This is a genomic window from Nocardia sp. NPDC005746, assembly GCF_040630785.1.
Lineage (GTDB): Bacteria > Actinomycetota > Actinomycetes > Mycobacteriales > Mycobacteriaceae > Nocardia.
The window spans coordinates 355-56,917 of sequence record NZ_JBEXYE010000029.1 but is presented as its reverse complement, the minus strand read 5'-3'; the positions used below and the strand labels follow the sequence as shown (position 1 = coordinate 56,917).

The following is a 56,563-nucleotide window of genomic DNA, read 5'->3' as shown; positions in this document are numbered from 1 at the left end:
CCGATTCCCAGGGCGCTGCCGACATTGCCGGGCCCGCGGGCCAGATCGGCGTCGGTCTTGGCGGCGGGGCGGCGACCGCGTGCGACGTCGTGCCCTTCGATGATCTCGCCCGCCCGGATGAGCACCGCGCTGGCGGTGCCGTCGGGCCCGCTGACCACATTGACGCAGGTGTGCATGCCGTAACTGAAGTAGACGTACAGCACCCCGGGCGGCCCGAACATGACCGCGTTGCGCGGAGTCCGGCCCCGCCCCGAGTGCGCCGCCGGATCGTGCCAGGGCCCGGCGGGATCCCCGCCGTAGGCCTCGACCTCCACGATGCGCAGGGCCACCGGACCGGATCGCAGGACCCCGCCGAGCAGTCGCCGCGCCGCACGCAGCGGTTCGACGGCAAGCTCTTCGGGACTCACGGCGGATCATTCTTCCGCACGGTCGTCCCGGGCGCGGTGCCGGGACGACCGAGCGAGCGTCGAGCGAGTTGCCCGGGTCAGTGCCGCGTGGCTACAGCCATTCGGCGACGCCGCGGTGACCCGAGCAGGTGCCGCGGCGGTGCTGGCTGAAGCTGTAGGTGCCGTCCTTACAGCGGGCGGTGGCCCCGTCGGGGACGGTGGCCGACTGTTCCGGGCGGTGCACGCAGGCGCCGTCTGAGTTCTCGTATTCGCTTGCGGTGCAGGCGGTGTGGAGTACCGGCGCGGCGACCGCCGGTCCGGCGAGCGCGGTGCTCGCACCGATGAAGGCCGCGGCGGCCCAGGGCAGAAGATGGCGCGCCGCGCGGCGCGTTGTCCAGCCGTTCACTACGGAATCCCTTACAGAAGAGCAGTTTCGACACGGGAGGCGGATTCCCCCCGACGAGCGCCGAATAGTACGGGTCCGCCGCCGCCCCGAGGCCGGGTTCTCGAGTCGCCGACCGATTGGACGGCCTATTCGGTGGCGCTCGGCGGCGGCTGGATGCCGGCGAGTTTGTCGGGATTGACCTGGAATCGGAGGTTTTCGATGTGACCGTCGCGGATGTCGTAGGTGAGGGCGCCGACGCGGAAATCGCCGAGCAGGACCAGGACGCCGAGTTCGCCATTGAGCTGGGCGGATTCGAGGCGCACGCCGGTGAGGACCGGTTTGGCCAGCACTCCCAGGATCCAGCGGGCCACGTGGTCGGGGCCGTACATCGGACGGCGGGCGGCGGTGACCTTGCCGCCGCCGTCGTTCCAGAGGGTGACGTCGGGGGCGAGTAGTTCCATGAGGGCATTGACATCGCCGCCGTGGGCGGCGGCGAGGAACCTGTCGGTGATGTCGGTGCGGGTGGCGGGATCGGTGTCGAACCGCGGCCGGCGCGCATGGACGTGGGAGCGGGCGCGGTGGGAGATCTGCCGGACGGTGGCCTCGGGGCGGTCCAGGAAGCCCGCGATCTCGGCGTGCGAGTAGCCGAACACCTCGCGCAGCACGAAGACCGCGCGTTCGACGGGACCGAGGGTTTCGAGGACGACGAGCATGGCGGTGGAGACCGTGTCGGCCATCTCGGTCTCCTCGGCGGCGTCGGCGGTGTTCGTGAGCAGGGGTTCGGGCAGCCACGGGCCGACGTAGGTCTCACGGGTGGCCCGGGCGGAGGTGAGGCGGTTGAGGGCCAGGTTGGTGACGGTACGGACCAGGTAGGCCTTGGGGTGGGTGACCGAATCCCGGTCCACCTCATGCCATTTGATCCACGCGTCCTGCAGGACGTCCTCGGCGTCGGTCACGGTGCCGAGCATCTGATACGCGGTGCCGAACAGCAGCCGTCGGTGGGCGACGAAGGGGTCGATCGGATCGTCCTGCATGGGCACATGCCTACCTCATGCCAGGCCGCGGGTCGCACTGCCGCCATTGCTGAGTTGCGCGCTGACAGTCATGTGCTTGCTCAGCTTGTAGCTGGGCACCGGGCTGGCGCTGACCATCTCCTTGTACGCGACGGCGGCGCGGCCCTTCAGGTACCAGCGGCGCGGGGTGTCATCGGCGTTGGTGAACTGGATGACGGCGTCGCGGCGGCCCAGGCTGACCGGCTGGTGCAGGTAGCCGAAACGGAAGGGCTTCACGGTCTTTCCGCGCAGGCGGCGGGCGACGGCGTCGGCGGTGTACGCGCCGGTGGGGATGCCGCTCTGGCAGGTGCCGTGCAGGACACCGAAGGGCATGCGGATCGCGGCGGCGTCGCCGATGGGCGCGATGTCGGGGTGCGAGACCGAGCGCAGGGTGGTGTCGGTCAGGATCAGGCCGCGGTCGTCGACGGCGATTCCGGCCTGCTCGGCCAGCGGCGACACGCGCACACCCGCGGTCCACAGCGTCAGGTCCGAGGCGAGGAGTTCACCGGTGGTCAGGCGGACGGCGTCGGGCAGCACCTTGGCGACCTGGACGCCGGTGTGGCGGACGATGCCGAGACGGTCGAGGGCGCGGTTCAGGTGGGTGCGGGCCTTGTCGCCCATCATGTTCCCGGGTTCGGCGGCGCTGATCAGGGTGACGGTCAGGCCGGGGTGGGCCTCGGCGATCTCGGTGGCGGCCTCGATGCCGGTCAGGCCGCCGCCGACCACGGTGACGGTGCCGGCGGTCGCGGCGATCTCGGTGAGGCGCCGCGAGAAACGGCGGGCGCGGCGCGGGTCGTCGAGGGTCCAGGCGTGGTGGTCGGCGCCGGGGACGGTCGAGGTGTCGGTGCGGCTGCCCAGCGCGTAGATCAGGGTGTCGTAGCGCAGTTCCGCGCCGTCGTCGAGGGTGACGACGCGGGCGGCGGGATCGAGGGCGACGGCGGTGGCGCGGCGGAAGGCCACGCCCGATCCGGCCAGCACGTCGGGGATGCGGTGGTCGGCCAGTTCCTGCCCGGCGGCGATCTGGTGCATGCGCAGGCGCTCGGTGAAGCGGTCCGAGGGGTTCACCAGGGTGATGCGGACCTCGAGCTTGCGGGTGCGGCGGGCGAGGCGGGCGGCGGCCATCATGCCGGTGTAGCCCGCGCCGAGGATGACGATCTCGTGGGTTGTGGTGGTGGCGTTCATGATCGGCTCCGGGGGTCGTTCCTGCTGGGTCGGCTATGGGACAGGACAGCCCTCGGGAACGTGACAATCAGGCGATGTGATGTGGGTCACCACGGAACATTCGGGTCGGATGACCGGTTGGGACAGGGGATGGCCGGGCCCCGGCCTGCGACAACAGCGTCGGAGTGAGGTGTGATGGCCGTACAGGTCGAGATCTGGACCGATATCAACTGCCCGTTCTGCTACTTGGGCAAGCGGCGATTCGAGGAGGCGCTCGACGCCTTTCCGCACAAGGACGCCGTGACCGTGGTGCACCGGTCCTTCGAGCTGGACCCGACGCTGCCCAAGGATCACAGCGACGCGGTCGTCCCGCACATCGCCGAGAAGTACGGCATCAGCGAGGCGCAGGCCGCCGCCAACGAGCGCGGTCTCGGGGCGCAGGCCGAGGCGGCCGGGCTGACCTATGTCACCTCGGGCCGCGATTTCGGCAACAGCTTCGACATGCACCGGCTGCTGCATTTCGCGCTGGAGCAGGGCCGCCAGGAGCAGATGCTGGACGCCTTGTACGCGGCCAACTTCGCCGAGGAGCGGGCGCTGTTCGGTGACACCGAGCGGCTGGTCGAGGTGGCGGCCTCGGCCGGATTCGACGAGTCGGCGGTGCGGGCGGTGCTCGCCGATCCCGGGGCCTACGCGGACGCGGTGCGCGCCGACGAGGCCGAGGCGGCACGGCTCGGGGCCCGCGGGGTGCCGTTCTTCGTGCTGGATCGCAAGTACGGGGTGTCGGGCGCGCAGCCGCCGGAGGTGTTCGCGCAGGCGCTGGACCAGGCCTGGAGCGATCACGCGCCCGAGCTGGCCATGGTCGCGGACGGCGACGCCTGCGGGCCCGACGGTTGCGCTGTGCCGCAGCGGGATTGAGCCGGTCGCCGCGGCGGTGAGCGTCAGCGCCCGCTGCCGCGGTGCATCCGGAAGCCGACCGCGTCCACGGTCGGAATGTAGGCGCTGCGCTCGCCGGAGCGGAGGCGCAGCACGTCGTCGGCGATGACGAAGCCGTAGGCGACGACCATCAGCAGCACCAGCTGGCCCCACGCCACCCAGACGATGCCCAGCGGCGTGGTGGCCAGCACCGCGACCGCCCCGACCAGCCGCAGCCAGGCCCGCGGAATGCGCAGCGCCAGCCGGAACAGGGCCTGGCCGACGAAGAAGACCGCGACGCCACCCGAAAGGGCCAGGGCCGCCGCGGTACTCGCGGGCTCGTTGCCGTGCGCGATGGTCATCGAGATGCCCGCCGCGGTCAGGATGATGCCGAGGATCAGCACGAACAGCGAATAGCCGTAGGCGTAGACGGCCGGGCGGATGCGAGCGGGGCCGGGCAGCGCGCGCAGGGCGTGTTCGCCGCGTTCGTCGTCGAAGCCGAAGTAGGCCCACCACAGCACATAGCCGAGGGTGAGGCCGAGGCCGGCGGTCGCGACGAGGCCGACGGTGAGGTCCATGCCGGTCAGGTTCGCGCCGATGGCGATGACGGATTCGCCGAGCGCGATGATCACGACCAGGCCGTGGCGTTCGCAGAAGTGGCTGGGGCGCACCGCGAATCCCTCGGCGCGGATCAGATACGGCGACACCACCTGGATCACGACGGCGGCCGACCAGAGCACGGTCCGCAGGCCGCCGTGGGTGATGCCACCCGCCAGCACCAGCAGCGCGGACAGGCCGTTCAGCGGCGCCAGCCGCCACATCGCCGAGCTGGCTCCCGCACCGCCCGAGGTCGCGAACATGAAGCTGTGCACGGTGTTCACCAGCAGGTATCCGAGTCCGAACGCCAGGCCGGAGCCGCCGAACGCGCTCGGGACGGCGATGGCGATGACGAAGAATCCGAACATGCCCAGCAGCAGGAAGGTGCGCCGGGAGGAGCTGTTCGGCGCGACCTCGTTGGTGAGGAACACGTACCCGCTGTACATCCACCAGATCAGGGCGAACATCAGTGCCACGTGCCCGAGTTCGGCCCAGCCCGGGTGATGGGTGAAGGCGTGCGTGAGCTGGGTGATGGTGAAGACGAACACGAGGTCGAAGAACAGTTCCAGGGTCGAGGCCCGGACCTGTCCCCCTTCGGCCTCGAGCTCGCGCGCCGAACCGGACATTTCGCTGGTCACGTGCAGATCGTAGAGCCGCCCCGCCTCCCCCGCCGCTTTTGCCGCGCCACACCCGACCGCCGCGAGCCCGATTGCGACAGACCGCCCTCGTCGCGGTGGCGCCGGCCCAGTCCCTGCTCATCGAGCGGCGCGGCTTCGGACTCGGGGGCCGACGTGGTCGGCGGGTCCGGCACCGTGGCTACACGGGTGACGAATCCATGACGTGCGCGGTGACATGGTCGCGACCAGGTGGTTTTGCCGGGGCGGCCACCTAGGGTGGAGCCGGGGTGGCAGGTCGATCGGGAGTTGTGAGGCGATGCGGATTCTGGTGGCGGACGACGATCCCGTGGTGCGCGAGGTGGTGCGGCGGTATCTGGAGCGGGATGGGCTCGAGGTGGTGGAGACCGCGGACGGGACGGCGACCGCGGCGGCGTTGGCACGCGGCGACGTCGATCTGGCGGTGCTGGATGTGATGATGCCGGGGCCGGACGGGATCGAGTTGACGCGGGCGGTGCGGGCGGGGGCACGTCCGGAGCTGCCGATCATTCTGTTGACGGCGCTCGGAGAGGAGGACGACCGGGTGATCGGATTGCAGGCGGGGGCCGATGATTACGTGACCAAGCCGTTCAGTCCCCGGGAGCTGGCATTGCGGGTGGCGTCGGTGCTGCGCCGGACGCGTCCGCAGCCGGTGGCCGAGGAGGTGTTGCGCGGCGACGCGGTGGAGCTGGACCGGGCGGCGCGGACGGTGACGGCGGGCGGTTCGCCGGTCGAGCTGACCGCACGCGAATTCGATCTGCTGGCTTTCCTGCTCGCGCATCAGCGGCGGGTGTTCAGCCGTCAGGAGCTGCTGGCCGAGGTGTGGGGCTGGAATTTCGGGGATCTGTCGACGGTCACCGTGCACGTCAAGCGGTTGCGGGCCAAGCTGGGTTCCGCGCATCGCATCGAGACGGTGTGGGGCCGCGGATACGCTTGGGGCCGAGCCGATCTCGGCGCGGAGGCCAGCGATGCCGACTGACACGCCCGGCCTGATCGGGTACGCGCTGGCGGGCACGCTGCCGGTGGTGGTGATCGGCGCGCTGCTGCTGCGCTACACCCGCGGTCGCGCCATGACCACGAGTATGGCCGTGCTGGTGCTGATTCCGACGCTGGCCACCCTGTGCGGCATCGTCGCGGTGAGCGGTCTGATGTTCGGCGCCGAATTCGAGCGCACGGCCGTGGTGCTGGCGGTGGTCACCGCGGTGACGGTGCCCGCGGCGATCCTGCTGGGCCGCGCGCAGGCCCGCGCCACGGTGTGGGAGCGCGAGATGCTGGAGCAGGAGCGCGCCGCCGAACGGTCGCGGCGCGAGCTGGTGGCCTGGGTCAGCCACGATCTGCGGACGCCGCTGGCGGGGATCCGCGCCATGGGTGAGGCGCTCGAGGACGGGGTGGTGACGCGGCCGGAGGAGGTGCGCCGGTACGCGGATCAGATCGTGCGCGAGACGAATCGGCTCTCGGCCATGGTGGACGACCTGTTCGAGATGTCGAAGATCAACGCCGGGGCGCTGCAACTGCACCTGGAACCCGTGGATCTGCGCGAGGTGATCGACGAGGTGCTGGCGACCAATCGGCCGACCGCAGCCCGTGCCGGAATCACGTTGTCCGCCACCCAGCCTGCTGACAAGGTACTGGTGGCGGGCAGTGAGCGGGCGCTGGGCCGGGTGCTGACCAATCTGGTGGCCAATGCCATCGCGCACACTCCGCCGGGCGGGCGCATCGACATGTCGGCGGGCGCGGCCGACGGGCAGGCGTGGGCGCGGGTCGACGACACCGGGCCGGGCATTTCCGAGACCGATCTGCCGCGCATCTTCGAGGTCGCCTATCGCGGCAGTTCCGCCCGCTCCCCCGGCGCGGCCGAGTTGGGCAGCAGCAGCGGGATGGGGCTGGCCATCGCGGCCGGGCTGGTAGCCGCGCACCACGGGGACATCACGGCGCGGAACCGTCCGGAGGGGGCGCGATTCGAGATCCGGCTGCCGCTGCTGGAGTCCGCCGGGCGGCGGTGAGCAGGCAGGCGGCGGCCACCGCCCAGACCACGGTCAGCGAGATCAGCAGGCCGACGGTGTAATTCCGGTCCAGCACGGTGTCGTTGCCGGGGACCGCGCCCTCGCGGCCGAGGACCGGGATGGCGAGCAGGATCAGGGCGAGGCTGACGAACGCGCCGACGGTGAAGACGGGCCACCAGCGGGCGGGGAGCACGCAGTGGCCGAGGGTGCCCGCGAGAGCGGCGACCGGGCCGAAGATCAGGTTCTCGGCCAGGATCGCGCCGACGAACCACAGCGCGATCGATCGCAGGTCGGTGGCGCTCATCGTCAGCAGCAGGTCCACCCCGTGGGCGGCACAGCCGACTCCGAACGCGCCCAGCAGGATTCGAATGGCCGTCATGCGATTTCCTCGATGGTCTTCAGCCATTTGGTCTGCAGTACGCCCGGCCGGTTCGGGGCGATGAGACGGCAGGGGTAGCCGTGGTCCAGGGCCAGATCCTCGCCGTTGAGACGCAGCGCGATCAGGGTGGCGGCATCCACGACGTGGGTGTGCGGCAGCACGGAGGAGCCGTAGATGCCGGTGGTCTCCAGCGACACGAAACGCACATCGCCGCCGCCGTATTCACCGGCCCGGGCCAGCAGGTCACGCAGGCGTACGCCGGACCAGCGACCCTGGGCGCTCCAGCCCTCGACGCAGGCGATGGGTAGCGCGCTGCCGTATTGCGGCAGGGCTTCGAGCTCGGCGCGGGAGAAGACGCGTTCCCGGCCACCGACCGTGACGGTCAGGACATACCGCGGCGAGCGGGCCGTCTCGGTGACAGCCGCCGCCGCTGCCGTTCTGTTGATCGGAATTCCCTGCGGTCCTTCGCCGCTGCGCGGAGCCAGCAGCGACGCCCAGCGCAGGAACGGAATCGACTGACCGACCACCGCCATGCCCGCCGCCACCGCGCCCAGCCCGGCCGCCGCCAACACTGTCCGGCGCGAAATACCTTGGCGCACTTCCTCATCGAGGGTCTCGTCGACAGGTTTCGACAGCGCCTGGCGCACGACAGGAAGCTTGACCGCCAGATGTACGGCGACGGCCCCGAAGGCGACGTAGGCCATGGCGTGATGCGTGGTGGTGAAGAAGAACTTCCACGGGTAGTACTGCGCGGTATTGAACAGGCCCGTCACGATCTGGAACAGCACCGCGCCGATCAGCACCGCCACCGACAACCGCTCGAGCGCCTCCGGCAGTCCGCGCCGCAGCGACGGTTTGATGAAGAAGCGCGGATACACCGACCACAGCTTCACCAGCAGCAGCGGGATCATCATGACCCCGACCGTGACGTGGGCGCCCTGGGTGAGCCGATACAGCCACACCGGGTGGGCGGACCACCAGAACCAGTCGGGCGGATGCTGGATCAGGTGGCTGATCAGCCCCGTCCCGAACAGGATGGTGATTCCGGCTCCGAGTGCCAGGCCGGTTCGCGCGGCCACGGCCGTCGAGCGGCCCGGACTCCACCGGCGGGAGAGCCTTTCCGGCAGTAGTAGTTCGGGCCGCTCGATCGGGTCGGGACCGGCGTCCGCGGTTTCGGTGGGCTGGCTCGGCGACACCGCGGGCTCCTTTCGAGAACTGAATATCAGAGTGGGACAGGCATTTTCGTGGTCACCAGCTCGGTGACGGCGCGAGCGAAGCGGCCCCGGGACACCGCCGCCACCGAGACGGCGTCGGCATAGGTGTCGACGTCGGTGAGCGTGGGCAGCGCGTGCACCCGTAATCCGCTGTGCCGCAGGGCCGTCGCGGTGAGTTCGCCGGTCCGGTCGGTCGACATGGGGATGTCGGCGAGCAGGTGCGCGGCGCGCGGCCCGGACAGGCCCAGCGCCCACCAGCCGCCGTCGGTGGCCGGTCCGAGGACGGTGTCGCCGGTGGCGACCAGGCGGGCGGCCGAGCGGGCGAGCAGGACCGGGTCGGCCTGCGGGGTGTCCATGCCGATCTGCAGCACCGGGACGCCGAACTCGGCGGCATCGACGTGGGCGTGGGCGAGGCGCTCGGCGAAGCTGTCGCCGCGCTGCGGGATCACCGTCACCTCGCGCAGGGCGGCGTTCAGTTCGACCGAGCGCTCGGCCCGGTCCAGGTCACCGGTCCAGGCGACGACGGGGTGGCGGATGCCGCTCTCGCGCACCGCGTCCAGGGTGTCGAGCAGGGCGCAGGCCGCCAGGTAGGCGGCGTCGACCGGCGAGAACTGCGGGGTGAGGCGGGTTTTGGCGAAGCCCGGGATGGGTGATTTGGCCATGACGAGCAGGGCGGCGGGAACGGTGTCGTCGAGCGGGGCGTGGTCTATCTCGGTGGTCATCGCACACTCCAGAAGTCACGGGCGGCCCGCAGGGTGCCGCGCCAGGAACCGGAGACCTTGGACTCGCCGTGAGTCCGCGGCCGATAGGTGATGTCGCGCTCCAGCACCAGCCAGCCCGCACGGGCCGCGCCGGTGAGCAACGCCAGCGGATATCCGGACCGGGCGTGCAGGTGGCCGAGCGCCTGCAATCGGTCGCGGCGGGTGACGCGCATGGCGGCGATGTCGTGCACCGGTAGGCCGTACCGGCGGCGCAGCCGGAAAGCGAAGGCCCAGTTGCCGATTCGCGCGTGCACCGGCAGCGCGCCGGGCACGGCGCGGCGGCGGCCCACCACCATGTCGACGTCGGGGCCGAATTCGGCCACCAGCCGGGGTAGTTCGCCGGGGTCGAGGGAGCCGTCGCCGTCGAGGACGGCAACCAGTTCGGTGCGGGCGGCATCGACGCCGGCGTGGACGGCGCTGCCGTATCCGGGCATCGATTCGGTCACCACGGTCGCGCCCGCCGCGCGGGCCACCGCCGCGGTGTCATCGGTGGAGCCGTTGTCCACCACGATCACCCGGTACCCGATGGGAATTGCCGACAGTACGCCGGGCAGGGCTTCCGCCTCGTCCCGGCAGGGGATCACCACCGTGACCCCGGGCTCGGAGTCCAACTCGGTCATGGCCTCGACGGTAAGCCCAATCGGGGCGTTCGACCCACGGGACACGCATGACGAAAGTATGACGGGAGCAGCAAGAATGGCGATCCGGACAGTTCCGGCGGGTTTCGGGGCCTATGGTTTCCGGCATGGCGAACGCTTCCGCGACGAGGGTCGCGCGCTACGTCTCCACTCGCGTCGACGGCTACGGCGCACTCGCGGCCTTCGTTCTCGTCCTGGCCGCCTTCCTGATTCCGCGAATCGAGGGCAAACCCTGGCGGGACACGTTGTACGCCGGGGCCGCACCGCTCTTCGGCGGCTGGCTCCCGCATCTGGGCTGGGGCACTGTCCCGGCGGTAGCCATCGCGGCGGCGGTGGTGCGGTTCGGCCCGGACCTGGCGCGGCGGCTGTCGTTCGGGCGGCTGCTGCTGGTCACCTGGGCGACGGCGGCGGCGTGGGCGTTCGCGCTGGCCATGGTCGACGGCTGGCAGCGGGGCTTCGCGGGGCGGCTCACCACCCGCGACGAATACCTGCACGAGGTCGGCGGGGTGCGCGACATCGGGGCCATGGTGCGCGGATTCTCCGGCCGCATCCTGGATTTCCAGCCCGACTCGTGGACCACGCACGTGTCCGGGCATCCGCCGGGGGCGCTGCTGGTGTTCGTGCTGCTGGACCGGATCGGGCTGGGCGGCGGGGCGTGGGCGGGCCTGGTGTGCCTGGTGGTGGGGACGAGCGCGGCGGCCGCGGTGCCGTTCACCTTGCGGGCCTTGGGCGCCGAGTATCGGGCGCGCGCGGCGACGCCGTTTCTGGCCCTGATGCCCGCGGCGATCTGGATCGCGGTCTCCGCCGACGGCTTGTTCGCGGGCGTGGCGGCATGGGCGGTGGCGCTGCTGGCGCTCGCCACCCGGCTCGAGCGGGGCTGGATCGCGGCCGCGCTGGGGTCGGGCGCGCTGTTCGGGTTCACCGTCTTCCTGAGTTACGGCCTTGTGCTGATGGCGATTCCGGCCGCGGCGGTACTGCTGGCGCGGTCGCCGCGGCCCACGCTGCCGGCGCTCGCGGGAGCGCTGGCTGTGGTGGCGGCCTTCGCGGCCGCCGGGTTCTGGTGGTTCACCGGCTATCACCTGGTGGTGCAGCGGTACTACCAGGGCATCGCGCACGAGCGGCCGTACGGGTACTGGGTGTGGGGCAATCTGGCCGCGACGGTGTGCGCGGTGGGTCTGGCCACCGCCGCGGCCGGCTCCCGGGTCCTGGTCGAGCTGGAGATCCAGCCGGTACGCCCGCTACGGGAATGGTTGTCGCGCTGGCGTACTCAGGTCGATCCCGCCGCGCTGATGGCGGGAGCCGGGCTCACCGCGATCCTGATCGCCGACATCAGCGGGTTGAGCAAGGCCGAGACCGAACGGATCTGGCTGCCGTTCGACGTGTGGGCGCTGGCGGCGACCGCACTGCTCCCCCGCCACAGTGCCCGGTTCTGGCTCGTGGTGCAGGCGGCGGGGGCGCTGATCGTCAATCATCTGATCCTGACGAACTGGTGACCGCAACACGCGGATTCACCGCCAGGTGGGCGCTCCCTCCCCGCAGGCGGCGCGCAACGGCGCGGACGAGAATTCGGCCAGGCCCGCGGTCGGGGTGACGGCGGCGGTGAAACCCAGTGCGCGCCGGGCCCGTCCGGGTCCGGCCACGATGTGGCGGACGTCGCCGGAGCGGTATTCGCCGGTCACCACCGGCTGTTTGCCCCCGCACGCGGCGGCCAGGGTGGCCGCCACGTCGCCGATCGTGATGGGAATGCCCGAGGCGATATTGAGCGGGGCGAACGCCGCCAGCGGCTGTTCGAGGGCGGCCACATTGGCGGCGGCGATATCGCGGACGTGCACGAAATCGCGGGCCTGGGTGCCGTCCTCGAAGACGCGCGGGGCCTCGCCCGCCTCGAGCGCCGACCGGAAGATGGCGGCGACACCGGAATACGGCGTGTCCCTGGGCATGTCGGGGCCGTAGACATTGTGGTAGCGCAGCGCGGTGACGGTGCCGCCGGTGGCCGCGGCCCAGGCGGTCGCGTAATGCTCCTGCGCGACCTTGGAGGCCGCGTAGAGGCTGCGCGGCCGCAGCGGGGCGTCCTCGTCGATCGGCGCCCAGGACAGTGGGCGGCCGTCGGGGCCGCGGTGGTCGAAGCGCCCGGCGTCGAGGTCGGCGCGGGTGCGCGGGGCCGGGTCGACCGGGTCGCCCGCGGAGTCGACGTAGCGACCCTCGCCGTAGACCACCATGGACGAGGCCAGCACCAGATGGCGGCAGCGGGCCCGGTCCATGGCGGCGAGCAGGACCGCGGTGCCGAGGTCGTTGTGGCTGGCGAAGGCGGGCGCGTCCTGCGCGCTCACCCCCGCGCCGACCACGGCCGCCTGGTGGCAGACCGCGTCGACGCCGGTCAGCAGCTCGGCCAGGGCATCGGGGTCACGGACGTCGGCCGGGACGATGCCGGGCGGCGGGACGGCGTCGCGGCCGTGGGCGGCGGCGAGCATGAGGTCGACCGCGACGACCTCATGTCCGGCGGCGAGCGCCGCGCGGTGGATGTGCGAGCCGATGAACCCGGCTGCGCCGGTCAGGAGTACACGCATGCGGCGATTCTGGCCGCAGTGCCGCCGGAATGCGCCCGGACCGGCCGAGGTCGCCGGGTTCGTCACGATTTGGTCAGATCGCGGCGGGCCGGCCCGCGGGGGTCTTGCCTCGCGTCGCCGACCGGCGCACAATTCATCACGTAGTGAATTCAACACTCGATGAATTGAGGGTGACCGTGACGGCACCAGCGACAACCACCGACGCCATCGCCATCGAGCACCTGGAAGTGCGCCGCGGCGGGCATCAGGTGCTGCAGAACATCTCCCTGACCGTCCCGAAGGGCAGCATCACCGGGCTCCTGGGCCCGTCGGGGTGCGGCAAGACGACGCTCATGCGCAGCATCGTCGGCACGCAGATCATCGAATCCGGCACCGTGCGGGTGCTCGGCGACGACGCCGGATCGCGCGCGCTGCGTCGGCGGGTCGGGTACGTGACCCAGGCGCCCAGCATCTACGACGACCTCACCGTCGCCGACAATGTGGCGTACTTCGGCGCGCTGTACGGCGCCTCGCGGGCCGAGGTCGCGACCGCCCTGGCCGCGGTCGGCTTGAGCAGTCACTCCGGCCATCGGGGCAGCGAGCTGTCGGGCGGGCAGCGCACCCGGGTGTCCCTGGCGTGCGCGCTGGTGGCCGATCCGGAGCTGCTGGTGCTCGACGAGCCGACCGTCGGCCTGGATCCGGTGCTGCGCGCGGATCTGTGGGAGCAGTTCGACGCGCTCGCCAAGCAGGGCCGGACCCTGCTGGTGTCCAGTCACGTCATGGACGAGGCCGAGCACTGCGACCGGCTGCTGCTCATGCGTGAGGGCCGGCTGCTGGCCCAGCTCACCCCCGCCGAATTGCGTTCCGACACCGGCGAATCCAGTCTGGAGAACGCCTTCCTCAAGCTGATCCGGATGGGAGAAGAGCTGTGACCGCGACCCTTTCGCGCCCCGCGGGCCCGCGCCCGCTGGGCTGCTACACCGCCACCACGGTGCGCATTCTGCGACAGTTGCGCGCCGATCACCGCACGGTCGCCATGATCGTGCTGGTGCCCGCGCTGCTCATGACGCTGCTGTACTTCGTGTACAAGAACTATCCGATGATGCCCGGCGCGCCCCGGCTGTTCGACCGGATCGGCATCACCATGCTCGGCATCCTGCCGTTCGTGGTCATGTTCCTGATCACCGCCATCGCCATGCAGCGCGAACGGGTCTCGGGCACCCTCGAACGGCTGATGACCACTCCGCTGTCCAAGCTGGATCTGCTGGCCGGGTACGGCACCGCGTTCTCCATCGCGGCGGCCGTACAGGCGGGGGCAGCGTGCCTGGTGGCGTTCTGGCTGCTGGGCCTGAACGCGGCGGGCAGTCCCGCCCTGGTGGTGCTGATCGCGGTCATCGACGCGGTGCTCGGCGTCGCGCTGGGCCTGCTGGCGAGCGCGTTCGCCCGCACCGAGTTCCAGGCCGTGCAGTTCATGCCGGTGATCGTGCTGCCGCAGTTCTTCCTGTGCGGGCTGCTGGTGCCGCGCGGTCAACTGCCGAGCTGGCTGGAGGCGATCAGCAATGTGCTGCCGCTCAGCTACGCCGTCGACGCGCTCGAGCAGGTGTCGACGCATACCGGGGCGACGGGCCAGATGTGGCGCGACATTCTGATCGTGGCCGTGTTCGCCGCGGTGGCACTGGTTCTGGCGGCCGCGACCCTACGTCGGCGGACCGCGTGACGGGTAGCTCCGGCACGCGCAGCGGCCGCCGTCCCGGCAACTCCGGCACCCGGGAGGCGATTCTCGACGCCGCCCGGGTGCGGTTCGCCGAGGTCGGCTTCGACAAGGCCTCCATCCGGTCGATCGCGACCGCCGCCGCCGTGGATCCGGCGCTGGTGCACCACTACTTCGGCACCAAGCACCAATTGTTCGCGGCGGCACTGCAATTGCCGATCGACCCGCAGGAGATCCTGGCCGGATTCGCCCTGGTCCCCGTGGAACAGCTGGGCGAGCACATGATCCGCACGGTGGTCGGCATCTGGGACTCCCCCATCGGCATGCCCGCCGTCGCCGCCTTCCGCAGCATGCTCGCCAGCGACGATCCCACGCTGGCGCGCACCTTCCTGCTGGAGGTGGTGCTGAAAGAGATTCGCCCGCGCGTGGATTCGCCGCCCGGCACCGGCGCGCAACGCGCGGTCCTGGCGGCCTCGCAGCTGGCGGGGCTGCTGGTGACCCGCAAGATCCTGCGGCTGGAACCGATCGCCTCGATGCCGATCGAGCAGCTGGCCGGCGCCATCGGTCCCACGCTGCAGCGCTACTTCACCGGGGACCTCGACGGGCTCACCGCGGGCTGAGCGAACTCGGCCCGCGGCCGGGATCAGTCCTGGCCCAGGAACAAGGTGTGCTCGTCGTCGGAGACATCGCGGGCCTCGTCCACGAGCAGGACCGGGATGCCGTTGTCGACCGGGTAGGCGCGGCGCAGGCGCGGGTTGTAGAGCACGGTGTCACCGGTGGCGGTGTGGACCAGCTGCAGGGGGCCCTTGTCCTGCGGGCAGGCCAGCAGGGTCAGCAGGGTGGGGTCCAGGATTTCCTCCGACATGTCCGACAACCTACCGGTCGGGCGTCGCGGCGACGGAATCGGCGGGGCGGCGGAAGCTGATGTGGCGGTGGCCGAAGAAGCTGGCCACCGCGACCAGGCCCATGACCACGACCGCGGCCGGTTCGGCCGGGGCGTGCAGCAGCGAGACGGCCGCCTGCAGCAGCACCATGTTCAACACCATGCCGACCGCGTTCACGCCGACGAAGGCCACGAAGTCGCGCAGCATGTGGCCGCGCACCCGGAACACCAGGGTGCGGTGCAGGGCGAAGGCGATCACCATGCCGACCGCGTAGGCCAGCGCCACCGACAGGGCCGCGGCCACATCCTTGGACACCGCGTCGCCGAGCACGGTCAGCCAGACGATGGTGAGCACCATGCCCATCAGCGTGTTGAACCCGCCGACCAGCGCGAAGGCCACCTCCTGGCGGCGAACCAGGCGCAGCAGCGGACCGGCCGGCGCGTTCTCGCCGTGCCCGGGCGCGCTCGCATCGGCGCCGGGCGAGTGGCCGCCGGTTACCGCCGTGTCGTCGGTCGGCCGGCGCCGCGCGTCGGTCACTTCGGCGAACCCACCAGTTCGCGATCCTGTTCGTCGTCGAGCTGTTCGGCGGCGGGCGCCTCCACGCCACGGCGGCGGGAACGGACGTAGAGCCACTGCAGCAGGCCCAGGCCGACGAGTCCGGCTCCGGCGCTGGCGATTCCGATCTTCCAGCCCGGCGGCCGCCAGCTCAGTTCCAGTTCGGCGTTCTCGGTGCCGGCCGGAATGTCCACGGCGACGAAGACTTTCGACACGGTGTGGAACGGGATGGTCTTGCCGTCGAGGGTGACCCGGTAGCCGGGCCAGCCCAGGCGGGCGAAGGTGACGCGACCGCCGGTCTCCGAGGACACGCGCACCCGGCTGGTGGTGTCGGTGTCCTCGATCGAGGTGGCGGTGACATCGTGGGCGTCGCCGACGCGGCCGTTGACCGTGGAGATCGGGCCGTTGTCGCGTTCGAGCACCCAGATGTACTTCTCGTGGCCGGGGACGTCCACGAAATGCCAGCCCTCGGGGGCGGGCTGGTCACCGGCGTCGGGGAGCATGGCCTTCTGCAGCACCACCCGGTCGATGAGCATGAGGTCGGCCAGGATTCGGCCGGTGGTCGGCTCGGGGCTGAACAGGCGATGGTATGCGTCCGGGCAGACGCTGGAATCCCACCGCATGCAGAGCATCTCGCCGAAGTAGAAGTGCCCGTTCGGGGTGTACCCGTTGACGTAGTCCTTTTCGAGGTCCTTGGCGTAGTTGCCCCACACCAGCGATCCGTAGGCCCCGTCGAGGCTCTTGTCGGCGGGCTGCAGCAGGCCGCGTTCGGCGAGCTGAATGGTGGTGCCGCCGGAGAACTTCGGGAACGCGGCCATGGCCTCGGTGCGATTCGCGGGCAGGTTCCACGACATCGGGGTGGGCTGCACCCACCACACCTGGAACCACGCGATCGGCACCATGGCCGCGATCACCAGCGCGGTGGCCCCGGACGCGCCGCGGGCGCGGCCCAGCCACACCACGCCGAATCCGAGCGCGATCACCACGGCGGCCGAGCCCAGATGCCACAGCACCCGGTGCGGGTCGGCGGAGAAGGTGCGCACCCACAGCGCCAGCACCAGCACCAGCGCCGCGATGATCCGGTTGTTGCGGTCCTTCAGCGTGGCGAAGCGGCCCAGCAGCACGCACACCAGCACCAGCAGCCCGAGCGCCAGCATGGGCAGCACGCGGGCGGGCCAGCGCAGCGGGCCGACGGTGCCGGGCCCGGCCGTCCACATCAGCGCCATCAAGGCGAACAGGGCGATGGCGACGAACTGCTTCCAGTGCTTCTGCGCCGCCTTCCAGTCCACGAAGGCCAGCGCCGGGATCAGGAACCAGGCGATGTAGGTCATGGGCAGCGGCTGCACATAACCCCACCACGAATTGAACGCCGGCATGGTGGTGGGCAGGCTCGCGTTCAGCGACTCCGACCACGGCACGGTCAGGAACTGGTCATTATTGATCTGCGAATTGCCGCGCCAGCTCACCTGCGCCGACAGCATCGACGGCAGGAAGGTCAGCAGGCCCGCCGCGCCCGCGCAGCCCGCGGCGGCGGCCAGGCGCAGCAGCGGCCCGAACGCGGCGCGCCACTGCGGCCAGGTGCGCGGTCCCCGGCACACCAGGAAACCGACGGCCACCGCGAGGAGCATGAGCACGGCCTCGACCGCGGGGAACACGTACTGCACCGAGATGGCCAGGTACAGGTAGACGAAGACCGGGATCGGACCGCCCTCGCCGCGCAGGTGGCGCTCCGAGGAGGCCCAGGCGTGGATCATCCACGCGGTGCCCGCCATGGCGGTGAACCAGCTGGCCTCGTCGAAGAACAGGAAGAAGCCGGTGAACGGCATGGCCACGCCGGCGACCGCGGCCCACTGCGGGCGCGCGCCGTACGCCAGGCAGACGCGGTACACGCCGAGCCCGGTGATGATCGCGTAGATCGCCTTCACGATGGTGGCGTACAGGGCCAGGTTCGGCACCGAGGGCGCGATCAGGTCGATCAGCAGCTGCGGCGGGTTGAACAGTCCCGCTTCCTCATTGGTGTAGTTGCCGGTCATCCACTGCTGGGGCTGCAGCAGCGGGAAGTGGCCGTCGCGGAAGGCGCGGCCGAAGAACACCCACAGTCCGGTGTACTGGGATTCGGTGTCGTCGGTGAAGAAGTGGCGGGGGTTGGCCAGCACCACGGCCAGGTAACCGAGGATCACGCCGAGGACGGTCACCCCGCCCCAGCGATACACCTCACGCCGGGTCGCGCGGCGCGCCGCGTCGCCGTCGTCCGGCCCGGATTCGGCGGCCCCGACCGCCTGGGAAACTGAGCTGTCCACCACGAGTTCCAGACCCTACAGGGCGGTGCTGTCGATGGCACTTACGCCGGTGCCCCGACAGCGCCTCGAGCGGGCGGGCGTCCATGCCGCTTACGCCGATCCGTCGCGTCCGGCGGGGATGGGGAATGATGGGCGGATGTCGACACTTCGCGCCGAATGCCGCGCCGAGCAGCGTGTTAGAGTTCACGACGGCTCGGGCTCCGGTTTCCGGTGTGGAGTTCCGGCGCACTCCGTCATCGAAAGTACATTCAGCTGATGCCGATTCCGTCCGCCCGCACCTACGCGAGCGACCCCAGCGTGACCTCCGGCGAGCGCCCGGCGCGGGTGCACGCGGTCTCCGTCGTGGTGCCCGTGTACCGCGGTGAGGACACCATCGCCTCGCTGGTCAGTGAACTGGACAAGCTCGGCGAGCCGGTGACCACGCCGCGCGGCGCGAGCTTCCGGGTCGAGGAGATCGTGCTGGTGCACGATCACGGCCCCGACCGCTCCGATGTGGTGCTGCGCGAGCTCGCCGATACCTACCCGCAGGTGCGGGTGGTGTGGCTGAGCCGTAACTACGGTCAGGACGCCGCCACCATCGCGGGCATGGCCGCCGCCCAGGGCGACTGGACGGTCACCATGGACGAGGACGGTCAGCACGATCCGGCGTTCATCGCCGACTTCCTCGACGCCGCCCTCACCGAGCGCGCCGATCTGGTCTACTCCAAGCCGGTCAACACCCGCCCGCACGGCTTCCTGCGCAACATCACCTCGCGCGGGGCGAAGCTGGTGCTGGCGACCCTGTTCGCCTTCCCCGACTCGACCCGCTTCGAGAGCTACCGGCTGATCCGCGGCGACATCGCGCGCCAGCTGGCCCGGGTGGCCTCCAACGGCGTGTACCTGGACGTGGCGCTCACCTGGGTGGTGGGCGAGGTGGCGCAGGTGCCGGTGCAGCTGCGCGCCGAGGGCCGCGACGAGTCCGGATACAACTACCGCCGCCTGTTCTCGCTGTTCTGGAAGATGGTGCTGTGCAGCGGCACTCGCGGCCTGCGCCTGGTCAGCATGCTGGGCGTGACGCTCGCGCTGGGCGGGCTCGGCATGGCGGGCTGGGTGGTCTACCACGCGCTCACCAACAGCGGCCGGGACCCGGAAGGCTGGGCGTCGCTGATGACGGTGCTGCTGCTGTGCTCGGGCGCGGTGCTGTTCTCGCTGGGCCTGATCGCCGAATACCTCGGGGTGGCACTGCATGTGCTGGTCGGTAAGCCCCTGTATCTGACGGTGGATTCGCCGACGCCGCGCCCGGAGCAGGGCGTGGGCGCCGGAATCCGCCACACCGCAACTCGTTTCGACGGTATCGAGGGGGATCCCCGCGCGTGAGCAGTGACCGCATCATCTTCAGCCGCCCGTTCCGCGCCGCGCGCGAGCTGCCGAATGTGGAAGCCGTGCTGACGTCGGATCACAGCCACGGCGACGGTCCGTTCACCGCCGCGGCGACCGCGAAGCTGCGCGACATCACCGGCGCGCCGCACGCGCTGCTGACCACCTCGTGCACGCACGCGCTCGAAATGGCCGGGCTGCTGCTGGAACTCGGGCCCGAGGACGAGGTGATCGTCCCGAGCTTCGCGTTCACCTCGACCGCCACCTCGATGGCGTTGCGCGGCGCCACCGTGGTGTTCGCCGACATCGATCTCGCGACCGGCAGCCTGGACCCGGAGTCGGTGGCGGCGGCGGTCACCCCGCGCACCAAGGCCGTGGTGGTCATCCACTACGGCGGTGTGGCCGCGGATATGGAAGGGCTGCAACGGCTGGCGGACGCGCACGGTTTCGCCATCATCGAGGACAACGCGCACGGTCTGGGCGGCTCCTACCGCGGCCGTCCGCTGGGCAGCATCGGCACGGTGGGCGCGCTGTCGTTCCACGACACCAAGAACGTGCACTGCGGTGAGGGCGGCGCGGTGCTGCTCACCGACGAGATCCTCATGGCGCGTGCGGAGATCATTCGTGAGAAGGGCACCGACCGGGCTCGGTTCCTGCGCGGCGCGGTGGACAAGTACTCGTGGCAGGACATCGGATCCTCGTATCTGCCCAGCGAATTGAACGCGGCGGTGCTGGACGCGCAGCTGGCGGAGTTCGACGCTATCCAGCGCAACCGGCACCGGGTGTGGGACCACTACGCGGCGACGCTGCCGGAGTGGGCCGCCCGCAACGACATTCGGTTGATGTCGGTGCCGTCGGACCGGGAGCACACGGCGCACCTGTACTACCTGCGGGTCCCGACCGAGGAGCGCCGGGACGCGCTCATCGCGCATCTGTCGGGTCTGGGCATCGTGGCCCCGTTCCACTACGTGCCCCTGGACTCCTCCCCCGCCGGTTTGAAGCTGGGCCGCACACCGAACCCGTGTGTGCGCAGCGCCGAGTTCTCCGCCACCCTGGTCCGGCTGCCGCTGTGGCCGGGCTTGACCGAGGCTCAGCTGACCCGGGTCGTCGAGGGCGTCACGAGCTTCGCCGTCTAGCCCTCGGGGCGAGCGGAACACATATCTGGTACCGCAAGTCACGGTCCTAACCTGGGCATATGACCAACTGTGAGCTGAAAATTTACTGAGAGAATTTTTCTCGAAATCACTCACCGGGGGTGTGGAGCAGATACCTTTCACATCCAGTCGGCGCGTCTGGCCGACCGGATTGAGAGGTAGACACACATGGGCAAGATGCGAGCTGGTTACGGTGTGGGCGCTTTCGGCGCCATGGCCGCCGTCGCGGTGCTGGCGGCACCCAACGCCAACGCGCTCATCAACAATGTGATCGTCGCGAGCCAGAACCCGGTGGTCGGGTGCTCGTACCTGGTCACCGCGAACACCACGATCGGCGGCAGCCTGTTCACCGTCACCTTCCTCGACAACGGCGTCGAGTTCGGCAAGTCCAGCGTCGTCCTGGCCGCGAACCAGGCCACCATCAACTGGACCCCGAAGACCGCGGGCAAGCACACGATCACCGCCAAGCAGGAGCTGATCAGCAGCCAGTCGACCGACGTCAACGTCTCCGAGCAGAGCATCGTGTCGAAGCTGCTCGGCACCGGCAGCGCCTCCTGCACCTCGCAGAGCAGCCTGAGCGCGCAGTAACCCGCCCCATCGGCTGAACGCCCCCGGAGGCTCCGCCCTCCGGGGGCGTTCACCGTTTCGGGGTCACCCCCGCAGGCGGGTGCGCACCTCGGCGGCCAGGCCGGCGGCGGAGTCGCGCGGGGCCTCGATCATGGGGTGATCGGAGTGGTGGTGGCACGACGGTAGGCGAGAACAGTGGGTCGGCGGGCGACCGGATCGCCGAACACTGCGACACCGCCCTAGTCGAGCGGGCGCTGACTCCGCTCACCCGTGAGGATCGTCGAATCTCGTTACGGTGCGCGGACTTTCAGGACGACGTCCAGCACGGTGACCACGAAGGGCCGGACACACGGAAAAGCGCCCCGGTACAGGAGCCGGGGCGCTTTCCGGACATCGGTCAGGCGAACAGGCGCGCCGCCAGTTCCGGAGTGAGCACCTCGTAGGCGTCGGCGGTGCGGTTGTACCACCAGGTCCGGTCGTCGGGCTCGGCCCGGCCCGCGGCCTGCACCGCGCGGGTGGAGGGGCGGAAGGTGGAGCTGCGGGGGATGTCGTCGACGACGTAGACGATGTCGGGGCGCTGTTCGGGAGCCAGGGCCCGGACCGCCTCGGTGACGTCCTTGGGGGCCAGGGTGAAGCCCTTGCGGACGCTCACCGCTGCCACGGCCAGCACCCGGTCGCGTGCCGGGATGGCGAAGGCCACCTCCATGTCGACCGCGGTGATGTCGTTGAGGACGTCCACGATCGGCTGGGTGTAGACCGGACCGCGCGGGGTGGGGATCACCGTGTCGCGGCGGTCCATCAGCCAGTAGTCGCCGTCGCTGTCGCGGCGGAAGAGGTTCTCGGTCGGCATCCAGGCGTCGCCAGGGGTGAACACCCCGCGCAGGCCGCCCGCGGACAGGTCGACGGCGTCGGTCACCGTGCCGATCAGCAGGCCCACCTCGTTGTCGGCGCAGCGCCGGGCGAAACCGCTGTCCTCGGTCAGGATCTCGTCGGTCAGCGGGTCGTAGGCGATGAGCTCCACCTTCGCGGTGCCCGGCACCGGCCGGCCCTTGGAACCGATCTTCGCCCCGGCCACGTTGGCCAGCACCACGTCGCCCTCGATGGAGGCGTAGAACTCGACCACCTTGGCGGGGGTGAAGCGCTCCTCGGTGCGCCGCCACAGGCCCGCGGGCATGCCCGAGCCGATGAACAGGCGGATCGGGTGCGGGTGCCCGGCGACGAAGGTGTCGGTGTCGAGGATGTCGCGCAGCATGGTCCAGGTGTAGGTGACCACGGTGACCCCGTAGTGGTGCACCTCCTCCGCGAACCGGGCGGGCTCGAGCGAACGGGCCAGCGCGATGCGGCTGCCGCCGGCGACCGCGCCGCCCAGACTCACCAGCAATCCGGACGAATGGTGCAGCGGCGCAAGGCAGTACACGGTGTCGTGCCGGCCCAGGTCGGCGGCCGAGGCGGTGCCGAAGGCCGACAGCGCCCAGCGGTGGTTGGTCACGTACTTGACGTCGAACTTGTCGCCGGTGCCGGTGACCAGGATGAAGGCCAGCTCCCGGGCCAGGCCCGGATTCGGGCGGTACCAGGCGGGCAGCTCCACCGTGTCGGGGTCGATCTGTTCCATGTCGACCACGTCGGCGCCGAGCGGGACATCCAGGTCGCGGGTGTCGCCGCCGCCCAGCACCAGCACCCGGTGCCCGGTGGCCGCGGCGCTGGCCAGGTTCTCCGGGTCGGCGATGAGCAGCTTGGTTCCGGTCAGCTCGGCGATCTTGGACAGTTCACTGCCCGGCGCGAGCAGCACCGCCACCGCGCCCAGGCGCGAGAGGGCGGCAATGGCGGCCAGGGCGCTGGGCCGGGTCTCCATGACCACGCCGACCCGGGTCGCGGGGCGCACGCCGACCGAGATCAGTCCGCGCACCACATTGTCGATGCGCTGGTTGACCGCCTCCTGGGTGTGCACGCGGTCGTCGAACAGGAACAGGTCCCGGCCGGGCGCGCGGCGGGCCTGCTCGGCGAGCAGGCGGCCCAGCGAGATCCGGGTGTGCGGCTGGATCATGCCCAGCCGGGTCAGCCGGGGCAGCGCGCGGGCGGCCTCGCTGGTGAGCTCGATGGTGCCGCGCAGGGTCTGCCCGGCCACGCCCTCGATGGTCTTGCCGACGCTGGTCCCGGCCTCGGCCAGGGTGCCCAGGGCGTGCACCACCCGGGTCAGCCCGGTGCGCGGGCCGCCGCGGACCACCTCGGTGCTCATCCGCTCGACCTGCTCGGGCAGGTCGCCGCGCCCGCTGACGTGGTTGACCCAGTCGCGGACCACGGGCCAGGTCTGCTTGGTGGCGGTGGATCCCGACACCAGTCCGAAATGCCCTGCCACGATGCTGGTCTCGTACACCTCGGCGTTCGGGGCGGCGCGCACGATGCCGCGCACGGCGGCGGGCTGGCCGATGTCGTCGACCTCGCCGACGAAGGCCAGGATCGGGCACTTGATCTCGGCCAGCGAGATGAGCTGGTCGCGGATCACGAAGCCGCCCAGCATCATTCGATTGTGCTTGACGAACTGCTGCAGCAGGTCGGTGAGCGCCGGGCCCGGGTAGCCGAGCCAGCCGTCGACTTCGAGGAAGCGGCGTTGACGCTCCTTGGGCAGCAGCGCCTCGCGGTTGTGCAGCTGGCGCAGGAAGTCCAGCCGGGAACGCACCGTCTTGACCGGGTCCAGGGCCTGGAAGCCCAGGCGCACCATGGAATCGGTGATGGGCAGCCGGTTCAGCACGTGGTCGGTGAGGAAGTCCGCGGCGTCGGCGGCCAGGCCGTGCGGCAGGCCGAACGGCATTCCGGCCACGGCGTCGACCGGGCTGCCGAAGGTCACGATGGACTCGATGCCCTTGCCGTAGCGGTAGGCCGCGGTCTGATACGCGAACATGCCGCCCTGCGAGTAGCCCATGAGATGGACGGCGCGCCCGGTGATCTCCGTGACGGTGTCGATCGCGCTCGAGACCGCCAGCACGTGGTCGGCGAGGTCGCGATCCCAGCCGCCCTCCTCGGTGGCGGGCGAGCCGAAATCGACCACCCAGCAATCGATTCCGCCCTGGTGCAGAATGCCGACCGCCCCATCGGCGGCATTCACGTCCCAGATCTCGGCGGTCACCATGATGGGCGGCACCAGCACCACCACGGGGCGCTCGGCCCCGGCGTCATCGGGGAAGTAGTGCCGCAGGCGGTACATCCGCTTCCGCTCCACCACTTCGTACGGTGACGATTCGATCTCGTGAACCAGCCCCCCGAACCGGATCACCTCCAGCCCGTTCTGCGCGGTCGCGACCAGTCGCTCGATCGGACCCACGACGGACCTCGTATTGAATTTCACGGCTTCTCTCCCAGACATTTCCTGGCCTTGACCAGCGTCACCCGCCCCGACGCGTCCCGATGAGCTTGCCATACCCCCAGCCTACTGCGCTGGCGCTGTGACCAGCACCATGCGAGCTATTCGTGGCTAACCAAACCGGGCGTTCGGGGTTTACGGGATACAGCAACATTCCAGGCATCATGTTTTGCCTTTTCGGTCCGCCGCACCGGACGGAGCTCTACCATCGATATCGCTGGAACGCAGTGTCGCGCTTGTCAATTCACTCACTTGTCTAATTTCCGCAGGCCCCGTCCGGGCCTGCTGCTCTGCCGTGGACTCCACCGCCCTCTGACCGCGGTGGCCCTTCTAGGTGAGGACCGCAGCATGACCATCGAATTGCCCATCGAGCTCACTAATGGCCAACGCAAGTCCCTCAGCACCGCCGCGGCCAGCCAGCTGGCCCACACCACCAAATCCGAACCGCAGATGCAGGGCATCAGCTCCCGCTGGCTGACCCGCTCCCTGCCGTGGACCCAGGTGAAGGGTGGCGTCTACCGGGTCAACCGCCGCCTCACCCACACCGTCGGCAACGGCGAGGTGGAGTACATCATCAACGGCCCGCACGCCCGGGTCATCCCGCTCGAGCTGCAGGAGCTGCCACAGCTGCGCGGATTCGACGACGAGGAGGTGCTGGCCGCCGTGGCCGGGCGCTTCGAGCAGCGGGATCTGCCCGCCGGCACCGTGGTCGCCGAATTCGGCAACCCCATGGACCAGGTGCTGCTCATCGTGCACGGCAAGCTGTCCAAGATCGGCGCCGGCGAATACGGCGAGACCACCAAGCTCGGCATGCTCGGCGGCGGCGACTTCTTCGGCGACGAGACCCTCACCAGCGGCGACGGCATCTGGCCGGTCACCATCAAGACGGTCACCCCGACCACCATGCTGGTGCTGGCCCGCTCCACCGTGGAGCAGCTCACCGAGAACATTCCGGCACTGGCGGAACATCTTTCCGCCGTGGCCACCGCGCCCGCGCTGCCGCAGAACAAGTACGGCGAGGCCGAGATCCTCATCTCCTCCGGCCATTCCGGCGAGCCGATGCTCGAGGGCACCTACGTCGACTACGACGACCAGCCCCGCCAGTACGAGCTGAGCCTGGGCCAGTCGGTGCTGCGCGTGCACACCCGCGTCGCCGACCTGTTCAACGATCCGATGGATCAGATCGAACAGCAGTTGCGCCTGACCATCGAGGCCCTCTACGAGCGCCGCGAATACGACCTGGTCAACAATCCGGACTTCGGTCTGCTCAACAACTGTGACCTCAAGCAGCGCATCTACACCGAATCCGGTGCGCCCACCCCGGACGACATGGACGACCTGCTGTCCATGCGCCGCAGCACCAAGCTGTTCCTGGCCCACCCCAAGGCGATTGCCGCGTTCGGCCGCGAATGTTCCAAGCGCGGACTGTATCCGGACCCGGTGGAGGTCGACGGCCATCGCGTGCCGGCCTGGCGCGGGGTGCCGATCTTCCCGTGCGGCAAGATCCCGGTCTCCGACACCCAGACCACGTCCATCCTCGCCATGCGGACCGGTGAGAAGGATCAGGGCGTGATCGGCTTGCACCAGACCGGAATTCCGGACGAGTACGAGCCCAGCCTGAACGTGCGATTCAAGGGCATCGACGATCAGTCGATCATCTCCTACCTGGTCAGCTGCTACTACTCGGCCGCCGTCCTGGTCCCCGACGCGCTCGGCATTCTCGACAACGTGCTGGTCGCCCGTCAGTCCGACTGAGCGAGGTGTCCACCCATGTCGGTGCTCTCCCGCGCCGCGGCCCCGCCCGCCACCCATGAGGTGGCGGTGGCCGTCGCCGCTCTGCTGACCAATCTCGACACCACCGCACCCGAGACCCTGGTCGCCGCCGCCGAAGCCGCGGCGGCCCAGGGTGATCGATCCCTCGGCCGCGCCGATCCCGGCCTCGGCGCGCCCGAGGAGCTCTCCCCCCGACGGCTGCTCGGCCCCTCGGGCCTCGGGGCCCCGAGTCTCCGCGTGAACCTACCCACCCCCCGGGTGATCACGGAGCTCGCGGGACAGGCATCGCGTCCGCCGTCGCCTGCCGGCGGCGCGGTGCCGACGCCGCGTCCGCCGATCTCCCCGGCCCGGTCGCGGGGTCCCATCCCCCGGCCCCTGGGTTCCGGGCGGATTCCCGCGCCCCCGGCCACTCCGCCCGCCGCACCGGTCATCCCGGTCTCCGGTGCGGTTCCGAGTTCTGTTGACCCCCGCCAGTTCTCGCACGGACCGACCGGCATCGGGACGGCCTCCACCCATCGGGGCCGACCGCGCGGGTCGATGATTCCCACGCTCTACTGTCCGCCGCCGGTGCGGGACAACCCCGCGCTCGCGGAGGCGGTGAACGTCGGAATCATCGCGTGGGCCGAGGAGATCGGACTCTACGAGGGCCGGCTCGACGATCTCCGCAAAGCCGACTTCGGCCGGTTGATCATGCTCGCGCATCCGGACTGCGACGATGCGGACCGACTGCTGGCGGTCGCCAAATGCGCGGTCTCGGAGTGGTCGGTCGACGACTACTACTGCGAGGAGGACGCCGGCGACATCGCGCCGGACGGCACCAAGTCCAGCGCGGAGGCCGAGCTGGGGCCCCGGCTCGAATTGGCCGCCGCCGCCATGGATCCGGTGCACCTGCCACCCCGCTACCAGGTCAAGGTGGAGGCGGCGATGCGCGCCGATCCCATCCTGCGCGCTTTCCGCACCTCCTTCGAGCACCTGTCGCGGTTCGCCACCCCGGCCCAGGTGGCCCGGTTGCGCACCGAGATCGCGGGCTGGTTCATCGCGCTCGGCGCCGAGGCGGGCTGGCGGGCGGCCGGGCGGACGCCGCCGGTGTGGGAATACCTGCTGAACCGGCAACCGCACAGCTTCCTGCCCTGTATGGCCCCGCTGGACGCGGTCGGCGGGTACGAGTTACCGGCCGCGGAGTACGCCGATCCGCGGGTGCGGCGGGTGGTCACCACCGCCGCACTGGCCAGCCAGATGGTCAACGATCTCTACTCGATGGCTCGCGAGGATCTCTCGGGCGGACGGGAATTCAACCTCCCGACCGTACTGGCCGCCGAGGAGAACTGTTCCCGCCGCGAGGCCGTGCAGCGCACCGCCGAGGTCCACGACGAACTGGTGCACCGCTTCGAGGCCGAGGCGGGCGCGCTCGCCGCCACCGGGTCCCCCGAACTGCGCCGCTTCCTGACCGGGTTGTGGTCCTGGATGGGCGGCAACCGCGCCTGGCACGCGGACAGTCGCCGCTACAACGACAATCCCTGAGCCGCTTCGCATTCCACGCGATCCGGTGTTCCCGTCCCGCACTCCGGTGTGTCCGTTCGCGCAGTACTTCCAGTGTCATATCACCCATTCGAGAGGATGACCTGCCATGACCGCGCTCCACCCCCAGACCGACGCCGTGCTGAAGACCGAGTATCAGAAATCGGTCGCGTCGTACTGGAACAACAACCCCAACGACGACCGGGTCAACACCAAACTCGGCGAGGTGGACGGGCTCTATCACCACCACTACGGCATCGGCGAACCCGATCTGTCGGTCCTCGAGGGTCCGGAGGAGACCCGTCAGGAACGCCTGGTCACGGAGCTGCACCGGCTCGAGACGGCCCAGGCCGACCTACTGCTCGACCAGCTCGGCGACGTCCGCCCCGGCGACGCGCTGATGGACGGCGGATCCGGCCGCGGCGGCACCAGCTTCATGGCCAACCAGCGTTTCGGCTGCCGGATGGACGGCGTCACCATCTCCGAGTACCAGGTGGGCTTCGCCAACGACCAGGCCCGCGAGCGCGGCGTCTCGGACAAGGTCCGGTTCCACTTCAAGAACATGCTCGACACCGGGTTCGAGTCCGGCTCCAAGCGCGGCATCTGGACCAACGAGACCACCATGTACGTGGACCTGTTCGAGTTGTTCGCCGAGTTCTCCCGGCTGCTCGAGCCGGGCGGGCGCTACGTCTGCATCACCGGCTGCTCCAATGACGTGTTCGGCGCCCGGTCCTCCTCGGTGAGCTGGATCGACGCCCACTACGGCTGCAACATCCACCCGCGCAGCCAGTACTTCAAGGCGCTGGCGGCCAACAACCTGGTCCCGGTCGCGGTCAGGGACCTCACCCCGGACACCATCCCGTACTGGGAGCTGCGCACCCACTCCGAGCTCGCGACCGGAGTCGAGAAACCCTTCCTGACCTCGTACAAGGAGGGCAGCTTCCAGTACCTGATGATCGTCGCCGATAAGGTGGGCAGGTGACCGGCACCCTTGACGCATCCGGCACCACCCCGGTGGCCGACCGTGAGACCCTGCTCGTCGAACTCGTCGACGAGCAGGGCGACGCGCGCGGATCACTGTCGGTGGCGGCGGCGCACACCGCGCCCGGACAGCTGCACCGAGCGTTCTCGGTGCTGCTGTTCGACGCCGGTGGGCGGGTGCTGTTGCAGCAGCGGGCCGCGGTGAAGACCCGCTTCCCGCTGCTGTGGACCAATACCTGCTGCGGGCATCCAGAACCCGGGCAGCCGGTGCTGGAGGCGGCGGCCAAGCGCCTGCACGAGGAGCTCGGCGTCACAGCGGAACTGTCCGAGGTGGGCGCGTTCACCTACCAGGCCACCGACCCGAACACCGGCCGCGTCGAGTTCGAGTACGACCACGTGGTGATCGGGCGGCTGGACGAGGCCGTCCCGCACCCGAATCCGGACGAGGTGGCCGATACCGCGTGGATCCGGCCGGACACCCTGGCCGAGGATGTGGCGAACGAGCCCGCCCGCTACACCCCCTGGCTGAGCGGAGTACTGAAGGTCATCGCCGCACGCGGCTGAAGGCCGGGCGCCGACCGACGTCGCCGCCCGGCGGCATCCCCGCCGCCGGGCCGCACCACCACGGTGCGATGGGACCCGAGCGGCGCCCGGTCCGATGGATGTCAGGCCAGGGCGGGCTCGCGCTCCCCGTCGAGCAGCCAGTCATTGGGCGCGAAGAGCTCGAAATGCACTCGGTCGGAAGGGATTCCGATGGATTCGAGCTGGGCGCGGACGTGTTGCAGGAAGCCGGTGCCGCCACACAGGTAGTAGTCCGCGTCCTCGGGGAGATCGATCCCGGTCACATCGAGCAAGCCGTGGCCGTCGGCTTCGTACCAGGCGCGGAGATGGACGTCCGCCAGCCGGGTGGCCAGATCGGCGATCGTCTCGCGCAGCGGGTGCGCGGTGGTGGAGCGGTCGGCGTGCAGGATGACGGTTCGGCGGGTAGGAGCTTCGGCCGCCAGGTATTCCAGGATTCCGACCATCGGAGTCACGCCGATGCCCGCGGAGATCAGCACGACCGGTGTGGTGGCCTCGGTGTCGATCGTGAGATCGCCGAAGGGCAGCGTGATCTCGAGGGCATCGCCCACCACGACGGTGTCGTGCAGCCAGGTCGAGACCTCACCGGCGGGCGTGCCCGCCTCGGCGAGCACCTTGCGCACCGTGAACGCGAGCCGGCCGTCGCCCCCGCGGTTGACCAGGCTGTACTGGCGCAGCTGACGCGCACCGTCGGGCAGCCGCGCGCCGACCGAGATGTACTGTCCCGGCGCGAATCCGGGCAGCGGGGCCGCCGGGTCGGAGGACTCGACCACGAAGGTGGCCACACCCGAGGGGTCGTCGATGCGCCGCACCACGCGGGTAGCGCGGAACACGTCGCCGGGCTCGACCCCGGCCGCATCGTAGAGCTCGCGTTCGAAATCGATGAGGGTCCGCGCCATCAGCCAGTACACGCGATCCCAGGCCGCGGCGATCTCCGCGGTCACCACGTCCGCGCCCAGCACTTCGACGATGGCGGCGAACAGGTGCTCGTGCACGATGCGGTACTCGGGTTCGGTGACGCCGAGCGAAGCGTGCTTGTGGCCGATGCGGGCCAGCAGTTCCCGCGGATGGGGCAGATTCGGGTCCACGAGGTGGGTGGCGAAGGTGGCGATGGAGGCGGCGAGCGCCTTCTGCTGCGCTCCGTCGTGCTGATTGCCGCGATTGAAGCGGTCGCGCAGCAGTTCTGGATGGGCGGCGAACATCTTGGTGTAGAACAGCGCGGTGATCCGGTCGATGTGCGCGGCCACCAGCGGCAGGGTCGCGCGAATCACCTCGGCATGCTCGGGTTCCAGGTCGACGGCGTTGTGCAGTGTGGAATCCGGCGCGAGCCTCATGAGGTCTCCTAGGTATCGATGAGTGCGACTGCCGGGAATACCGGCATATGCAGCAACTCCACGGTGCGCTGATCCACCAGATCGGACAGCAGGTACCGATCGAGCTCGGCATAGAATGCGTTCTGCGCGGCCCGGAGGACACCCCGCAATCGGCAGGCATTCGCGAGCGGGCACGGATTGTCGCCGACGCAGTCGATGACTTCGTCGTCGCCTTCGAGGTGACGGACAATGGTGCCGATAGTGGTGGTTCGGCCGGCCTCGGTCAGGAAGATCCCGCCGGTGCGCCCCCGCTGCGACTCGACGTAACCGAGTTCAGCGAGTTTGGAGACGGCCTTGGCGACGTAGTTCTCGGAGGCGTTCACCTGTCGCGCAATGAGTTTGACGGTGACGCGTTCCTCGGCCCCACTACTGACCGCCAGCCGCATGAGCGACCGTAGGCCGAGATCGGTGAACCGGGAGAGCTGCATGAGATCCACCGTAGCTAATTCCGATTCCGAAAAGCAGATTATCTTGGTGTGCGCTTTAATACGCGAATCCGTGCGGATTATGTAACCTACACCACACCAAACCCGCACCCTTTATAACTGATACAGCAAATCCCTGGCAGCGACCGGCACCGCTGCCAGGGATTTCGGTGAGGGAGAAGCGTTTCCCTCAGGCCGCGGCCATCAGCTTCGTGCGCGTGGCCAGCCCGTAGTAGATGACCAGCGCCAACCCGCAGCCGATGAACCAGCTGTACTGGGCCGCGGTGTGCATGCCGTACACGTTCTTGGCCAGCACCGGGAACACCGCCGCGATGGCGCCGATCACAGTGGCGATCACCGCGACAGGGTTGAATCCCTTGCGGTACCAGTACTTCCCGGTCTCGGCCATGGTGAACAGCTCGTCGACCACGATGGTCTTCTTGCGCACCAGGTAGTAGTCGGCGATGAGCACGCCGAACAGCGGTCCGATGAACGCGCCCAGCACCTCCAGGGTGTAGTGGATGACGTCCGGGTTGTTGTACAGGTTCCAGGGGGTGATCAGCACCGACCCGACCGCCGCGATCATGCCGCCCATCCGCCAGGAGATCTTCTGCGGGCTCACGTGTGAGAAGTCGAAGGCGGGCGAGATGAAGTTCGCGACGATATTGATGCCGACCGTGGCGATGGTGAAGGTGAGCGCGCCCAGCACGATCGCGAAGGTGGAGTCGATGCGCGAGACGGTCTCGACCGGATCGGTGATGAGCTCGCCGTACACCGGGATGGTCAGCGAGGCGGTGATCACCACGAGCAGCGAGAAGGCCAGGAAGTTGACCGGCAGCCCGAGCAGGTTGCCGCGTTTCACCGCCGCCATGGACTTGCTGTAGCGGGAGAAGTCGCCGAAGTTCAGCATGGGCCCGCAGAAGTAGGACACCACCAGCGCGATCGCGCCCAGCAGCACCGGCAGGGCGTCCCAGCCGTGGTACTTCACCGCGCCCAGCTGCAGGTCGATCGCGCCCCAGCCGGCCTTGTAGATCAGATAGCCGCACAGGAAGAACATGACGACATACACGGCGGGACCGCAGAAGTCGATGAACTTGCGGATGGACTCCATGCCCTGCCAGAACACCGCGGCCTGCACGATCCACAGCACCAGGTAGGCGCCCCAGCCGAGCAGCGACAGGCCGAGGAAGCCGTAGTCGCCGGACTTCGCGTAGGGGGCCAGGCTCGGGAAGAGCTTGACCGCCACCACGATCAGCGCGGCCGAGGCCAGGTAGGTCTGAATCCCGTACCAGGCCACCGCGATCAGGCCGCGAATGATGGCCGGGATATTGGCGCCCTTCACGCCGAAGGCGCTGCGGCACACGACCGGGTACGGGACGCCCGCGCGCTGGCTGGGCGCGGCCACCAGGTTGCACAGGAAATATACGATCGTGATGCCGATGAGCAGGGCGACCAGCACCTGCCAACCCGCCAGGCCGAGCGCGAAAAGGCTGCCGGCGGTGACGTATCCGCCGACGCTGTGCACATCCGACATCCAGAAGGCGAAGATGTGGTACGAGCCCCAGGTCTGTTTCTTCAGGGGGGCGAGATCGTCATTGGTGAGCCTGAGGTCGTAGTCTGGAGCGGGCGGCGGCGCCGCTGATTCCGCACCCGCCGATGCGGGAGTGACGATGTCGGTCATGGGGTTGCATCCGATCCGAAAGCCGATGAGTGTGCTCAAGGTAGGAACGAGCCGTTCCCCATGGATTGCTTTTCGGTTTCCGGGTCATTGCGTGATCCGTATATCTTTTCCGACCAGCCCGTTCACACGTGCTTCACATTTCTCGGGCACAAGGTGCGGAATTCGCGATTATCCACCGCGTCGCGCCACCCCGCGGGTGAGGTGAATTCCTGGCAACATAGCGCGCATGGAGCTCATGGCGCGGATCGAGGCGGCGGCGACCCTGCTCGAACCGGTGATCCGCCGGACGCCCGTGGTCGGTTCGCGGGTGCTGGCGGAGCTGGTCGGGCACCCGGTGTGGCTGAAGTGCGAGAACCTGCAGCGCACCGGCTCGTTCAAGCCGCGCGGCGCCTACAACCGGATCGCGAATCTGTCGCCCGCCGAGCGGGAGCGCGGTGTGGTGGCGGCCAGCGCGGGCAATCACGCGCAGGGGGTGGCCTGGGCGGCGACCTCGCTGGGCCTCGACTCCACGGTGTTCATGCCGGTCGGCGCGGCCCTGCCGAAGCTGGTGGCCACCCGGGCGTACGGCGCGACCGTGTACCAAGTGGGCGACACCGTCGACCAATGCCTGTTCGCGGCAAAGGAATTCGCCGATCGCACCGGGGCGACGCTGGTCCATCCGTTCGATCATCTCGATATCGTGGCCGGGCAGGCGACGGTGGGGCTCGAAATCCTCGAGCAGCTCCCGGATGTCGGCACCGTGCTGGTTCCCACCGGTGGCGGCGGCCTGCTCGCGGGTGTCGCGGCGGCCCTGCAACGACTGCGCCCGCAGGTCCGGGTGATCGGGGTTCAGGCCGCCGAGGCCGCCGCCTGGCCGGCGTCCCTGGCCGCGGGGAAACCGATTGCCCTGGAACAGATGTCCACCATGGCCGACGGCATCGCGGTGGGCCTGCCCGGCGAGGTCCCCTTCGAACACGTCCTCGACTCCGCGCCCACCATCGTCACCGTCGACGAGGACGCCCTGTCCCGGGCCCTGCTGCTGTGCATGGAACGAGCGAAGCTGATCGTCGAGCCCGCGGGCGCGGCCGGTGTCGCCGCCCTGATGGCCTGCAGCGCAGAGGAACTCGCCCTCGACGGCCCGGTCTGCGCCATCCTCTCCGGCGGCAATATCGACCCCCTGCTGCTGACCCGTGTCATCGGCCACGGCCTCAGCGCCGCTGGCCGCTACCTGGCCGCCCGCATCACCATCTCCGACCGCCCCGGCAGCCTGTCCCGTCTCCTGTCCGAGCTGAGCCGCACCGGCGCGAGCGTCCTCGACGTCGCCCACTCTCGCACCGGCGCCTGGCTCGGCATCGACGAGGTCGAGGTCCTCCTCACCCTGGAAACCCGCGGCCCCGCCCACCGCGACGAGGTCCTCACCACCCTCGCCGACGCGGGCTACGAGGTCCGCGTCCAGGACTGAAGTAGCCGCCGAACCTCAGTGCGCCCCACCGAGTTCCAATGCCAGCACCCCCGCGATGACCAACACGATCCCCCCGATCTGCACCGCCGTGATCCGCTCATCCAAGAACAGCGCACCGATGGTCGCCACCGCCACCACCCCCACCGCCGACCAGATCCCATACGCCACCCCGATGGCCATCCCCCGCTTCAACGCCTGCGACAGAAAGTAGAACGCAGCCCCGTACCCGATCACCACGATGACCGAAGGCACCACCTTGCTGAACCCCTCGGAGATCTTCAGCGACACCGTCGCCGTCACCTCACACACGATCGCCAACGCCAGCAACAACAAGGTCATAGCCGAAGGATAGCTGCCCGAATAGCGCCCGGAGCACCGTCGCGGATCGCCACGGCGTTGATGGTCGGAGGCTCGAATCATATAGTGCTGCGGTCGGACTGCCCGACTGAACTGCACGAAATGGGGTGGGGGATGACTACCGATCGACCGGTGGCCGACCAATCCGGGAACGCGTCGACGGATCCGGCACGGGGGACGGCGACCGATTCAGCACCGGAGACCGTCGCCATGGTGACCGACCGCGGGCGCCGGTGGCCGTGGATCACCCTGCTGGTCGTAGTCGCGCTCGTGGTCGCCGCTGTTACGGCCTGGCTGGTGACGAGGCCACAGGCGAAGTCCCCCGAAGCGGCGGCGCGCGACGACCTGAAGTCCGCGCAGCTGGCCCTGATCAACGCGCCCGGCATGCACTACACCGGTCAGCTCTCCGGGAAGGACGGCAAGAGTGCGGGACTGGATCTGCGGGTCACCAATGGCGGTGTCACGTCAGGAACCATCGACTACGGCTCGGGTAAGACGCTGACCTACCTGTCGGTCGGTGGGAAGACCTTCACGCGCGGCGGGAAGGACGCCTGGATTGCGCACGGACTTACCGCGGAGGCCGCCGAACAGGTTGGGAACGAAGTGCTGCTGCGGCCGGCCACCGTCCTGGACGTGGACGTGGCCGCGAAGCTGAAGCCCGAGTCGCTGGGCCGGCGGCTGGGACCCGGACCGGGACAGTCGGATCCGGTGATCCTCGGCGCGGCCGCACTCATCGACGGCCACTCCGTCGACGGGGTCACCAGCGGATCGGTCACCACCTACCTGGTTTCCGGGCGCGCGCGGCGCATCACCGATCCGAATCTCGATCTGACGCCCACTCCGATGACCGCCGACGAGGTCGCCCAGTTCTACCGGGAGCTGCGTCCCGAGGTGACCGCGCTGGACAATGCCGGCGACACCGAAGCCAGTGTCACCGCCGAGTTCGCACCGGGCAGCGATCGCTGCGTCCTGTTCTGCTTCGAGAGCATAACCGTGACCAGCACCCCGACTCCCTTTGCGACGGTGAACATCCCTGGTGTCACACCACCCGGGGACGACATCGTCGTGGCCTACGACATGGCCATCACCATCAACGGTGTGGTGGCCCCGCACCCGGAATGCGGCGGTGTGCTGCAAATGCCCGGGCGCGGAACCGCCACCCTGCAGTGCCGATTCGACCTGGGCCCGGGACAACACGCGCATACCGATCTGACCTTGCGCCCGGTGCTGGGTCGCACCCGCGCCGACGCCCTGGTCGCCGCGTTGGACACCGCCGCGAAGCAGAGCGGGGACCGTGCGAAATGCACGTTCACCTCGTTGTCGGAGGCGGCGACCCCGCGCTGCTGACCCGTCAGAGGTGTACCAACGCGGTCATCGGGGCCACTCCCAGCGTCGTGAGCACGGCGATACCGTCGGCCGCCTCTGCGCCACCGGCCAGAATCCTGGTTCGCGCCGCCTGATACCGGCAGCCCGTGGCGTCGAAAGTGGCCGCGGTGGACAGCAATCGGTCCCGATCCTTGGTCAGCAGCGCCTCGGCCCGGTCGATGATGGCCGCGGCGACCGGGTTTCCGGCGGCGGTGAGGCGCGCCTGATCGAAGTCCTCTGACGCATCGCCATTTCCGGCCAGTACCGCGGCCTCGGCGTGCAGGGCGAGGTACCAGGGGAGCCAGGCGCCCGGGACGCGGGTGGTCGCCTCGGCCGGAGTGAGTTCGGTGCGTTCGAGGGCGTCTTCGGGCTGGCCGTGGTGGAGCATCAGGAGGGCGTCGAAGACGGCCTGGTAGCCGTCGGCGTCGGCGGCCGGGGTGCCGAGTTGCTGGAGGACGCCGGTCCATTCGCGTTCGGCGTCGAAGTCGTCGCGGAGGCCGTGGATCATTCGGACGCCGGCGACGGCGGCGCCGAGGGCGGAGCGGGCGGGGCGGTCCTCGCGGTGCCAGGCCTCGAGGAAGCGGGCGCCGTGGGTGAGGACGTCGTCGACATTGCCGGCCAGGGCGTCGGCGACCAGGAGACGGCTGGTGGCGGTGTGGCCGACCTCGGCGAGCATGGGGTGCTCGGCCAGTTGCCGTCCCCAGCGGCGTGCACCGGCGAGATCGCCTGCGCCGAGGCCGAATTCGGCGGCCTGGCCGAGCGCGTCCATCAGCTCGTGGGTGCCCACCGGGTTGTCGGGAGTGGTGGACAGCAGCCGGACTCGCTTGCGGGCAGTGGCGGCGGCGGCCCGGACGTCCCCGGCGGCGCTCTGGGCGGCGGCGAGAGCGTCCAGTGCGGCGGATTCGGCGAACAGGTCGCGGGTGGCGTGGGCCAGTTCGACGGCCTGCTCGACCTGCGACATCGCTTCGGCGGCAGTCACTTCGGCGGTGCCCTGCGGCGCGTTGAACGGATTGGCGAAGACTGTCGCCTCAGCCGAGGCGATGGCGGACCGGGCCGCCGCCACCCGGGCATCATCCCCGCCCGCAGCGGTGTCGGCCAGCTGCCGGGCCTCGGTGATGAGCGCCGCCGCGTCCTGCCGGGAGGGGAGCTGCACGAACTTGCCCCAGAAGCGGTAGGCATCCGAGGCCGCGGTGGCCAGGTCGATGGCCGCGGCGGCGGGATCACCGGCGCGCTGGGCGAATTCGGCGGCGGAACGGTGCAGGCGGTACATGTCGTCGCCGTTGCCGCCGCAGCCCGCCGCGGCGGCCGACTGGCGGAGCAGGTCGGCGGCGACGGCGGGATCATCGCAGAGGTAGGCGGCTTGTTCGTGGCGCCATTGGGATTCGCCGGTGTGGTGGCGGGCGAACAGCAGGTGGGCGAAGCCTCGGGCCAGTTCGAACGCGTCGGCCCGCTGATCCGGGCGTTCGAAGGCCCAGCCGAGGGCGGCGCGGAAATCGTCCGCGGCGATATCGAATCGGGGCCGCCAGCCGTCGCGGACGAAACCGAGCTCGGTGGCCTCCGACGCGCACCAGCGCAGGTGGGCGGCGCGGGCGGCGTCGATCTCACCGGCGGCGTCGAGCTGTTCGAGGCCGTACTGGCGGATGGTCTCCAGGGCGCGGAACCGGGTGCCGGTCGGGGTGTCGGTGACGACGAGCAGGCTCTGCTCGGCCAGCCGCGCCAAACCGGCAGCGACCGTGCCCTTGTCGACGTCCGCGGCCGCGGCGGCCGCCTCGACGGGGAAGGCGGCCATGAACACCGAGATCCGGCGCAGCAGGGTGCGATCCTCGGGTTCGAGCAGGGCGTGGCTCCAGTCGAGGGCGGCGCGGACCGAGCGGTGCCGGTCGTCGGCGCGGGCGCCGCCCGACAGCATGCGCAGCTGGTCGTCCAAACCGGCGGTGAGGCCGTCCAATCCGAGGGAGGTCCAGCGGGCGGCGGCCAGTTCGATGGCCAGGGCCACGCCGTCGAGGCGCCCGCAGAACGCGGCGACCTGGTCGCGCAGCGCGTGGTTGGGCGGCCAGCCGCCAGCGGCCGCGCGGTCCATGAACAGGGCGACGGCGTCCGAATCACCGTCTCCGGCAAGCGACATGGGCGGCACGGTGTAGGCGTGTTCGAACGGCACCAGCAGGCGGGCGCGGCTGGTGGCGAGCACGCGCATGCCGGGGCAGGTGGCCAGCAGCTCTTCGATGAAGGGGGCCACGCCGTCGCGGACGTGTTCGCAATTGTCCAGGACCAGTAGGGCATTGCGGTCGGCGAGCGCGGCCAGCACGGCGCGGTCGAAGGGGCGGCCGGGCTGTTCGCCGATGCCGAGGGCCATGGCGACGGTGCCGGCGACCACGCAGGTGTCGGGGCTGGCGAGCGGGACCAGGTCGACGAACCACACGCCGTCGGCGAAATCGGCGGCCACCTCGGCGGCGACGGCGAGAACCAACCGGGTCTTGCCGACGCCACCCGGTCCGACCGCGGTCACCTGACGTTGTGTCCGAAGCAGTTCGGCGAGTTCGGCGCGTTCGCGGGTGCGGCCGATGAACGAGGTCAACGGTTTCGGCAGCACGGGCGCGGTCTGCGGGCTCGCGGTGCGAGTGGCGGCCGCGTGCTGGGCCAGGGCCCGGCGGTCGGGCACGTCGAGTTTGCGCAGCAGCGAGGAGACGTGGCTCTCCACCGTGCGCACCGAGATGAACAGTCGCGCACCGATCTCGGCATTGCTGAGGTGCTCGCCCACCAGGGCCAGCACCTCGGCTTCGCGGGTGGAGATTTCCAACGTCACAGCCATGAACCCAGTCTGCCGCATGGGATCGGCCGCGGCGGTACGGACGGGCTCGGTGTCGCTCTCCGTGGTGGATTCCGTGGTCGCCACGGATGTGACCGAGAGGTCCCGGAGGCGAAGCTGGAAGCACACCGAACGAACACCCTCTCACCAGGAGAAACAATGACCACCCAGGGCATCAAGACCGTGCTGCACCCCGTCGCCGACCTGACCGCCGCCAAGACCGTGTACGCCGCTCTGCTGGGCCTCGAGCCGCAGACCGACTCCCCCTACTACGTGGGCTTCGAGGCCGAGGGCCAGCACATCGGCCTGGTCCCGGCGGGCAGCCCGCAGAGCCCGGAATCCCCCGTCTCCTACTGGCATGTCGCCGATATCGAGGCCAAGATCGCGGCGCTCACCGCGGCCGGGGCGGCCGTGCAGCAGGCCGCCCGCGAGGTCGGCGGCGGCCGCCTGGTCGCCACCGTGACCGACCCCGACGGCAATGTCCTGGGCCTCATCCAGGACCGCTGACCCTCCCCGTCGCCCCCGATCCTCTCCCACCTCTCCCCCACTCCCGCAAAGGAATCCAGCCATGGCCACCGAGAACCCCGCCCAGAAGACCACCGTCGGTTTCAGCGCCGACGAGCGCGCCGCCATGAAAGCCCATGCCGAGGAACTGAAGACCGCCGCCCGCCGCCGCAACTCCCGCTCCGCCAAGGCCGACGGCGAGCAGGACGTGCTGGCCAAGATCGCCGAGATGGACGACGCCGACCGCGCGATCGCCGAACGCCTGCACGCCCTGGTCAAGTCCATCGCCCCCGAGCTCGGCGCGAAGACCTGGTACGGCATGCCGTCCTACACCCGCGACGGCAAGATCGTGTTCTTCTTCCAGCCCGCCGCCAAGTTCAAGTACCGCTACGCCATCCTGGGCTTCAACGATGCCGCCAACCTGGACGACGGCGAGATGTGGCCGGTCAACTACGCGCTGCGGAGCATGACGCCCGCCACCGAGGCCCGCATCACCGAACTCATGCGGCAGGCACTGAGCTAGACCCCCGAGCTCGGAAACACCCACGGGCGAACTTTCCCCGGCCGGATTCGAATCCTTTTCCGGCCGGGGACGCTCTTATGGTGGTGACTGTACGAATCGAAGTGAGAGAGCAGGACGTGGAACGCGGCTGGGCCGGTGAGCAGCTGGTGACGGCGGCCCAGAACGGTGACCGCGAGGCGATCGCCGCCGTCGTGTACGGCGCGCATCCGCATGTGCGCAGGTTCGCGCAGCATCTGTGCGCCTCCGACACCGATGCCGAGGACGCCACGCAGGAAGCGCTGATCATCCTGTACCGCAAGATCGGCACGCTGCGCGCGACCACCGCGCTGGCGTCGTGGATGTTCCGCATCGTCCGCAACGAGTGCCTGCGCCGGGCGCGCCGAGTCCTGGACCACGCGCCGCGGACCGAGACCGGCGATGTCGTCCTCTCCGCCGAGGACGAGGTGCTGCGGCGGCTGGACGCCGACCAGCTGGCCGAGGCGATCACGGCTCTGCCCGAGGTGCAGCGCCGGGTGCTGATCATGCGCGATGTACTGGGCTATCCCGGCCGCGCGACCGCCGACGCGCTCGGATTGAGCACCGCGGCAATGAAATCGCAGCTGCACCGCGCCCGCGCCGCGGTCCGCCAGGGTCTCGACCACCGTCGCTGACCGCCGGGCCGGTCGCACCACCGGTCATCTCACGCCATCCGGCCATGTCGTACCACCCCATGCGAAGGGACGCCCCGCCATGCTCACCACCGAACACCCCGCGCCGAACCTGGACCTGATCGATACCGCCGGACAGCCCTGGCTGCTGTCGGACGGCCGCGACGCGCGCGGCACCCTGCTGTATTTCATGCGCTCGACCTCGTGCCCGATCTGCAACCGGCACGTCCGTGATCTCATCGCGCGGCGCGACTTCTTCGACGACGAGGACATCCGGGTCGTGATCGTGGTCCCCGAGGATCGCGACACCGCTCTGGCCTGGAAGACCAAGCACGCCATACCGTTCGCCGTCCTGACCGGCTCGACCGGCGACCCGCACGAGTCGGTCGGCCTGACCCGCCGGATGTTCGGTTCGATGCGGCAGTCGGGGACGGTGCTCGTCGACGCCGAGGGCACCGTCCGCCACGCCCACGGCGCGACCATGCCGGTCAGCAGCTACGACCGGAAGGGCATCACCGCGGCCGTCCTCGCCCTGCGGGACACGCGGAATTAAATGGGATGCGGCGGATGCGGGCCTGTGGTTACAGTGCTCGGCATGTGGCTGTTCCTGTTCTCCTGAGCGCGATTCGCGTCTGACGCCCGGCGGTCTGTCGTCTCGACCGCCCGTGGCTTTCCCGATTCCGACCGGCATCCGATCCGGTTAGTCGGTCACGCATATTTCTAGGAGGACTTGTGCCCGAGCACTTCTCGCTGCCTGCAACTCCCGCGCCGCATGCAACTCCCGCGCTGGATGCAACTCCCGCGCCGGATGCAATTCCCGCGTCGCCGGCAATTCCGGCGTCGCCCGCTGTCCCCGCGTCGCCCGACATCCCTGTCGACGCTCCCGAGGAGCCTCGGCTCTCGCGCGCCGAACGGCGCGGCAAAGGCGCGCGGAAACAACACAATCGCGACGGCAAGGTGCACGACTCCGGTCGCGCGTCGGTGCCCGCCGCGAAACACATGAATTACCGTCGCGGATGACGAACGGCCCGTGGGGGTTCCGGAGCAGGAACCCCCACGGGCCGTTGTCGTCGGTGAGTCAGCCCAGCCAGGCGCGCTGGGTGGCGGCCGTGCCGCGCACCTCTTCGAGCTGCTTGGCGACCTGGGTTCCGGCGGTGCCGCCGCGCGCGTTGCGGGAGGCGATGGAGCCCTGCACCGTCAGCACCTCACGCACACCGGGGGTCAGGGCCGGGTCGACGGCCGCGAACTCCGCGTCGGTCAGCTCGTCCAGTCCGACGCCGCGCGCCTCCGCGGCGCGGACGCAGCCGCCCGCGGCCTCGTGCGCGACGCGGAACGGAACGCCCTGGCGGACCAGCCATTCGGCGATGTCGGTGGCGAGGGTGAAGCCCGCCGGGGCCAGCTCGGCCATGCGGTCGGTGTGGAAGGTCAGGGTGGAGACCAGGCCCGCGATGGCGGGCAGCAGCAGCTCCAGCTGGGCGACCGAGTCGAAGACCGGTTCCTTGTCTTCCTGCAGGTCACGGTTGTAGGCCAGCGGCTGCGCCTTCAGGGTGGCCAGCAAACCGGTCAGGTTTCCGATGAGGCGACCGGCCTTGCCGCGGGTCAGCTCCGAGACGTCCGGGTTCTTCTTCTGCGGCATGATCGACGAGCCCGTGGACCAGGCGTCGGCGAGGGTGATGTAGCCGAATTCCGGTGTGCTCCAGATGATCACCTCTTCGGCCATGCGGCTGAGGTCGACGGCGATCATGGACAGCACGAACGCGGCCTCGGCGGCGAAGTCGCGCGAGGAGGTGGCGTCGATGGAGTTCGCGGCCGAGGAGTCGAAGTTCAGTTCGGCGGCGATGGCTTCCGGGTCCAGGCCCAGCGAGGAGCCCGCCAGCGCGCCGGAACCGTAGGGCGACACCGCGGCCCGCTTGTCGAAATCGCGGATCCGGTCGATGTCGCGCAGCAGCGGATGCGCGTGCGCGAGCAGGTGGTGGGCCAGCAGCACCGGCTGGGCGGCCTGCAGGTGGGTCTTGCCGGGCATGACGGCGTCGGGGTGCGCGGCGGCCTGCGCGACGATGGCGTCGACCACGTCGAGCACGCCGGCGGCGATGTGCCGCACCGCGTCCCGCAGCCACATGCGGAACAGCGTGGCCACCTGGTCGTTGCGGGAGCGGCCCGCGCGCAGCCGCCCGCCGAGCTCGGTGCCGACCCGGTCGATCAGGCCGCGCTCGAGCGCGCCGTGCACATCCTCGTCCGATTCCAGCGGCCCGAACGCGCCCGACGCCACATCGGCCGCCAGCTGATCCAGTCCGGCCAGCATGCCCTCCAGATCCGGCGCCGAGAGCAGCCCGGCCTTGTGCAGCACGCGCGCGTGCGCCTTGGAGGCGCGGACGTCGTACGGCGCGAGCGCCCAGTCGAAGTGGGTCGACTTGCTCAGCGCCGCCATCGCCGCGGCGGGACCGGACGCGAAGCGTCCACCCCACAGCGCGCCTGCATTGGTGCTGCCGCCCTGGCTCATAGCGTGTCGTCTCCTCGGGGTCGGAGTGCGGTCATCAGAATGTGGTGGCCCATACCGGCCTTGGCCGTCTCCGGGACGGTACGGCCGCGGTCCTCGAGCACGGTGACCGGGTCGCCCTCGGTCACCAGCCACTGGTGCATGGCGAACCAGGTGCGGGGGTCCTTGCGGTCCTCCCACGGGTAGAACAGGTTTTCCAGGTCGATCTTCACGCCGGCGTCGGCCATCACCTTGGCGCGCCGCTCCCGGAACTGGCCGGCCATGTCCTTGTCGGTGCCGAGGTTCAACGCCACCCGGCTGCCGGGCGCGCTGAGTTCGGCCACCTGCTCGAGCAGTTTGTCCTGGGCGTGGCCGGGCAGGTACCGCAGCAGCCCCTCCGCCAGCCAGGCGGTCGGCTCGCCGGGTTCGAAACCCTTGTCCAGCAGGGCTTTCGGCCAGTCCTGCCGCAGGTCGATCGCCACTTCGCGGCGGTCGGCGGCGGGTTCGTCGTCGGCCAGCGCTCGGGCCTTGAACGCCAGCACCTTCGGCTGATCCAGTTCGAAGATGCGGGTGCCCTCGGGCCATTCGAGCCGGTAGGCGCGGGCGTCGAGCCCGGCGGCCAGGATCACGATCTGCCGGATCCCGGCGCGCTGGACGGCGGCGAAGTACTCGTCGAAGTAGATCGTGCGAGCGATCAGGACACTGCCCATCGACCAGTTGCTCAGGTCGGTGTCCTCGCCGCCCTGCTCACCGTCGCCGAGGTTCCGCATCCCGGCCATGAGGTTGTTCCAGCCGTCGGAGCCGACGGCGCTGACCAGTTTCGCGGCGTACGGATCCTGGAACAGCGCGTCCTCGCGTCCGCTCTCGTGGGCGCGCAGGGCGGCGACGCCGAGGGCGGTCGCGCCCACGCTCTCCGTGATGTCCCAACTGTCGTCATCGGTTCGCATGGGCGCGTCTCCTTCGGCCGGGTGCGTGCACTGCCCGGATCGACGCTACTACTTGCTATTGAGGTCCCGTCGGGCCGCGACCTTGGAGGACAGACCGTGGATCTGGACGAAGCCCTTGGCCAGCGACTGGTCGAAGGTGTCGCCCTCGTCGTAGGTGGCCAGGTTGAAGTCGTAGAGCGACTCGTCGGAGCGACGGCCGTTGACGACCACGCTGCCGCCGTGCAGCACCATGCGGATCTCGCCGGAGACGTGCTGCTGGGTGTCCTGCACGAACGCGTCGAGGGCGCGCTTGAGCGGGGAGTACCACAGGCCGTCGTACACCAGCTCGCCCCAGCGCTGCTCGACCTGGCGCTTGTAGCGGCCCAGCTCGCGCTCGATGGTGACGGCTTCCATCTCCTGGTGGGCCGCGATCAGCGCGATGGCGCCGGGGGCCTCGTAGATCTCACGGCTCTTGATGCCGACGAGACGGTCCTCGACCATGTCCAGACGGCCCACGCCCTGACGGCCGGCGCGCTGGTTCAGCTCGGTGATGGCCTCGAGCATGGTGACCGGGCGGCCGTCGATGGCGACCGGGACACCCTTGTCGAAGGTGATGATGAGCTCGTCGGGCGCCTCGAAGTTGACGGTCGGGTCCACGGTGTAGTCGTAGACATCCTTGGTCGGGGCGTTCCACAGGTCCTCGAGGAAACCGGTCTCGACCGCGCGGCCCCACAGGTTCTGGTCGATGGAGAACGGCGACTTCTTGCTCACGTTGATCGGGAGCTTGTTCTCACCGGCGAACTCGATGGCCTTCTCACGGGTCCAGGCGTAGTCGCGGACCGGGGCGATGACCTTCAGGTCGGGGGCGAGCGCGCCGATGCCGACCTCGAAGCGGACCTGGTCGTTGCCCTTGCCGGTGCAGCCGTGCGAGACGGTGTCGGCGCCGTGGTACTCGGCGGCCTCGACGAGGTGCTTGACGATCAGCGGCCGCGAGATGGCCGAGACCAGCGGGTAGCGGCCCATGTACAGGGCGTTGGCCTGCACGGTCGGCAGGCAGTACTCGTTGGCGAACTCGTCGCGGGCGTCCACGACGATGGACTCGACCGCGCCGCAGTCCAGCGCGCGCTGGCGCACGTCGTTCATGTCCTCGCCGCCCTGGCCGAGATCGATGGCGACGGCGACGACCTCGGCGCCGGTCTCCTTACCGATCCAGCTGATGGCGACCGATGTGTCCAGTCCGCCGGAGTAGGCGAGTACGACGCGCTTGGTCATAGTCCGTGTGCTCCTCAGTAGTCCGTTTAGGCCCTCGACCGGTGCGCTGCCCGCGGTCCCTACCCGGTCCCATGGTGCGCTCCGTCGTCCTGCAAATGATTATGCATGACGATGCAATCCCATTCATAACCGGGGTCCCCGCCTGCGCCGATCGCCGCGCCCATCGCCCCCGAGAGCCTTGCCTCGACACCCGAACAGGAATACAGTACGGACGTACGGTTTGGGAAATTCGACGATCGGAGGACCCCATGTGGGACCCGGAGACCTACCTCGCCTTCGACGATCTGCGCGCGCGACCGTTCTTCGATCTGGTCAACCGTGTGCGAGCCGACCGGCCCCGGCGCGTGGCCGACGTGGGCTGCGGCCCCGGCAATCTCACCGCCGCCCTCACGAAGCGCTGGCCGGACGCGACCCTCGAAGCGTTCGACTCCTCCCCCGACATGGTTGCCGCCGCACGCGAACTCGGCATCGACGCCACGGTCGCCGATGTCCGCGACTGGCACCCCGCCCCCGACACCGACGTGGTCGTCACCAACGCGGTCCTGCAGTGGGTCCCGGATCACCTTGCCCTGCTGCCGAAATGGATCGACGTCCTGCCCGGCGGCGCCTGGCTCGCCCTCCAGGTGCCCGGGAACTTCGACGCCCCTTCCCATGTCGCGATCCGCGAGGTCGCCTCCTCCCCGCGCTGGCGCGAACGCCTGTCGGCGGCAGGCATTCCCGACCGTCTGGCGGTTCCGGACCCCGCCGGGTACGCCTCGGTCCTGGCCGCCGCCGGATGCGCGGTCGACGCCTGGGAAACCACCTACCTCCAGCCCCTGACCGGCGAAGACCCGGTCCTGCACTGGGTCACGGGCACGGCCCTGCGTCCGGTCCGCGACACCCTCGACGACCGGGAGTGGCAGCAGTTCCGCGCCGACCTCGCCCCGATCCTGCGCGACGCCTACCCCCGCAACCCCGACGGCACGACGTGGCTGCCGTTCCGCCGCGTCTTCGCGGTGGCGCACAAGGCCGAGTGAACACTTGGGCGGGGTGAACGCTCAGGCCAGCTGTTCGATCTTGGCGGCCAGTTCCGCACCGGTCATGGGTTCGCGGGCGATGACGGCGATGGTGTCGTCGCCGGCGATGGTGCCGACCACCTCGGGCAGCGCCGCGCGGTCGAGGGCGCTGGCCAGGAAGTGCGCCGCGCCGGGCGGGGTGCGCAGGACCGCGATATTGCCGCTGGCGTCAGTGGAGACCAGCAGGTCGCCCAGGAGTTTCGAGAGGCGTTCGGTGCCGCCGGTGACGCCGCGAACGGGGCTGCCGTCCTCGGGGACCACGTAGACGCCCGCGCCGCCGTCGGCGGCGCGCAGCTTCACCGCGCCGAGTTCGTCGAGGTCACGGGAGAGGGTGGCCTGGGTGGTGTCGATGCCCTCGCCGGAGAGCAGGGCGGCCAGTTCGGACTGGCTGCGGACCTCGTGCTGGGCCAGGATGGCGACGATGCGGGCCTGCCGGCCCGCGCGCGTGCGTGCGACGGCCGCACCGGACTTACCCGAAGCCGGTGCGGCCGTGCGTCGTTCGCCGCTGCTCACCTGTCGCCTCGCGCGAATCGTTCCAGCAGCCAGACCAGCAGGGCCTTCTGGGCGTGCAGGCGGTTCTCGGCCTCGTCCCAGACCGCGCTGTGCGGGCCGTCGAGGACCTCGTCGGTGATCTCCTCGCCGCGGTGGGCCGGAAGACAGTGCAGGACCGTCACATCCGCGGCCGCGCGGGCCAGCAGCTCGGCGTTGACCTGGAAGGGACGGAACGGGGCGACGCGGTCGCGGCCGTCGTTCTCCTGGCCCATGGAGGTCCAGGTATCGGTGACCAGGGCGTCGGCGCCGTCGACGGCGGCGAGCGGGTCGTGGGTGATGGTGATGGTCGCGCCGGTCTCGGCGGCCCGCTTCTGGGCGGCGTCGACGATCCAGCCGAAGGGCTCGAAACCCTCGGGGGCGGCGATGGTGACGTTCATGCCCGCGGTGACGCCGCCCAGCATGAGCGAGTGCGCCATATTGTTCGCGCCGTCGCCCAGGAAGGTGAGGTTGCGGCCGGTCAGATCGTCGCCCTTGCGCTCGCGCAGGGTCTGCAGGTCGGCCAGCACCTGACACGGATGGAACTCGTTGGACAGCGCGTTGACGACGGGAACCGTTGCGGCTCCGGCCATCTCGTCCAGACGGGCCTGTTCGAAAGTACGCCACACGATGGCGTCGACGTAGCGGGAGAGCACCCGGCCGGTGTCGGCGAGGGTCTCCTCGCGGCCCAGCTGGGTGTCGCGGCCGTCCACCACGACGGCGTGGCCGCCGAGCTGGGCGATGCCCATCTCGAAGGAGAAGCGGGTCCGGGTGGAGTTCTTCTCGAACATGACCGCGACGCCGCGCGGGCCTTCCAGGGGCTTGCGGGCCAGCGGCGCGGCCTTCAATTCCGCTGCCAGGGAGAGGATCTCGGCCTGTTCGGCGGGGGTGACGTCGTCGTCGCGCAGGAAATGCCGGATGGTCACTTGGACTCCTTCTGGGCCTGGGCGGCATCGAGGATGCCGGGCAGGTCGGACAGGAAGTTCTCGGCCTGGGTCTCGGTGAGCACCAGGGGCGGGGCGAGCCGGATCACATTGGGCTTGGCGGGATTCAGCAGGTAGCCGGCCTCGCGGGCGGCGAGATCGACCTCGGCGGAGACGTCGTCGGTCAGCTGGATGCCGATGAGCAGGCCCGCGCCGCGCACATGATCCACCAGCGGATGCCCGAGGTGCTCGATGCCGTCGACGAGGATCTTGCCGACCTTCTCCACGTGCGAGAGCAAACCCTCTTCGTCGATGGTCCGCAACACGGCCAGCGCGGCCGCCGCGCACACCGGGTTGCCGCCGAAGGTGGTGCCGTGCATGCCCGGCTGCAGCAGATCCGCGGCCGGGCCCTGGGCCAGCACCGCGCCGATCGGCAGGCCGCCGCCGAGCCCCTTGGCCAGGGTGATGACGTCGGGCACGATGCCCGCAGCCTGGTGGGCGTAGAACGCGCCGGTGCGGCCGATACCGGTCTGCACCTCGTCCAGGATCAGCAGCGCGCCTTGGTCCTTGGTGATCGCGCGGGCCTTGGCCAGGTAGTCGGCGGGGGGCACCACGACGCCGCTCTCACCCATGATGGGTTCGATGAACACCGCGGCGGTGTCCTGGTCGACGGCCGCGGCCAGCGCGAGCGCGTCACCGTAGGGCACGTGCACGACGCCGGCGGGCATGGGCTCGAACGGCTCCCGCTTGGACGGCTGGCCGGTGAGCGCGAGCGCGCCCATGGTGCGGCCGTGGAACGCCTCCTCGCAGGCGACGATCTTGGTGCGTCCGGTCAGTCGCGCCATCTTGAACGCGGCCTCGTTGGCCTCGGTGCCGGAATTGCAGAAGAACGCCTTGCCGTGGCCGTCGCCGAAGTGCGCGAGCAGCCGCTCGGCGAGCTCGATGACCGGTTCGGAGGCATACAGATTGGAGACGTGGCCCAGGGTGCCGAGCTGCTGGGTGACCGCGTTCAGGATCGCCGGATGCGCGTGGCCGAGGCTGTTGACCGCGATGCCGCCCAGGAAATCGAGGTAGCGCTTGCCGTCGGCGTCGTACACCACCGCGCCCGCGCCGCGCACCAGCGCGACCTTCGGGGTGCCGTAGTTGTTCATCAGGGCGGTCTGCCACCGCTGCTGAATGTCGGCTGTACTCATGAGATCTCCTGTGCGGGGGTGACCATCGTGCCGATGCCCTCCCCGGTGAACAGTTCCAGCAGGACCGAGTGCGCGACGCGCCCGTCGATCACGTGCGCGGTCGGGACGCCGCCCTCGACGGCGCGCAGGCAGGCTTCCATCTTCGGGACCATGCCCTCGTCCAGCGACGGCAGCAACTTGGCCAGTTCGTCGGTGTCGATGCGGCTGGTCAGCGAGGACCGGTCGGGCCAATTCGTGTACAGGCCCTCGACATCGGTGAGGATGACGAGCTTCTCCGCGCCGATGCCCTCGGCGAGCGCGGCCGCGGCGGTGTCGGCGTTGATGTTGTGCACCACGCCGTCGGCGTCGGGGGCGATGGTGGACACCACCGGAATCCGGCCCGCCGCGATCAGATCCAGCACGGCCGAGGGCTCCACGGAGGTGACGTCGCCGACCAGCCCGATATCGGTGGCCTCGCCGTCGACCTGCACGGTGCGGCGGGTGGCGGTGAACAGGTGCGCGTCCTCACCGGAGATACCGACCGCGTACGGGCCGTGAGCGTTGATGAGCCCCACCAGTTCTCGGCCCACCTGCCCGAACAGCACCATCCGGACCACGTCCATGACCTCGGGCGTGGTGACCCGGAAGCCGCCGCGGAATTCGCCGGTCATGCCGAGCTTCTTCAGCATGGCGCTGATCTGCGGCCCGCCGCCGTGCACCACCACCGGGTGCACGCCGACCGTGCGCAGGAACGCCATGTCGGCGGCGAAGGCGCGCTTGAGGTCGTCGTCGATCATGGCGTTGCCGCCGTACTTCACGACCACGATCTTGTCGCGGAACTTCTGCAACCACGGCAGCGCGTCGGCGAGGACGTGCGCCTTGTCGAGGGCCGAAAGCTGTTTCACCACATCGCTCATGAGCTGTAGGCCGAGTTCTCTTCGACGTAACCGTGCGACAGGTCGGTGGTGCGGACGGTGGCCTCACCGTCGCCGAGGTTCAGTTCCACCAGCACCTGGATGTCGGGGCCGGACAGGTCCACCTCGCGCGCGCCGGGCGCGCCCGCGCCGTCGATGCACACCGGGGATCCGTTGAACGACACCGAGACCCGGTTCGGATCCAGTTCGATGGGCGCGATGCCGATCGAGGCCAGCACCCGGCCCCAGTTCGGGTCGGAGCCGAAGAAGGCGGTCTTGACCAGGCTGTCGCGGGCCAGGGCCCGCGCGCCGATCAGCGCCTCTTCCTCGCTGACCGCACCCTTCACGGTGATGTGCACGCGCTTGGTGACGCCTTCGGCGTCGGACATGAGCTGCTCGGCGAGGTCGTCGCAGACCGCGAGCACGGCCGCGTTCAGGTCAGCCTGGCTCGGGACGACTCCGGACGCGCCGTTGGCCAGCAGCAGCACGGTGTCGTTGGTGGAGCAGGAGCCGTCCACGTCGAGGCGGTCGAAGGTGTAGCGGGTGGCGTTGCGCAGCGCCTCGTCCAGCTGGGCCGGGGTGGCGGCAGCGTCGGTGGTGAGCACCACCAGCATGGTGGCCAGCGACGGCGCGAGCATGCCCGCGCCCTTGGCCATACCGCCGACGTTCCACTTGTCCCGATGGTGGAAGGCGGTCTCCTTCGGCACCGTGTCGGTGGTCATGATGGCGCGCGCGGCCTCGGCGCCGCCGGACAGGCCGCCGCCCATCTCGTGCACGATCTCGGTGACGGCGGGGATCAGCTTGTCCATGGGCAGCCGGTCACCGATCAGACCGGTGGAGCAGACGGCGATCTCGCCGGCGCCGGTCTCGGTGCCCCAGTTGCTCAGCGCCTTCGCGAGTTCCTCGGCGGTGGCGTGGGTGTCCTGGAAGCCGCCGGGGCCGGTGCAGGCGTTGGCGCCGCCCGAGTTCAGGATGACGGCGCGCAGGTGCCCGCCGGTCAGCACCTGCTGCGACCACAGCACGGGTGCGGCCTTGACCTTGTTGCGGGTGAACACGCCCGCCGCCGAATATTCGGGGCCCTCGTTGAACACCAGTGCCAGGTCGGGCTTGCCGCTCTTCTTGATGCCCGCCGTGATACCGGCCGCCCGGAAGCCCAGCGGCGCGGTGACGCCCTGGGACCGCACGAGCTTGCCGTTCCCCACAGCCCCGCTGTCGTTGCTGACGTTGTCGTTGCTCACGGTGCCACTCCTACGGTGGAAAGTCCTGCGGTCTCGTCGATTCCGAGGGCCAGGTTCATCGATTGCACCGCGGCCCCGGCGGTGCCCTTGGTCAGGTTGTCGATCGCGCCGATGACCACCAGCAGTCCGGCGTCGGTGTCCACGGTGACCTGGAGGGTGACGGCGTTGGAGCCGAGCACCGAACCGGTCTGCGGGAGCACGCCTTCGGGCAGCAGGTGCACGAAAGGCTCGTCGGCGTACGCCTTCTCGTAGACGGCCCGGGCCTGGGCGGCGTCCACGGTGGTGGGGGCGGTGCAGGTGGCGAGGATGCCGCGCGGCAGCGGGGCCAGCACGGGGGTGAACGACACGCTCACGTCGGCACCGGCGGTCCCGCCGGACAGCTGGGCGGCCTTCAGGTTCTGCGCGATCTCGGGGGTGTGCCGGTGCGCGCCCGCGATGCTGTAGGCCCGCATCGAGCCCATCACCTCGGAGCCGAGCAGGCCCACGTCGAGTTTGCGGCCCGCGCCCGAAGTGCCGCTCACCGCAACCACATTCACCCGCGGTTCGATGATGCCCGCCGCGACGGCCGGGGCCAGCGCCAGACTCGACACGGTGGGGTAGCAGCCGGGGACCGCGATCCGGGTGGCGCCGCGCAGCTTGTCGCGCCCGCCCGGCAGTTCGGGCAGCCCGTAGGGCCAGTGGCCGGCGTGCGGGGTGCCGTAGTACTTCTCCCAGGCCGCGCCGTCGGTGAGCCGGAAGTCGGCGCCACAGTCGATGATGATCGTGGAGTCCGGCAAGGCCGTGGCGATCGCCGCGGACTGGCCGTGCGGCAGGCCGAGGAAGACCACGTCGTGACCGGACAGTTCCTCGACGGTGGTGGGCGCGAGTACCCGGTCGGCGAGCGGCAGCAGGTGAGGCTGCAGCTCACCGAGGGTGGTGCCGGCGTTGGAGCCCGCGGTCAGCGCCCCGATCTCGAGGCGCCCGCTTCGGTAGGCGGGGTGTCCGAGGAGCAGGCGCAGCACTTCACCCCCCGCGTAGCCGCTCGCACCAGCTACCGCGACCCGCAGGGGCCCGTTCGAGGTATCCACCATGTGATGATTATGCACGACTGTGCAAGCTCATTCACAACCGGGCGGAAATCTGACAGGACGCGCCGCTTACGGCACACTCGACAGCGCCATGTACGACGACGCCACCCAACCGCTGCCGGTCGTCGGCCCCCAGCCGGGCCGCTCTCGCCAGGCACCGGAGACGCCGAATCCCGCACCTCGCCGTTCGCGGCGCGCCGAGGGCGACTCGAATCCCCCGCGCGCGGGCCGCCGTCGTACCAAGGATCGACAGGGCGGCGGCGAGAAGCCGGGCCGCGGCGCCGACCGCCGCGAACGCACCCCCGCCGACCGTGCGCGCGACAAGAAGCTGCGGCTGGTCGGACGCGGCGCCATGGCCATGGTCGCGGCGAGCGTGATGGGCGTCACCGGCATCGTCTGGTACGGCGAGACCACCCTGGACCAGGGTTTCACCCGCTCCGGCGCGATCTCGCCCGAGGACGTGAACCTCGACGGCGACATCAACATGCTGCTGATCGGTCTCGACACCCGAAAAGACCTGAACGGCAACGACCTCCCCAAGGACATCCTCGACCAGCTGCACGCCGGCGACGGCTCCGAGGGCGGCTACAACGCCAATTCGCTGATCCTGGTGCACATTCCGAAGGACCTCAAGCACATCGTCGCGTTCTCCATCCCGCGCGACGACTATGTGCCGGTGCAGGGCATCCCGGGCTACGACCACGCCAAGATCAAGGAGGCGTACGGCCTCAAGAAGTACACGGTCGAGGAGAAGCTCAAGGCCAAGGGCATGGCCGAGGGTCCCGAGCTGGAGCGGCAGGGCCGGGAAGCCGGGCGCGCCAGCATCGTTCAGACCGTGAAGGCGCTGACCGGTGTCCCGATCAACCGGTTCGCGGAGATCTCGCTGGCAGGCTTCTACGATCTGGCGACCGCGCTGGGCGGCGTCGACGTGTGCCTCAACCACGCCGTGGACGACAGCTACTACTCGGGCGCGCAGTTCCCGGCGGGACCGCAGCACCTGGACGGTTCGGACGCGCTGGCGTTCGTGCGGCAGCGGCACGGCCTCGAGAACGGCGACCTGGACCGCACCCACCGGCAGCAGGCGTTCCTGACCTCGGTCGCGAACTCCATGAAAAGCTCTGGCACGCTGACCAATCCGGGTCGGCTCAAGGCGCTGATCGATGTGGCGCACAAGGACGTGGTGCTCTCCGACGGCTGGAGCCTCACCGATTTCGCCACCACCCTGGGCCGCGCGGACTCGCCGTCGGTGGAGTTCCGCACGCTGCCGGTGCTGCGCTACGACAATGTCGACGGCCAGGACGTGAACGTCATCGATCCGGTGGCGATCAAGAAGACGGTGCGCGAGGCGTTCGGCGTGTCGACTCCGGCCGCGCCCAGCGCCCCGATCGTCACGCCCACCTCGACGCTGGACGTGGTCAACGCCAGCGGCACCCCCGGTCAGGCGGCGAAGGTGTCGAAGTTGCTGACCGCCAAGGGATTCCCGGCCGGTGAGGTCGCCAACGCCTCCTACGCCGACGGCACCAGCTCGACCGTCTACTACGGCACCGGCGCCGACACCGACGCCAAGCAGGTGTCGGAGATGTTCGGCGGCCTGCCGGTCAGCCCGTCGACCTCGGTGTCGGCCGGGCACGTGAAGCTGGTCGTCGGCAGTGACCTCGAGATCCCGACGTCGCTGGACCCGACGGCCACCTCCACCACGCCCACCACCACCGCCAACGGCTCCAGCAACAGCCTGGCCGCGACCACGGACGCGACCACCTCGGACGCGCCCGACTCCGGCAAGCCGGTGACCACCACCATCGGCTCGAAGATCCCCTGCGTGAACTGATCTCACCTGCGTGACCTGATATCGCCACGACCCGCGTGACCCACCGTCGACGAACGGAGCGCCGCCATGACGAAGACCGATCTCTTCCGCAGTCTGCACCACGGTGACCGCCCGCTGGTCCTGCCCAACGCGTGGGACTACGGGTCGGCGGCCATGCTCGCCGAGGCGGGGTTCCCGGCGCTGGGCACCACCAGCCTGGGCGTCGCGGCCGCGGCCGGACTGCCCGACGGCACCGCCGCCACGCGTGCCGAGACCCTTGCGCTGGCGCGGCGGCTCGGCCGGCTGACCATCCCGGTCACCGTGGACATCGAGGGCGGGTTCAGCACCGACGCCCGCGAGGTGGCGGAGTTCTGCGCCGAACTCGCGCACGCGGGGATCGCGGGCATCAACCTGGAGGACAGCCGATCCAATACGGCGTTGGCGGATCCTCGTGAGCACGGCGAGCTGATCGCGGCGGTGAAGGCTCGCGTGCCCGAGCTGTTCGTCAACGCGCGCACCGACACCCACTGGCTCGGCATCGACGCGGACTCCACGCTGGAGCGGGTCCAGCATTACGAGAAGTGTGGTGCGGACGGCATTTTCGTGCCGGGGATCACCGAGGCCGATGGGATTCGGGCCCTCGCGGCGGCGTTGAGCGCGCCGCTGAACATCCTGTTCTCCCCCACCGGGCTGACGGTGGCCGAGCTGGGCGGGTTGGGCGTCCGGCGGATCAGCACCGGGTCACTGCTGTACCGCGCGGCACTGGCCGCCGCGGTGCACACGGCGGAATCCGTGGCCCACGGTCATCCGCTGGTCGCCGAGATCCCCAGTTACGCAACGATTCAGCGCGTACTGGAGCCTTAGCCTTCGCGGCGACCGGTCACCGTGCGAGCACGCGCGTCAGTTCGGCGGTCCGCAGCTTGTCCGGGTTACGGATCGCGTACAGCCCGGTGATGCGGTCGCCGGTCATTTCGATCAGCTGCACGGTGTCGAGCCGGCCATCCGCGGTACGCAACAGGACGGCCGGCAGTGCGTTGTACGCGCCGAACTCGACGGTCATGTCCGCGATGCCGTTCCGTGCCAGACGCACCAGGTAGATCGCGACCCGATCCGCGCCCACGACGGGTTTCCGGGCCGCGGTGACCTTGCCGCCGCCGTCGGAGATCTGGACGACGTCCGGTGCGAGGACATCCATCAGCGTCTGTGTATCGCCGGTCTGCGTGGCCAGCAGGAATCGTTCGATCACCGCCCTGCTCGTCTCGGCGTCGGGTTCGAACCGCTTGCGGCGCTCTCGCACGTGCGCGCGAGCTCGATGCGCGATCTGGCGGACCGTGGCATCGGATTTGCCGACCATTCCGGCGATTTCGACGAAACTGTGCCCGAACACCTCCGACAGCACGAACACCGCCCGCTCGGTCGGCCCGAGGGTTTCCAGTACCAGCAGCATGGCCATCGACACCGATTCCGCCAGGAGCACATCGTGTTCGACACCGGCGTCGGTGCGGATGGGTTCGGGCAGCCAGCTGCCCACGTACTCCTCACGGCGTCGACGCACCGTGCGCAGATGGTTGAGCGCCTGTCGTGTCACCACGGTGGTCAGGTACGCCCGTGGATTCTCCACCCGCGCCCGGTCCGTCTCCCGCCACCGCAGGTAGCTGTCCTGCACCACGTCCTCGGCGTCGGCCGCGCTCCCGAGCAGCTGGTAGGCGACGGTGAACAACAACGGTCGCAGCCCATCGAACTCGTCCGCCCCGGCCGCCCGCTGTGTGTCCATCCCCATGCCCGAAGCCTAGCCAGTAGCCTTCGCGTCAACTCGCTGGACACCATGTACAGTCAACCCGAATGTCCGCCGTCCCGAGGGGAAATCCAATGACCGGCGCCGACCCCGGCAAGCTGACCCTGATGGGCCGCTTCAACTTCTACTCCAGCACCTACCTGGGCGGCGTGGCCCGCTTCTACGCCCGCGTCCACCGTCGTCTCTACACGCGTTTCGGCGGCACTCGCTTCGCCACTCTCTTCGGCGATCCTGTCTTCGAGCTGACGGTTCCCGGCCGCAAGTCCGGCGAGCCGCGGCCTGTCATGCTGATGCTGGTGCGGTCCGGCGACGATCTGCTGGTCTGCGGTTCCAATGGCGGCAATCCCGGCGTGCCCAATTGGTGGAAGAACCTTCTTGCCACCGACAAGGCTCAGGTTCGGATCGGGCGCGACAGCTTTCCCGTCACCTACCGGGTGGTTACCGATCCCGCCGAATACGACGCGCACTGGCAGACTCTGTCCGCGGCGTACCCCCACTTCGATACCTACCGTGCGCTGAGTCCGCGGCAGTTCCCTATCGCGGTGCTCAGCCGTGCGTAGTTGAAGACAAAACCCAAAGAACAAGACCAAGACAAAGAGACCAAAAGACAAAGACGCCTGGAGAAGGAAGAGAGGGTGGCCGAGCTTGCGAGGCCCCTCACCCACCAGCCCCCACCGGTGAGGACAGGAGAAGGAAGAGAGGGTGGCCGAGTTCACGAGGCCCCTCACCCACCAGCCCCCACCGGTGAAGACAGGAGAAGGAAGAGAGGGTGGCCGAGTTCACGAGGCCCCTCACCCACCAGCCCCCACCGGTGAAGACAGGAGAAGGAAGAGAGGGTGGCCGAG

General features: G+C 69.8%; 53 protein-coding genes (1 of these 53 cut by a window edge). 24 read left to right on the top strand and 29 right to left on the bottom strand.

Translation table 11 applies throughout. The features are described from left to right. The 4 genes from ABZ412_RS33560 to ABZ412_RS33545 all read right to left on the bottom strand — a co-directional run. Nucleotides 1-407: the 5' portion of a DNA-3-methyladenine glycosylase gene (locus tag ABZ412_RS33560; protein WP_357288579.1), read on the bottom strand. It extends 277 nt beyond the left edge of the window; only the first 407 of its 684 coding nucleotides appear in the window; it begins with the start codon at nt 405-407; its stop codon lies off the left edge, out of view. Between the two features lie 91 nt (nt 408-498). Continuing rightward, nucleotides 499-792, bottom strand: coding sequence for a DUF3761 domain-containing protein (locus ABZ412_RS33555; RefSeq protein ID WP_357288576.1), 294 nt, complete (start codon nt 790-792; stop codon nt 499-501). A gap of 125 nt (nt 793-917) precedes the next feature. Beyond that, nucleotides 918-1,805, bottom strand: a complete 888-nt coding sequence (locus ABZ412_RS33550; protein WP_357288573.1) for an RNA polymerase sigma-70 factor — start codon at nt 1,803-1,805, stop codon at nt 918-920. A gap of 15 nt (nt 1,806-1,820) precedes the next feature. Continuing rightward, the gene (locus ABZ412_RS33545; RefSeq protein WP_357288570.1) at nt 1,821-3,005 is read right to left on the bottom strand and encodes an FAD-dependent oxidoreductase; all 1,185 of its coding nucleotides are present in this window, start codon (nt 3,003-3,005) and stop codon (nt 1,821-1,823) included. Between the two features lie 174 nt (nt 3,006-3,179). On the opposite strand from ABZ412_RS33545, the gene ABZ412_RS33540 reads away from it, so the two are divergent. Beyond that, on the top strand, nt 3,180-3,899 hold the full coding sequence (locus ABZ412_RS33540) for a DsbA family oxidoreductase (RefSeq protein WP_357288567.1): 720 nt from the start codon (nt 3,180-3,182) through the stop codon (nt 3,897-3,899). Between the two features lie 23 nt (nt 3,900-3,922). Here ABZ412_RS33540 and ABZ412_RS33535 read toward each other — a convergent pair whose 3' ends face one another. Further along, complete coding sequence (locus ABZ412_RS33535) at nt 3,923-5,131, bottom strand: low temperature requirement protein A (protein WP_357288564.1); 1,209 nt, start codon at nt 5,129-5,131, stop codon at nt 3,923-3,925. 295 nt (nt 5,132-5,426) lie between these two features. Here ABZ412_RS33535 and ABZ412_RS33530 point away from each other — a divergent pair, with 295 nt between their 5' ends. Next, entirely contained in the window at nt 5,427-6,125 is a 699-nt protein-coding gene (locus ABZ412_RS33530; protein WP_357288561.1) for a response regulator transcription factor, read from the top strand. Further along, complete coding sequence (locus ABZ412_RS33525; protein ID WP_357288559.1) at nt 6,115-7,149, top strand: HAMP domain-containing sensor histidine kinase; 1,035 nt, start codon at nt 6,115-6,117, stop codon at nt 7,147-7,149. The genes ABZ412_RS33530 and ABZ412_RS33525 overlap by 11 nt, the downstream gene beginning before the upstream one ends. Here ABZ412_RS33525 and ABZ412_RS33520 read toward each other — a convergent pair. From ABZ412_RS33520 to ABZ412_RS33505, 4 genes are read right to left on the bottom strand one after another with little or no spacing between them, the layout of a single operon-like run. After that, nucleotides 7,073-7,528, bottom strand: a complete 456-nt coding sequence (locus ABZ412_RS33520; protein WP_357288557.1) for a hypothetical protein — start codon at nt 7,526-7,528, stop codon at nt 7,073-7,075. The genes ABZ412_RS33525 and ABZ412_RS33520 overlap by 77 nt on opposite strands. Beyond that, entirely contained in the window at nt 7,525-8,724 is a 1,200-nt protein-coding gene (locus ABZ412_RS33515; RefSeq protein ID WP_357288554.1) for a molybdopterin-dependent oxidoreductase, read from the bottom strand. Before ABZ412_RS33515 ends, ABZ412_RS33520 begins: the two co-directional genes overlap by 4 nt. Before the next feature lie 26 nt (nt 8,725-8,750). Then, nucleotides 8,751-9,464 carry a DUF2064 domain-containing protein gene (locus ABZ412_RS33510; RefSeq protein ID WP_357288551.1) on the bottom strand — a complete coding sequence of 238 codons (714 nt, stop codon included), beginning with the start codon at nt 9,462-9,464 and terminating at the stop codon, nt 8,751-8,753. Then, a complete protein-coding gene (locus tag ABZ412_RS33505) occupies nt 9,461-10,123 on the bottom strand; it encodes a glycosyltransferase family 2 protein (RefSeq protein WP_357288548.1) in 663 nt (220 codons plus the stop codon). The genes ABZ412_RS33510 and ABZ412_RS33505 overlap by 4 nt, the downstream gene beginning before the upstream one ends. Before the next feature lie 125 nt (nt 10,124-10,248). Between ABZ412_RS33505 and ABZ412_RS33500 the strand changes: the two genes are divergently transcribed. Continuing rightward, nucleotides 10,249-11,634: a hypothetical protein gene (locus tag ABZ412_RS33500; protein ID WP_357288545.1), complete on the top strand. Its 1,386-nt coding sequence runs from the start codon at nt 10,249-10,251 to the stop codon at nt 11,632-11,634. Nucleotides 11,635-11,649: 15 nt separating this feature from the next. On the opposite strand, the gene ABZ412_RS33495 is transcribed toward ABZ412_RS33500, so the two are convergent. Further along, entirely contained in the window at nt 11,650-12,708 is a 1,059-nt protein-coding gene (locus tag ABZ412_RS33495) for an NAD-dependent epimerase/dehydratase family protein (RefSeq protein ID WP_357288542.1), read from the bottom strand. Nucleotides 12,709-12,884: 176 nt separating this feature from the next. On the opposite strand from ABZ412_RS33495, the gene ABZ412_RS33490 reads away from it, so the two are divergent. Genes ABZ412_RS33490 through ABZ412_RS33480 form a run of 3 tightly spaced genes read left to right on the top strand, consistent with a single transcriptional unit; the run spans nt 12,885 to nt 15,018 of the window. Then, nucleotides 12,885-13,619: an ABC transporter ATP-binding protein gene (locus ABZ412_RS33490; RefSeq protein WP_357288539.1), complete on the top strand. Its 735-nt coding sequence runs from the start codon at nt 12,885-12,887 to the stop codon at nt 13,617-13,619. Further along, complete coding sequence (locus tag ABZ412_RS33485) at nt 13,616-14,404, top strand: ABC transporter permease (RefSeq protein ID WP_357288537.1); 789 nt, start codon at nt 13,616-13,618, stop codon at nt 14,402-14,404. The genes ABZ412_RS33490 and ABZ412_RS33485 overlap by 4 nt, the downstream gene beginning before the upstream one ends. Then, nucleotides 14,401-15,018, top strand: coding sequence for a TetR family transcriptional regulator (locus ABZ412_RS33480; protein WP_357288534.1), 618 nt, complete (start codon nt 14,401-14,403; stop codon nt 15,016-15,018). The genes ABZ412_RS33485 and ABZ412_RS33480 overlap by 4 nt, the downstream gene beginning before the upstream one ends. Nucleotides 15,019-15,041: 23 nt before the next feature. Here ABZ412_RS33480 and ABZ412_RS33475 read toward each other — a convergent pair whose 3' ends face one another. From ABZ412_RS33475 to ABZ412_RS33465, 3 genes are read right to left on the bottom strand one after another with little or no spacing between them, the layout of a single operon-like run. After that, a complete protein-coding gene (locus ABZ412_RS33475; protein ID WP_357097016.1) occupies nt 15,042-15,263 on the bottom strand; it encodes a Trm112 family protein in 222 nt (73 codons plus the stop codon). A 10-nt stretch (nt 15,264-15,273) separates the two neighbouring features. After that, complete coding sequence (locus tag ABZ412_RS33470; protein WP_357288531.1) at nt 15,274-15,819, bottom strand: GtrA family protein; 546 nt, start codon at nt 15,817-15,819, stop codon at nt 15,274-15,276. Continuing rightward, complete coding sequence (locus ABZ412_RS33465) at nt 15,816-18,050, bottom strand: hypothetical protein (protein WP_357288598.1); 2,235 nt, start codon at nt 18,048-18,050, stop codon at nt 15,816-15,818. Before ABZ412_RS33465 ends, ABZ412_RS33470 begins: the two co-directional genes overlap by 4 nt. Before the next feature lie 411 nt (nt 18,051-18,461). Between ABZ412_RS33465 and ABZ412_RS33460 the strand changes: the two genes are divergently transcribed. The 3 genes from ABZ412_RS33460 (at nt 18,462) to ABZ412_RS33450 (ending at nt 21,235) form a co-directional block, all read left to right on the top strand. Continuing rightward, nucleotides 18,462-19,493, top strand: coding sequence for a glycosyltransferase (locus tag ABZ412_RS33460; RefSeq protein ID WP_357288595.1), 1,032 nt, complete (start codon nt 18,462-18,464; stop codon nt 19,491-19,493). Continuing rightward, complete coding sequence (gene rffA / locus ABZ412_RS33455) at nt 19,490-20,629, top strand: dTDP-4-amino-4,6-dideoxygalactose transaminase (RefSeq protein WP_357288528.1); 1,140 nt, start codon at nt 19,490-19,492, stop codon at nt 20,627-20,629. Before ABZ412_RS33460 ends, rffA begins: the two co-directional genes overlap by 4 nt. Before the next feature lie 186 nt (nt 20,630-20,815). Further along, a complete protein-coding gene (locus ABZ412_RS33450; RefSeq protein ID WP_357288525.1) occupies nt 20,816-21,235 on the top strand; it encodes an Ig-like domain-containing protein in 420 nt (139 codons plus the stop codon). 376 nt (nt 21,236-21,611) lie between these two features. Here ABZ412_RS33450 and ABZ412_RS33445 read toward each other — a convergent pair whose 3' ends face one another. Continuing rightward, a complete protein-coding gene (locus ABZ412_RS33445; protein WP_357288522.1) occupies nt 21,612-24,575 on the bottom strand; it encodes an AMP-binding protein in 2,964 nt (987 codons plus the stop codon). A gap of 345 nt (nt 24,576-24,920) precedes the next feature. Between ABZ412_RS33445 and ABZ412_RS33440 the strand changes: the two genes are divergently transcribed. From ABZ412_RS33440 to idi, 4 genes are all read left to right on the top strand, one after another. Next, nucleotides 24,921-26,327 (top strand): family 2B encapsulin nanocompartment shell protein, encoded by a 1,407-nt coding sequence (locus ABZ412_RS33440; protein ID WP_357288519.1) that lies wholly within the window; start codon nt 24,921-24,923, stop codon nt 26,325-26,327. 15 nt (nt 26,328-26,342) lie between these two features. Then, nucleotides 26,343-27,866 carry a family 2 encapsulin nanocompartment cargo protein terpene cyclase gene (locus tag ABZ412_RS33435; RefSeq protein WP_357288516.1) on the top strand — a complete coding sequence of 508 codons (1,524 nt, stop codon included), beginning with the start codon at nt 26,343-26,345 and terminating at the stop codon, nt 27,864-27,866. Between the two features lie 106 nt (nt 27,867-27,972). Then, nucleotides 27,973-28,845 (top strand): geranyl diphosphate 2-C-methyltransferase, encoded by an 873-nt coding sequence (locus ABZ412_RS33430; RefSeq protein WP_357288513.1) that lies wholly within the window; start codon nt 27,973-27,975, stop codon nt 28,843-28,845. After that, nucleotides 28,842-29,408 (top strand): isopentenyl-diphosphate Delta-isomerase, encoded by a 567-nt coding sequence (idi, locus tag ABZ412_RS33425; protein WP_357288510.1) that lies wholly within the window; start codon nt 28,842-28,844, stop codon nt 29,406-29,408. The genes ABZ412_RS33430 and idi overlap by 4 nt, the downstream gene beginning before the upstream one ends. A 101-nt stretch (nt 29,409-29,509) precedes the next feature. Here idi and ABZ412_RS33420 read toward each other — a convergent pair whose 3' ends face one another. The 3 genes from ABZ412_RS33420 to ABZ412_RS33410 form a co-directional block, all read right to left on the bottom strand. Then, complete coding sequence (locus tag ABZ412_RS33420; RefSeq protein ID WP_357288507.1) at nt 29,510-30,757, bottom strand: globin domain-containing protein; 1,248 nt, start codon at nt 30,755-30,757, stop codon at nt 29,510-29,512. An 8-nt stretch (nt 30,758-30,765) separates the two neighbouring features. Continuing rightward, nucleotides 30,766-31,224 (bottom strand): Rrf2 family transcriptional regulator, encoded by a 459-nt coding sequence (locus ABZ412_RS33415; protein ID WP_357288504.1) that lies wholly within the window; start codon nt 31,222-31,224, stop codon nt 30,766-30,768. Between the two features lie 187 nt (nt 31,225-31,411). Then, the gene (locus ABZ412_RS33410) at nt 31,412-32,902 is read right to left on the bottom strand and encodes an NCS1 family nucleobase:cation symporter-1 (protein ID WP_357288501.1); all 1,491 of its coding nucleotides are present in this window, start codon (nt 32,900-32,902) and stop codon (nt 31,412-31,414) included. A 226-nt stretch (nt 32,903-33,128) separates the two neighbouring features. On the opposite strand from ABZ412_RS33410, the gene ilvA reads away from it, so the two are divergent. Further along, nucleotides 33,129-34,343 carry a threonine ammonia-lyase gene (gene ilvA, locus ABZ412_RS33405; RefSeq protein WP_357288498.1) on the top strand — a complete coding sequence of 405 codons (1,215 nt, stop codon included), beginning with the start codon at nt 33,129-33,131 and terminating at the stop codon, nt 34,341-34,343. A 15-nt stretch (nt 34,344-34,358) separates the two neighbouring features. Here ilvA and ABZ412_RS33400 read toward each other — a convergent pair whose 3' ends face one another. Then, nucleotides 34,359-34,682 (bottom strand): multidrug efflux SMR transporter, encoded by a 324-nt coding sequence (locus ABZ412_RS33400; RefSeq protein ID WP_357288495.1) that lies wholly within the window; start codon nt 34,680-34,682, stop codon nt 34,359-34,361. 132 nt (nt 34,683-34,814) lie between these two features. On the opposite strand from ABZ412_RS33400, the gene ABZ412_RS33395 reads away from it, so the two are divergent. After that, nucleotides 34,815-36,047, top strand: a complete 1,233-nt coding sequence (locus tag ABZ412_RS33395; protein ID WP_357288492.1) for a hypothetical protein — start codon at nt 34,815-34,817, stop codon at nt 36,045-36,047. A gap of 4 nt (nt 36,048-36,051) precedes the next feature. Here ABZ412_RS33395 and ABZ412_RS33390 read toward each other — a convergent pair whose 3' ends face one another. Beyond that, nucleotides 36,052-38,874, bottom strand: a complete 2,823-nt coding sequence (locus tag ABZ412_RS33390) for a LuxR C-terminal-related transcriptional regulator (protein ID WP_357288489.1) — start codon at nt 38,872-38,874, stop codon at nt 36,052-36,054. A gap of 156 nt (nt 38,875-39,030) precedes the next feature. Here ABZ412_RS33390 and ABZ412_RS33385 point away from each other — a divergent pair, with 156 nt between their 5' ends. From ABZ412_RS33385 to ABZ412_RS33370, 4 genes are all read left to right on the top strand, one after another. Further along, nucleotides 39,031-39,378 carry a VOC family protein gene (locus ABZ412_RS33385; protein WP_357288486.1) on the top strand — a complete coding sequence of 116 codons (348 nt, stop codon included), beginning with the start codon at nt 39,031-39,033 and terminating at the stop codon, nt 39,376-39,378. 61 nt (nt 39,379-39,439) lie between these two features. Continuing rightward, nucleotides 39,440-39,898 carry a DUF1801 domain-containing protein gene (locus ABZ412_RS33380; RefSeq protein WP_357288483.1) on the top strand — a complete coding sequence of 153 codons (459 nt, stop codon included), beginning with the start codon at nt 39,440-39,442 and terminating at the stop codon, nt 39,896-39,898. 101 nt (nt 39,899-39,999) lie between these two features. Then, nucleotides 40,000-40,548, top strand: coding sequence for an RNA polymerase sigma factor (locus ABZ412_RS33375; RefSeq protein WP_357288480.1), 549 nt, complete (start codon nt 40,000-40,002; stop codon nt 40,546-40,548). A gap of 79 nt (nt 40,549-40,627) precedes the next feature. Next, on the top strand, nt 40,628-41,098 hold the full coding sequence (locus tag ABZ412_RS33370) for a redoxin domain-containing protein (RefSeq protein ID WP_357288478.1): 471 nt from the start codon (nt 40,628-40,630) through the stop codon (nt 41,096-41,098). 525 nt (nt 41,099-41,623) lie between these two features. Here ABZ412_RS33370 and argH read toward each other — a convergent pair. From argH to ABZ412_RS33355, 3 genes are read right to left on the bottom strand one after another with little or no spacing between them, the layout of a single operon-like run. Next, a complete protein-coding gene (gene argH, locus ABZ412_RS33365) occupies nt 41,624-43,045 on the bottom strand; it encodes an argininosuccinate lyase (RefSeq protein ID WP_357288475.1) in 1,422 nt (473 codons plus the stop codon). Further along, nucleotides 43,042-43,968, bottom strand: coding sequence for an SAM-dependent methyltransferase (locus ABZ412_RS33360; protein WP_357288472.1), 927 nt, complete (start codon nt 43,966-43,968; stop codon nt 43,042-43,044). Before ABZ412_RS33360 ends, argH begins: the two co-directional genes overlap by 4 nt. A 48-nt stretch (nt 43,969-44,016) precedes the next feature. Next, nucleotides 44,017-45,219 (bottom strand): argininosuccinate synthase, encoded by a 1,203-nt coding sequence (locus ABZ412_RS33355; protein WP_357097064.1) that lies wholly within the window; start codon nt 45,217-45,219, stop codon nt 44,017-44,019. Between the two features lie 248 nt (nt 45,220-45,467). On the opposite strand from ABZ412_RS33355, the gene ABZ412_RS33350 reads away from it, so the two are divergent. After that, nucleotides 45,468-46,235 carry a trans-aconitate 2-methyltransferase gene (locus ABZ412_RS33350; RefSeq protein ID WP_357288468.1) on the top strand — a complete coding sequence of 256 codons (768 nt, stop codon included), beginning with the start codon at nt 45,468-45,470 and terminating at the stop codon, nt 46,233-46,235. 21 nt (nt 46,236-46,256) lie between these two features. On the opposite strand, the gene ABZ412_RS33345 is transcribed toward ABZ412_RS33350, so the two are convergent. From ABZ412_RS33345 to argC, 6 genes are read right to left on the bottom strand one after another with little or no spacing between them, the layout of a single operon-like run. Beyond that, nucleotides 46,257-46,787, bottom strand: a complete 531-nt coding sequence (locus tag ABZ412_RS33345; RefSeq protein WP_357288465.1) for an arginine repressor — start codon at nt 46,785-46,787, stop codon at nt 46,257-46,259. Then, nucleotides 46,784-47,728, bottom strand: a complete 945-nt coding sequence (gene argF, locus ABZ412_RS33340; protein WP_357288462.1) for an ornithine carbamoyltransferase — start codon at nt 47,726-47,728, stop codon at nt 46,784-46,786. Before argF ends, ABZ412_RS33345 begins: the two co-directional genes overlap by 4 nt. Continuing rightward, a complete protein-coding gene (locus tag ABZ412_RS33335) occupies nt 47,725-48,918 on the bottom strand; it encodes an acetylornithine transaminase (protein WP_357288459.1) in 1,194 nt (397 codons plus the stop codon). Before ABZ412_RS33335 ends, argF begins: the two co-directional genes overlap by 4 nt. Beyond that, nucleotides 48,915-49,814 (bottom strand): acetylglutamate kinase, encoded by a 900-nt coding sequence (gene argB / locus ABZ412_RS33330; RefSeq protein ID WP_357288456.1) that lies wholly within the window; start codon nt 49,812-49,814, stop codon nt 48,915-48,917. Before argB ends, ABZ412_RS33335 begins: the two co-directional genes overlap by 4 nt. Next, entirely contained in the window at nt 49,811-51,013 is a 1,203-nt protein-coding gene (argJ, locus tag ABZ412_RS33325) for a bifunctional glutamate N-acetyltransferase/amino-acid acetyltransferase ArgJ (protein WP_357288592.1), read from the bottom strand. The genes argB and argJ overlap by 4 nt, the downstream gene beginning before the upstream one ends. A gap of 32 nt (nt 51,014-51,045) precedes the next feature. Further along, nucleotides 51,046-52,119 (bottom strand): N-acetyl-gamma-glutamyl-phosphate reductase, encoded by a 1,074-nt coding sequence (argC, locus tag ABZ412_RS33320; RefSeq protein ID WP_357288453.1) that lies wholly within the window; start codon nt 52,117-52,119, stop codon nt 51,046-51,048. Between the two features lie 88 nt (nt 52,120-52,207). Here argC and ABZ412_RS33315 point away from each other — a divergent pair, with 88 nt between their 5' ends. Next, nucleotides 52,208-53,944: an LCP family protein gene (locus ABZ412_RS33315; RefSeq protein ID WP_357288450.1), complete on the top strand. Its 1,737-nt coding sequence runs from the start codon at nt 52,208-52,210 to the stop codon at nt 53,942-53,944. Between the two features lie 66 nt (nt 53,945-54,010). Next, a complete protein-coding gene (locus ABZ412_RS33310) occupies nt 54,011-54,787 on the top strand; it encodes an isocitrate lyase/phosphoenolpyruvate mutase family protein (RefSeq protein ID WP_357288447.1) in 777 nt (258 codons plus the stop codon). 16 nt (nt 54,788-54,803) lie between these two features. On the opposite strand, the gene ABZ412_RS33305 is transcribed toward ABZ412_RS33310, so the two are convergent. Then, nucleotides 54,804-55,703, bottom strand: coding sequence for an RNA polymerase sigma-70 factor (locus ABZ412_RS33305; protein ID WP_357288444.1), 900 nt, complete (start codon nt 55,701-55,703; stop codon nt 54,804-54,806). Nucleotides 55,704-55,792: 89 nt separating this feature from the next. On the opposite strand from ABZ412_RS33305, the gene ABZ412_RS33300 reads away from it, so the two are divergent. Continuing rightward, on the top strand, nt 55,793-56,278 hold the full coding sequence (locus tag ABZ412_RS33300) for a nitroreductase/quinone reductase family protein (protein ID WP_357288441.1): 486 nt from the start codon (nt 55,793-55,795) through the stop codon (nt 56,276-56,278). The last annotated feature ends 285 nt before the right edge of the window (nt 56,279-56,563 follow it).

Excerpts from the sequence above, each read along its gene's own strand:
- ABZ412_RS33550 (WP_357288573.1), bottom strand. The coding sequence starts at position 1,805 with ATGCAGGACGATCCGATCGACCCCTTCGTCGCCCACCGACGGCTGCTG.
- ABZ412_RS33545 (WP_357288570.1), bottom strand. The coding sequence starts at position 3,005 with ATGAACGCCACCACCACAACCCACGAGATCGTCATCCTCGGCGCGGGC.
- ABZ412_RS33540 (WP_357288567.1), top strand. The coding sequence starts at position 3,180 with ATGGCCGTACAGGTCGAGATCTGGACCGATATCAACTGCCCGTTCTGC.
- ABZ412_RS33530 (WP_357288561.1), top strand. The coding sequence starts at position 5,427 with ATGCGGATTCTGGTGGCGGACGACGATCCCGTGGTGCGCGAGGTGGTG.
- ABZ412_RS33525 (WP_357288559.1), top strand. The coding sequence starts at position 6,115 with ATGCCGACTGACACGCCCGGCCTGATCGGGTACGCGCTGGCGGGCACG.
- ABZ412_RS33520 (WP_357288557.1), bottom strand. The coding sequence starts at position 7,528 with ATGACGGCCATTCGAATCCTGCTGGGCGCGTTCGGAGTCGGCTGTGCC.
- ABZ412_RS33510 (WP_357288551.1), bottom strand. The coding sequence starts at position 9,464 with ATGACCACCGAGATAGACCACGCCCCGCTCGACGACACCGTTCCCGCC.
- ABZ412_RS33505 (WP_357288548.1), bottom strand. The coding sequence starts at position 10,123 with ATGACCGAGTTGGACTCCGAGCCCGGGGTCACGGTGGTGATCCCCTGC.
- ABZ412_RS33500 (WP_357288545.1), top strand. The coding sequence starts at position 10,249 with ATGGCGAACGCTTCCGCGACGAGGGTCGCGCGCTACGTCTCCACTCGC.
- ABZ412_RS33495 (WP_357288542.1), bottom strand. The coding sequence starts at position 12,708 with ATGCGTGTACTCCTGACCGGCGCAGCCGGGTTCATCGGCTCGCACATC.
- ABZ412_RS33475 (WP_357097016.1), bottom strand. The coding sequence starts at position 15,263 with ATGTCGGAGGAAATCCTGGACCCCACCCTGCTGACCCTGCTGGCCTGC.
- ABZ412_RS33450 (WP_357288525.1), top strand. The coding sequence starts at position 20,816 with ATGGGCAAGATGCGAGCTGGTTACGGTGTGGGCGCTTTCGGCGCCATG.
- ABZ412_RS33445 (WP_357288522.1), bottom strand. The coding sequence starts at position 24,575 with ATGTCTGGGAGAGAAGCCGTGAAATTCAATACGAGGTCCGTCGTGGGT.
- ABZ412_RS33440 (WP_357288519.1), top strand. The coding sequence starts at position 24,921 with ATGACCATCGAATTGCCCATCGAGCTCACTAATGGCCAACGCAAGTCC.
- ABZ412_RS33435 (WP_357288516.1), top strand. The coding sequence starts at position 26,343 with ATGTCGGTGCTCTCCCGCGCCGCGGCCCCGCCCGCCACCCATGAGGTG.
- ABZ412_RS33430 (WP_357288513.1), top strand. The coding sequence starts at position 27,973 with ATGACCGCGCTCCACCCCCAGACCGACGCCGTGCTGAAGACCGAGTAT.
- ABZ412_RS33420 (WP_357288507.1), bottom strand. The coding sequence starts at position 30,757 with ATGAGGCTCGCGCCGGATTCCACACTGCACAACGCCGTCGACCTGGAA.
- ABZ412_RS33415 (WP_357288504.1), bottom strand. The coding sequence starts at position 31,224 with ATGCAGCTCTCCCGGTTCACCGATCTCGGCCTACGGTCGCTCATGCGG.
- ABZ412_RS33410 (WP_357288501.1), bottom strand. The coding sequence starts at position 32,902 with ATGACCGACATCGTCACTCCCGCATCGGCGGGTGCGGAATCAGCGGCG.
- ilvA (WP_357288498.1), top strand. The coding sequence starts at position 33,129 with ATGGAGCTCATGGCGCGGATCGAGGCGGCGGCGACCCTGCTCGAACCG.
- ABZ412_RS33400 (WP_357288495.1), bottom strand. The coding sequence starts at position 34,682 with ATGACCTTGTTGTTGCTGGCGTTGGCGATCGTGTGTGAGGTGACGGCG.
- ABZ412_RS33395 (WP_357288492.1), top strand. The coding sequence starts at position 34,815 with ATGACTACCGATCGACCGGTGGCCGACCAATCCGGGAACGCGTCGACG.
- ABZ412_RS33390 (WP_357288489.1), bottom strand. The coding sequence starts at position 38,874 with ATGGCTGTGACGTTGGAAATCTCCACCCGCGAAGCCGAGGTGCTGGCC.
- ABZ412_RS33385 (WP_357288486.1), top strand. The coding sequence starts at position 39,031 with ATGACCACCCAGGGCATCAAGACCGTGCTGCACCCCGTCGCCGACCTG.
- ABZ412_RS33380 (WP_357288483.1), top strand. The coding sequence starts at position 39,440 with ATGGCCACCGAGAACCCCGCCCAGAAGACCACCGTCGGTTTCAGCGCC.
- ABZ412_RS33370 (WP_357288478.1), top strand. The coding sequence starts at position 40,628 with ATGCTCACCACCGAACACCCCGCGCCGAACCTGGACCTGATCGATACC.
- argH (WP_357288475.1), bottom strand. The coding sequence starts at position 43,045 with ATGAGCCAGGGCGGCAGCACCAATGCAGGCGCGCTGTGGGGTGGACGC.
- ABZ412_RS33360 (WP_357288472.1), bottom strand. The coding sequence starts at position 43,968 with ATGCGAACCGATGACGACAGTTGGGACATCACGGAGAGCGTGGGCGCG.
- ABZ412_RS33355 (WP_357097064.1), bottom strand. The coding sequence starts at position 45,219 with ATGACCAAGCGCGTCGTACTCGCCTACTCCGGCGGACTGGACACATCG.
- ABZ412_RS33350 (WP_357288468.1), top strand. The coding sequence starts at position 45,468 with ATGTGGGACCCGGAGACCTACCTCGCCTTCGACGATCTGCGCGCGCGA.
- ABZ412_RS33335 (WP_357288459.1), bottom strand. The coding sequence starts at position 48,918 with ATGAGTACAGCCGACATTCAGCAGCGGTGGCAGACCGCCCTGATGAAC.
- argB (WP_357288456.1), bottom strand. The coding sequence starts at position 49,814 with ATGAGCGATGTGGTGAAACAGCTTTCGGCCCTCGACAAGGCGCACGTC.
- argC (WP_357288453.1), bottom strand. The coding sequence starts at position 52,119 with ATGGTGGATACCTCGAACGGGCCCCTGCGGGTCGCGGTAGCTGGTGCG.
- ABZ412_RS33315 (WP_357288450.1), top strand. The coding sequence starts at position 52,208 with ATGTACGACGACGCCACCCAACCGCTGCCGGTCGTCGGCCCCCAGCCG.
- ABZ412_RS33310 (WP_357288447.1), top strand. The coding sequence starts at position 54,011 with ATGACGAAGACCGATCTCTTCCGCAGTCTGCACCACGGTGACCGCCCG.
- ABZ412_RS33305 (WP_357288444.1), bottom strand. The coding sequence starts at position 55,703 with ATGGGGATGGACACACAGCGGGCGGCCGGGGCGGACGAGTTCGATGGG.
- ABZ412_RS33300 (WP_357288441.1), top strand. The coding sequence starts at position 55,793 with ATGACCGGCGCCGACCCCGGCAAGCTGACCCTGATGGGCCGCTTCAAC.